Raw genomic sequence first — 54,174 nt, 5'->3', positions numbered from 1 at the left:
CGGGACCTCCGGGAACAGCTCCCGTACGGCCTTGAAGGCCTGGGCCACGCCGCCGGCCGCCACCACGTGGTTGTCCTTCACGAGGGCCGCGTCGGAGAGCGACATGCGGTGGTTGACGCCACCGCCGCAGCGCACCGCGTACTTCTCCAGGGCGCGCAGGCCCGCGGTCGTCTTGCGGGTGTCGCGGACCTTGGCGTTCGTGCCCTCCAGGGCGTCCGCCCACGCGCGCGTGGCGGTGGCGATGCCGGAGAGGCGGCACAGGATGTTGAGCGCGCTGCGCTCGCCGGTGAGCAGGTCGCGGGTGCGGGCGGTGACGCTGAGGAGCGTCTCCCCGGCCTCGACGCGCGCGCCGTCCTCGACGTGCCGCTCGACCTCGAACTCGTCCGTGCAGACGATCGAGAGGACGGCCTCGGCGACCCGCAGGCCCGCCACGACACCGGCCTCGCGGGCGGTGAAGTCGGCGGTGGCGACGGCGTCCTCGGGGACGGTCGCCACGGTCGTCACGTCCACGCCGCCGTCGAGGTCCTCGGCGATCGCGAGGTGGGCGATGTCCTCGACCTGTACGGGGTCGAGGCCGGCGTCCGCGAGGAGCTCGGCGAGCGCGGGGTCGAGCCCGCACTCGAACTCCTCGGTGCCGCCGCAGCCGCAGCCGTCGCCGCAGCCGCCGGCCTCGTCGGCGGGGGCGGCGCTGATCTGGATCAGAGGCACGTCCACGGGCTCGGGACGGGCTTCCTCGGGCGTGGTCACTTACGGCTCCCTGGGGGCGTCGAGGGTGGGGGGAAAGTCGGGGGTGTCGGTGGTGCGGACGTCGAGGGTCCGCTCCGGGGTGAGACGGACGACGAGGTGTCGGTGCCAGGCCGCGTCGTCCCGGTCCGGGTGGTCCTCGCGCCAGTGGCAGCCGCGGGTCTCCTCGCGGCGGCGGGCGGCGGCGACCAGGACCCGGCCGACGCACAGCAGGTTGGTGGTCTCCCAGGACTCCACGCCGGGCTCGGCCGACTTGGAGTCGTCGGTGCCGCCCGCCACGGCGTCGCTGTGCAGGGCGTCGAGGGCCTCCGCGGCCTCCCGGAGGCTGCGCTCGGAGCGGAGCACCCCGGCGCCGGCCGTCATGACCCGCTGGATACGGGTCCGGGCTCCGGCCACCGGCAGCGGCAGGGTCACCGGGGCCGGGTGCGGCACGGGGGCGCCGGGCACGCGCGGCGCGGCGGCCGTGGTCTTCCCGTTCTCCGCGGTGGCCGTGGTCTTCCCGCTCTCTCCGGTCTCGCCGGTCTCCCCGGTCTCGCCGGCGAGGTCCCCTCCGAGGTCCTCGATGATCTCGTCGGCGATCCGCTCCGCGAAGACCAGGCCCTCCAGGAGCGAGTTCGAGGCGAGCCGGTTGGCGCCGTGGACGCCCGTGCAGGCGACCTCGCCGCACGCGTACAGGCCCGGGACCGTGGTCCGGCCGCGCAGGTCCGTGCGGACGCCGCCGGAGGCGTAGTGCGCGGCGGGGGCGACCGGGATCGGCTCGGTCACCGGGTCGATGCCGTGGCTGCGGCAGGCGGCGAGGATCGTGGGGAAGCGCTCCGCCCACATCTCGGCGCCGAAGTGGCGGGCGTCGAGGTACATGTGCTCGGTGCCCTGCTCCTGCATCCGGCGCATGATCGCCTTGGCGACGATGTCGCGGGGCGCGAGCTCGGCCAGCTCGTGCTGCCCGAGCATGAAGCGGACGCCGTCGGCGTCGACCAGGTACGCGCCCTCGCCCCGGACCGCCTCGGAGACCAGCGGCTGCTGGCCCTCGGAGTCGGCGCCGAGGAAGAGCACCGTCGGGTGGAACTGGACGAACTCCAGGTCGGAGACCTCGGCCCCGGCGCGCAGCGCGAGCGCGACGCCGTCGCCGGTGGAGACCGCCGGGTTGGTGGTGGCGGAGAAGACCTGGCCCATGCCGCCGGTGGCGAGGACCACGGCGGGGGCGTGGACGGCTCCGACGCCGTCGTGCTGGCCCTCGCCCATGACGTGCAGGGTCACGCCCGCCGTACGGCCCTCGGCGTCCGTCAGGAGGTCCAGGACGAGGGCGTGCTCGATGGTGCGCACGCCCCGGTCCCGTATCGCCTCGACGAGGGCGCGGGAGATCTCGGCGCCGGTCGCGTCGCCGCCGGCGTGGGCGATCCGGCGGCGGTGGTGGCCGCCCTCCCGGGTCAGCGCGATCTCGCCGTCGGCGGTCTTGTCGAAGTCGGCGCCGGTCGCGATGAGGCGGCGGACGGCGGCGGGGCCCTCGGTGACGAGCAGCCGCACGGCCTCCTCGTCGCAGAGGCCCGCTCCGGCGACGAGCGTGTCGTCGAGGTGCTGCTCGGGGGTGTCGCCCTCGCCGAGCGCGGCGGCGATGCCGCCCTGGGCCCAGCGGGTGGAGCCGTCGTCGAGCCGGGCCTTGGTGACGACGACGGTACGCAGCCCGGCGGCGGTGCAGCGCAGGGCGGCGGTGAGGCCCGCTACGCCGGAACCGACCACGACGACGTCGGCGTCGATGGCCCAGCCCGGTGCGGGCGCGTGCAGCCGTATTCCGGTCACTTGGTGGCTCCGAAGGTCAGGGGGATGTTGTCGATGAGCCGCGTGGTCCCGACCCGCGCGGCGACGGCGAGGACCGCCTCGCCGTCGTGGTCGTCGGCGACGTCGGTGAAGTCGGCCGGGTCGACGAGGGCCAGGTAGTCGAGGGTGAGCGGCGGATCGGCCTTCGCCGCGTCGTCGAGGACGGTACGGGCCGTGGCCCGGACGGCTTCGGCGCCGCGGCCCTCGGCCGCCTGCGCGACCGCGTGGGCGTCGGCGGCGGCCCGGGCCTCGCCGAGCCGCGAGAGCGCCTCGGCGCGGTTCTCGGCCCGGCCCTGGGCGCCCGGCAGGGAGGCGGCACGCGCGCGCAGCGCCTCCTGGGCGGCGAGCCGCTCGCGGGCGGCGAACAGCGCGCCGGACAGCGCGAGGGCCGTACGCCGCTCCTCGGCCGACAGGTAGCGGTTGCGGCTGGAGAGGGCGAGGCCGTCGGTCTCGCGGACGGTCTCCACGCCGACGATCTCGACCGGGAAGTTCAGGTCGCGGGCCATGCGGCGGATCAGGGCCAGCTGCTGGGCGTCCTTCTGGCCGAAGAAGGCCAGGTCGGGCGAGGTGAGGTGGAGGAGCTTGGCGACGACGGTCAGCATGCCGTCGAAGTGGCCGGGCCGGGAGGCGCCTTCGAGGCGCTCGCCCATGGGGCCCGCGGTGATCCGGACCTGCGGCTCGCCGCCGGGGTAGACCTCGTCGACGGAGGGCGCGAAGACGACGCTCGCACCGGCGTCGAAGGCCAGCTCCAGGTCGGCTTCGAGGGTGCGGGGGTAGCGGTCGAGGTCCTCGCCCGCGCCGAACTGGAGCGGATTGACGAACACCGTGACGACGACGAAGCCGTCGGCGCCGACCCGCTCGCGGGCGGTACGGATCAGGGTGGCGTGGCCGTCGTGGAGGGCGCCCATGGTCATGACGACGGCGTTGCGCCCGGGCAGCCCGTGGCGGGCGGCGGCGTCCCGGAGGCCCTCGACCGTGGGCATCAGCTCGGCCGGCTGGTGGCGGGCGGACAAGGTCATCGGTCGTCTCCTTGCGGCCCGTCGGCGGCGCCGTCGGCGGCGCCGTCGGCGGGGGTGGCGGTGTCGGCGGCGAGCACGCCCAGCAGGTCCTCGGCCAGCTCGGGCTTGAGCAGGCCGTGCGCGAGCGCCCGGTCGGCGGTCGTGCGGGCCATCGCCAGGTAGCCGGCGACGGTGCCCGGCGCGTGCTTGCGCAGCTCGGCGACGTGGGCGGCGACCGTGCCGGCGTCACCGCGCGCGACGGGACCGGTCAGGGCCGCGTCCCCGGACCGCAGGGCGTTGTCCAGGGCGGCGCCGAGGAGGGGGCCCAGCATGCGGTCGGGCGCGGCGACACCGGCCTTGCGGAGCAGCTCCATCGACTGGGCCACCAGGGTGACCAGGTGGTTCGCGCCGAGCGCCAGGGCCGCGTGGTAGAGCGGGCGGGCGTCCTCGGCGATCCACTCGGGCTCGCCGCCCATCTCGATGACCAGGGCCTCGGCCGCGAGCCGCAGCTCCTCGGGCGCGGTCACCCCGAAGGAGCAGCCGGCCAGCCGCTGGACGTCCACGGGGGTGCCGGTGAAGGTCATGGCGGGGTGCAGGGCGAGCGGCAGGGCGCCGGCCCGGCGGGCGGGGTCGAGGACCCGTACGCCGTACCGCCCGGAGGTGTGGACGATCAGCTGCCCCGGCCGTACGGCTCCGGTGTCGGCGAGGCCCTCGACCAGACCCGGCAGGGCGTCGTCGGGGACCGTCAGGAGGACGAGGTCGGAGAGCGCGAGGACGCGGGCGGGCTCGACGACCGGGACGTCGGGCAGGAGCTCGGCGGCGCGGCGCCGGGAGCGGTCGGAGACCGCCGAGACGGCGACGGGGCGGTGGCCCGCGAGCCGGAGCGAGGCGGCGAGGGCGGGGCCCACGCGGCCGGCGCCGACGACTCCGACGGTGAGCCGGGCGGGCCGGTCCTCGGGACGGGGCTCCGACGTGCGGGGCTCCGAGGCTCGGGGCTCTGGCGCTGCTGGTGCGTTCACGGTGGGTACGGGCCTTCCGTTCCAGTCCTCGGTGGGTACCGGACGATTTCTGGTCATGCTACGCCAGCGTTTCGCGCTGCTCCCGTGGCTGTCCACAGGGTGTGGGCGGCGGTGTGATGATCGCCGCATGGACAGGGACAACGGCATGAACACGGACGTGGACAAGGGCATGGACACGGGCGCGGGCGCGGACACAGGCCTGGACACGAGCGCGGACACGGGCATGGATCTCGTGGACGAGGAAGCCGCCCGGATGTACCGGGCGAAGCTCTGGGGCGGGGCCGAGCGGCGGCTGTGGCACACCTCCGTCGACGGGGCGGTCGGCCGGCGGCTGCGCGAGCTCGCCGACTGGGCGGATCTCGCGGGGCACGGGGACGCCCCCGTCGACATGTACGGCACCGGCCTCGTGGAGGAGGTCGAGCGACGCGTGGCCGAGGAGCTCGGCCTGCCCGCCGCCGTGTTCTTCCCGACCGGCACGATGGCCCAGCAGGTCGCGCTGCGCTGCTGGGCCGGGCGCACCGGCAGCCCCGTCGTCGCCCTCCACCCGCTCGCCCACCCCGAGGTCCACGAGGGCGGCGCGCTCGGGGTCGTCTCCGGGCTCCGTACGGTCCACCCGACCGACGAGCCGCGGCTGCCCACGGCCGAGGAGGTCCGCGACCACCCGGAGCCCTTCGGGACGCTGATGCTGGAGCTGCCGCTGCGCGACGCCGGCTTCGTCCTGCCGTCCTGGGAGGAGCTGACCGAGGCGGTCGAGGCGGCCCGGGAGCGGGACGCGGTGGTCCACTTCGACGGCGCGCGCCTGTGGGAGTGCACGACGGCCTTCGGCCGTGGGCTCGCGGAGATCGCGGGGCTCGCCGACAGCGTGTACGTCTCGTTCTACAAGTCCCTCGGCGGCCTGTCGGGCGCCGCGCTCGCGGGTCCCGAGGACGTCATGGAGGAGGCGCGGGTCTGGCGGCACCGGTACGGGGGTCTCGTCGCCCAGCAGTACCCGGCGGCGCTCTCCGCGCTCCGGGGTCTCGCCGTCGAGCTGCCTCTGCTGCCCTCGTACGTGCGCCACGCGCGCGTGGTGGCCGAGGCGGTGCGCGAGGAGCTCGCGGAGGCGGGCGTGGGCTGGTTCCGGGTCCACCCGGAGGTCCCGCACACCCACCAGTTCCAGGTCTGGCTCCCGTACGCCCCCGAGGCCCTGACGGACGCGGCCGTCGCGCAGACCGAGGCCACCGGGACCGCCCTCTTCCGCCGCTGGTTCGCCCCGGGCGCGGGCGGCCCGCCGGGGGTCGCCGTGACGGAGCTGACGGTGACGACACCGGGTCTGGAGTGGACGGCGGCGGACGTCCGGACGGCGGTACGGGACTTCCTGTCCCGGATCGCCGCCTGACCCGCCCCGGGCTCAGCGGGCGCTCGGGCGCCACCACCTGCGCAGGGCCGTGCGGAGGCCGCCGCGCGCCGGGCGGCCCGCCAGGGAGTGTCGTGCCGCCCTCAGGACGGCGACGTCGTGGGTGCCGGGCGCCGGGGGCATCGGCTCACCGAGCCGGGCGGCGCGGTACGTGTCGAAGAGGTACTGATGCAGCGCGTTCATGACCTCACCGTGCGCCGCGTCCCGGCGGCCCGGCGCGCCGATTGACGGCACTCGTCAAACGGCGCGACACCACCCCCGCCGCACCCCGCACCATGGGGGCGTGAGCGTGACGATCGACATCACCGGACTGCCGCAGGAGCGCATCGGCTTCTGCCCCTCGCCCCTGGCCGAGCTGGGCGCCGCCCTGCACGCCCTGGCCGAGCCCGCGCACCACCCCCGGCTGCACGCCTGGACGACCACGACCGCCGCCGCCCTCAAGCCCGAGCTCGCGGACCGGCTCCACGAGGCCGACTTCATGTGGCGCTCGACGCGCTCGGACATCCTGCTCCCGCCGCGGCCCCGGGGGACGCTCGCGGAGGAGCTTGACGACCTCGACCGCATGGACGACGAGAAGTACGTGGCCTCGGCGCTGGAGATCTCCTGCGCCAGCCACCACACGCACGGCGCGCCGTCCCCGCTCGTCGACGAGCGGATGCGCCGCCGCGCCCTCGACCTGGCCGCCGCGCGCGGCCCCCGGCAGGTCGCCTTCGTGGAGCGGATGCTCGCCGACCCGCCCGGCACGCGCGCGTGGATCCGGCGGCTCCTGGAGGACTGCGACGAGGCCTTCTTCGCCGACACCTGGCGCCGCGTCGGCGTGCAGCTCGCCGCCGACGCCCGTCACAAGAGCGAACTGATGCGCCACAAGGGGCTCGCCGAGGCCGTCAGCGCCGCCTCGGCCGCGATGGTCCTGGAGGAGGACGAGAAGGGCCGCCGGATCGTCGTCGACAAGCTGGTCCAGGGGCGGACGACCGCCGAGGGCTCGGGCGTGACGTTCCTGCCGACCGCCTTCGGCTGGCCGCACCTCTTCGCCCTGCACACGCCCGGCTGGCAGCCGGTCGTCCAGTACCCCGTGCCGACCCGCGACCTCGGCGGCGCCGCCGCGACCGAGGCGGTCAAGCTGCGTCTGGAGGCGATCGCCCACCCGATGCGGATGCGGCTGTGCCGCAGCCTCGCCCGGGGCGCGTACTCGACGGGCGAGCTGGCCGACGCGTACGGCATCACCGCCCCCGAGGTCTCCCGCCACGTCGCCGTCCTGAAGAAGGCCGGCCTGGTCATCACGCAGCGCCGCGGCCGCTACGTCCTGCACCAGCTCGACGTGACCGTCGTCGCCCGGCTCGGCAGCGACTTCCTGGAGAGCGTGCTGCGGTAGAAGGCCCCGCGCGTGCGGCCCCTAGGCCGCGCCGCCGCCCGCGCGGACCAGGCCCGACTCGTACGCGAGGACCACGACCTGGACCCGGTCGCGCAGGCCCAGCTTGGTCAGGATCCGGCCCACGTGGGTCTTCACCGTCGCCTCGGAGAGGACCAGCCGCGCGGCGATCTCACCGTTCGACAGGCCCTGCGCGACCAGCATCATCACCTCGCGCTCCCGGTCTGTGAGCCGCGCGAGCGCGGTGTCGACGGCCCGCGTCTCCTTGCCCGTCGACGGCAGCATCGGCGAGAAGCGGTCGAGGAGCCGGCGGGTCGTGGAGGGCGCCACGACCGCGTCCCCGCTGTGCACCGAACGGATCGCGCCCAGCAGCTCCGCCGGCGGCACGTCCTTCAGCATGAAGCCGCTCGCGCCCGCCTTCAGCCCCGAGAACGCGTACTCGTCGAGGTCGAACGTGGTCAGGATCAGCACCTTCGGCGCGTCCGGCTGGGAGCAGATCCGCCGGGTCGCCTCCACCCCGTCCAGCTTCGGCATGCGCACGTCCATCAGCACGACGTCGACCGCCGTGGACCGCAGGACCTCCAGCGCCTCCACCCCGTCGCCCGCCTCCGCCACGACCTCCATGTCGGGCTGGGCGGCGAGCACCATGCGGAAACCGGTGCGCAGCAGCACCTGGTCGTCGACGAGCATCACGCGGATGGACATGAGGTCAGTTCCTTACAGATCGTCTGTGAGCGGGCTTCGTCTGTGAGCAGGCTTCAGTGAGCGGGCTTGAGCGGCAGCAGCGCGCTGATGCGGAAGCCGCCGCCGGGGCGCGGCCCCGCGTCCAGCGTGCCGCCGACCATGCCGACCCGCTCGCGCATGCCGATCAGACCATGGCCGCGCCCGTCGGCGCCGCCGTCCTCGTACATCTCCTGCGGAGCGCCGCGGCCGTCGTCCTCGACGAGCAGCCCGAGGCCGTCGTCGAAGTAGACGAGCCGGACGCTCGCGCCGACGTCGGGACCGCCGTGCTTGCGCGTGTTGGTGAGGGCCTCCTGGACGATCCGGTACGCGGTGAGCTCGACGCCGCTGGGCAGCGGGCGGGGGCTCCCCTCGATCGCGAAGTCGACGGTGAGACCGGCGCTGCGGACCTGCTCGACGAGGTCCTCGATCTGGCCCACGTCGGGCTGTGGCACGTACTCGCCGGCCTCCTGGTGCTCCCCCGTGCGCAGGATGCCGAGGAGGCGGCGCATCTCGGCGAGGGCCTGCCGGCCCGTGGTGGAGATCGTCTCCAGGGCCTGCTTGGCGGTCTCCGGGGAGGAGTCCATGACATAGGCGGCGCCGTCGGCCTGGACGACCATCACCGACACGTTGTGGGCGACGACGTCGTGCAGCTCGCGGGCGATCCGGGCCCGCTCGGCGGCGACCGCGACCTTGGCCTGGGCCTCGCGCTCCCGCTCCAGGCGGGAGGCCCGCTCCTCCAGCTGCGCGAAGTAGGCGCGGCGGGTGCGGAGCGAGTCGCCGAGGACCCAGGCGAGCGCGAACGGCACGGTCATGATGATCGTGAAGAAGACCTGCGCCGCGACGGACTCGATGTCCTCCATGGGCCATCTCACCTGCGAGAGCGTGGAGGCACTGAGTCCGCCGACGAGGGCGAGGCGGGAGGCCCAGCGGGGTCCGTCGTGCGCCGCGACCGTGAAGACGATCACGAGCATGGCGAAGTCGGCCATGAACGGCATCAGACCGAAACCGAGCTGGACGAGGCCGAGGGCGACCGTCAGCAGCAGCATCTTCTCCGGGGCACGTCGGCGCAAGGCCACGACCAGGGAGAAGAGCACGGCGACGACCCCGTACGCGAAGGGCTGATCGACCGCCGGGTAGGTCGTCGCCACCCACAGCAGGGAGAACCCGAGGAGGACGACGGCCCAGAAGGAGTCGACGCCCGTCGGGTGTCTGCGGATGAAGTCGTAGAGGCGCTGCACGTCACCCAGAGTAGGGAAGGCCGATAGGTGCAGGGATCAACCGTGGGGCCGATCCTTGGTGAGGGGCCTGTACTCCCCGAGGTGGAGACTGGGGCCCGTGACGGATGACGTGACGGGTGAGACGTGTCAGTGGCAGGGGTGGCGCGAGGCCACGGAACGGGCGCTGTACGGCCCGGGGGGCTTCTACCGGCGCCCCGAGGGCCCCGCGGGGCACTTCCGCACCTCGGTCCACACGGGGCCGCTCTTCGCGGGCGCGGTGGCCAGGCTGCTCGGCGAGGTCGCGGAGGAGCTGGGAACGGCCGAGGTCGCGCTGGTGGACGTGGGCGCGGGGCGGGGCGAGCTGCTCACGGCGGTCCTCGCGGCGACCGCGGCGAGCACGGGGACGGACCTCGCCGTCCGGGCGTACGCGGTCGAGCGCGCCGCCCGCCCGGCGGGGCTCGACCCGCGGATCGTCTGGACGGACCGGCTGCCGGAGCCGCGGAGCGTGCGCGGCCTCCTCTTCGCGAACGAGTGGCTCGACAACGTGCCGGTGGACGTGGCCGAGGTCGACGCGGCGGGCGTCGCCCGGTACGTGGAGGTCCGCGCGGACGGTACGGAGCGGCTCGCCGCACCCGTCTCGGGCGCCGACGCGGAGTGGCTGGCCCGCTGGTGGCCGCTGCGGGAGCCGGGTGCGCGGGCGGAGATCGGGCGGCCCCGGGACGAGGCGTGGGCGGCGGCGGTGGGGTCGCTCGCGGCGGGCCGCGCGGTGGCCGTCGACTACGCGCACGTACGGGAGTCCCGGCCGCCCTTCGGCACGCTGACCGGCTTCCGGGCCGGCCGCGAGGTGCCGCCGGTCCCGGACGGCAGCTGCGACGTGACGGCCCACGTGGCCGCGGACGCGTGCGCGGCGGCGGGTGACGGCGCGGACCTCGTCACGGACCTCGTCACGCAGCGGGAGGCCCTGCACCGGCTCGGGGTGTCCGGGGGCCGGCCGCCGCTCTCGCTCGCCACGACCGACCCCGCCGGCTACGTCCGCGCGCTCGCGTCCGCCGGCGAGGCCGCCGAGCTCACCGCCCGCGGCGGCCTGGGCGATTTCCTCTGGCTGACGCGGCGGGTCCCGCCCGCCACCGGGTGACCCGTGGGCGGGGGATGCGGGGCAGGGGATACTGTCCCGCATGACGGAGACGACGGTCGGAATCGGCGGCGCGGCGGAGAGCACCGACATGGTGCTGAACATCGGACCGCAGCATCCCTCCACCCATGGCGTGCTCCGCCTCCGCCTCGTGCTCGACGGCGAGGTCATCCAGCAGGCCGAGCCGGTGATCGGCTACATGCACCGCGGCGCCGAGAAGCTCTTCGAGGCGCGTGACTACCGGCAGATCGTCATGCTGGCCAACCGTCACGACTGGCTCTCCGCCTTCTCCAACGAGCTCGGGGTCGTCATGGCCGTCGAGCGGATGCTGGGCATGGAGGTCCCCGAGCGCGCCGTGTGGACCCGTACGCTCCTCGCCGAGCTGAACCGGGTCCTCAACCACCTCATGTTCCTCGGCTCGTACCCCCTCGAACTGGGCGGGATCACCCCGGTCTTCCACGCCTTCCGGGAGCGCGAGGAGCTCCAGGCCGTGATGGAGGAGGTCTCCGGCGGCCGGATGCACTACATGTTCAACCGGGTCGGCGGCCTCAAGGAGGACCTGCCCGCCGGCTGGCTGGGGCGGGCGCGGCAGGCCGTCGCGGACGTCCGCTCGCGGATGGACGTGTACGACCGGCTGGTCCTCGGCAACGAGATCTTCCGGGGCCGTACGCGCGGGGTCGGTGTCCTGTCGCGGGACGCGGTGCACGCGTACGGGGTGTCCGGGCCGATCGCCCGCGCCTCGGGCGTCGACTTCGACCTGCGCCGTGACGAGCCGTACCTCGCCTACGGGGAGCTCCAGGACACGCTGCGGGTCGCCGTGCGCGAGGAGGGCGACTGCCTGGCCCGCTTCGAGTGCCTGCTGGACCAGACGCACAACTCCCTGGACCTGGCGGACGCCTGCCTGGACCGGATGGCCGAGCTGCCGCAGGGCCCGATCAACCAGCGGCTGCCGAAGGTGCTGAAGGCGCCGGAGGGGCACACGTACGCCTGGACCGAGAACCCCCTGGGCGTGAACGGCTACTACCTGGTCTCCAAGGGCGAGAAGACGCCGTACCGGCTGAAGCTCCGCTCGGCCTCGTTCAACAACATCCAGGCGCTGGTCGAGCTGCTGCCGGGGACGCTCGTCGCCGACATGGTCGCGATCCTCGGCTCGCTGTTCTTCGTCGTCGGCGACATCGACAAGTAGGCCCGACCCGTCGGTCGGGTCAGGCGTGGCGCATCACGACGTAGTCGCGCTGCTCGTTGGCGGGACGCCGGCGGTCCACGACCGTCCAGCCCCAGCGCGCGTACCGGTCGGTCAGTTCCGGTACGTCGAGGGTCATGAGCAGGGCCGGTCCCGGCGAGCCCACCACGAGCAGCCCGTCGTGGAGGGACCGGCCGATGCCCTGGCCCTGGCAGCCGGGGGCGACGACCAGCTCGGCCAGCTCGAAGAAGGGCGCGTCGCCGGACAGGGCGGTGTCGGTCCATCCGGCCGCGAAGCCGAGCAGGGCGGCATCGGCGTCGTCGGTGCCGTCGTCGGCGTACGCGGCCGCCGCGCAGAAGTCGTCCCTCCGCGCGGCACTGTCGAGCAGCCGGTCCACGGTCCGTACGGCGCCGAGCGGCGGCTCGTGCCAGGGGGATCCGGCGAATGCCTGGGCGCACAGGGCGATCAGTTCCTCGCGGCGCCGGACCGCCTCGGCCGCCGTGAGCAGGGCGAGGCGGTACGTCACGAGCTGACCGCGCCCCGCAGTTCGGCCACGTCGATCTGCTCGGTCTCGTCGTGCGCGGTCAGGTCGATGACCTCGCCGATCGCCCGGGGCGGCACCGGCGCCGGGAGCGGGGCGAGCGGGACGAGGAACGGGGTCTCGGCGGCCAGGGCCTCTTCGAGGACCTCCTCGCCCACGACGTCGGCGAGGTCCGTGTGCTGCACGGCCTCGATGGCCGCCGCCACCTTCTGCGTACCGAAGAAGTCGAAACCGCCCTCGGGGCGCGGGACGGGCCTGCGGGCCGCGTACGGGACGATCGCCGCGGCCGCCTGGACGGCGGGCAGGGGCGCGATCCCGGTGGGCGGGACGGGCACGGGTGCCGCGGACTCCGAGTCAGCCGCGGAGGCCGCCTCGACGTCCGACGAGGGCGTGGCGGGCGCGGCGGGAAGTGCCGCCGGCGCGGGGGCGGGCCCGAGGGCGGGGGCGGCCGTACGGCTGTGCTGCTCGGTCCCGGCGGCCGCCGCCTGCTTCCCCTGCGGCTCCTCCGTCTCACGGGCCCGCTCGGCGAGGTCCCGCGCGCGGGCCGCCTCGGCGGTGCGCCGGGCGTGCTGGGCCGCGGCGTTGCGCGGGAGGTCCTTCAGGGCCTGCGCGGCGCGGCGGTACGCCTCCGGGGTGGGCGTGGACCGGGCGGCGGGCAGCGCCTTCGCCTCGGTGCCGCCTGCCGTGCCGGTGGCGGTGGTGCCGGCGGTCGCCTCCAGGGCGAGGACGCGGCGGCCCTCCAGGGCGCTGGCCCGCTCGGTCTCGGCCGTGGCGTACCGGCGCAGGAGGTCGGCGTGCTCGCCGCGCAGCCCGGCGAGCTCGACGCGCTTGGCGCGGAGCTTGGCGTCGAGCCGGGTCCGCAGGCCGCGGGACTCCTCCAGGTCGGACTCCAGCTCGGCGACCCGCTCCTCGGCCTTCCACTGGTCGGCCGTACGGGCCCGGTTCAATTCGGCGACCCGGGCGCCGGCGCTCCGGTCCCAACTGCGCATGAGGACGGCACCGGTGACGGCCGCAGCCGCGGCGGCGACCGCGAGCAGTCGCACGATCAGCAGATCTCCGGGCAGCCAGACGACCGCGGCGCACACGACCGCGGCGCCTGCGACCGCGGAGGGCGGCAGCAACTTGTGCAGAGGCGGGGAATGGCGGTGGCGTCCACGTGGCATGGCCTGAAATTTACCGTGCGTAGGCGCCATGTGGGGTGTCGGCCCGGCAATCTCTTGGCCACTTCTCGCCACAAGAAGTGGATATGAGCGCTTCCGGTTCCGTTTCGGGCCGACTCCCCTCACCCGGGACCTACTTGTTGAGCAGCCCCTTCGCCGTCAGATAGTCCTTGGCGACGTCTTCCGGCTTGGCCCGCTCGGCGTCCACCTTGCGGTTGAGTTCGGCGAGATCCGCTGTGGTCAGCACCTTGGTGATCTTGTCGAGGGCGGCCGCTATCTCGGGGGCTCCGGCATCCTTGGCGTTGACCACGGGCAGCACGTTGTCGGCGTTCTGCAGCTTCTTGTCGTCCTCCAGGAAGACGAGCCCGAAGCTGTCGATCGTGGCGTCCGTGGTGGTCGTCAGGACCAGCTGGTCCACCCCGTCCTTGACGGCCTGCTTGGCCTGCGGGGTCCCGACCCCCTTGGGGTCGATGCCGGCCACGTCGATCCCGTAGGCCTTCTTCAGGCCGGGCGCGCAGAAGGGGCGCACCGCGCATTCGTCACCGGCCGCGATCTTCACCTTGAGCTTCGAGCGGCCGAGATCGGAAAGGGTCGTCAGCTTGTTCTTCGCGGCGAATTCCTTGGTCACCGCGAAGGCGTTCTGATCGACCGCCTCACCGACCGCGAGCACCTTGAGGCCGCGCGGTTCGGCGAGCTTCCGCAGCGCCTCGACCGTGGCCGCCGCGTCACCGGAAGCGACCGGCTTGTCCTCGGGCGCCTTCGGGCCGTTCACCTTCGCGTTGAGGAATTCCGCGATCGTCGCCGCGTATTCCGGTACGACGTCGATCTCCCCGTTCTCCAGGGACGGCTCGTACAGTTCACGATTCTTCACCGTGGTGACGGATACGGAGTATCCGGCGGCCCGCAGCGACTGGGCGTAGAGCTCGGCCAGGACCTTCGACTCGGTGAAGGCGGCCGCGCCCACGACCAGCGAGCCCTTCTCCGCGCCCGCGGACGCGTCGCCGGCTCCACCGGGCTTGTTCTTGCCCCCCTCCAGGCTTTCACCACCGCACGCGGCGAGCGCGACGGCCAGCGCCGTCGTCCCCAGCACCGCACCCGCGATACGCGAGACCCTGTTCACAAGACCACCCATCTCATTCATCGGCTTCCGAAAGTCGTTCAGTCATTCGATGCGTGCGCACGCGACGGCCCCGCCAGGAGCCGGTCCGCTCCCGCGAGCACCGCCTCCACCAGGAGGGCGAGCAGGGCCACGAGCACGGCGCCCGCGACCACTTGCGCGGTGTCGTAGAGGGCGAAGCCGGCCGTGATGATCCGGCCGAGGCCGCCCTGGCCGACCATCGCCGCGACCGTCGCCGTGGCGATCACCTGCACCGCCGCCGAGCGCACCCCGGTCATGACCACCGGCCGCGCCAGCGGCAGTTCGACGCGCCGGAAGAGCTGGCCGCCCGTCATCCCCATGCCCCGCGCGGCCCGCACCGCGGCCCGGTCCACCTCCCGCATCCCCACGTACGCGTTGGTGAGGAGCGGCGGTATCGCGAACAGCACGAGGGCGACGACGGTCGGCACGTAGCCTGCGTTCCGCAGGGGCGAGACCATGAACAGCGCGAGGACCGCGAAGACGGGGACCGCCCGCCCGACGTTCGACACGTTCACCGCGAGCGCCCCGCCCCGGCCGAGGTGGCCGAGCCACAGCCCGACCGGCAGCGCGATCGCCGCGGCGATCAGCAGGGACGCCCCGCTCACGTACACGTGCTCCGCGAGCCGTTGCCCGATGCCCTCCTCGCCGGTCCAGTGCGCGCCGGTGGTGAGCCAGGCCCAGGCGTCCGTCACGATCCCCACCTCACGCACCCCCCGGCGCGGTCCGTATCCGGGCCCACGGCGTGAGGAGCCGCTGGAGGCCCAGGAGCAGCAGGTCGGCGACGACGGCGAGCAGCACGCACAGCACGGAGGCGGCGAGCACCTGCGCCTTGAAGAAGGTCGGCAGCGCGTCCTCGATGAGATTGCCGAGCCCGCCGCGGCCGACGACCGAGCCGATCGTCGTCAGCGCGATCGTGGAGACCGTCGCCATCCGTATGCCGGCCATCAGGACCGGCAGCGCCAGCGGGAGTTCGACCTGCCACAGCAGCCGCCACGAGCCGTACCCCATGCCCCGGGCGGCCTCGCGCGTCTCGGCCGGCACGGCGTCGAGCCCGGCCAGCGTGTTCCGCACGAGGATCGTCAGCGCGTACAGCACGAGGCCGGTCACGACGAGCGCGGCCGAGAGCCCGAAGACGGGCAGGAGCAGCGAGAACATCGCGAGCGACGGCACCGTGTAGAGCAGGGTCGTCAGCCCGAGGACCGGCCCCGCGAACCGCGGCCTGGCCCGCACGAGCAGGGCCAGCGGCACCGCGACGAGGAGCGCGAGGAGCACGGACACGACCGTGATTCCCACATGCTGGAGGGTCGCCTCCGTCAGTTCCTCGCTGCGCGTGCGCAGATACTCCCCGCATATCCAGTCGTTGGTGACCAGACAGTTCGGCGTGCTCATCCGCCCCTCCCCCCGGGTCGTCCGCTCGCTCCGAACGTATGTCTGACGACCCTAACCCCCGCCACCGACAATCACCGGGATCCGCCACAATGCGGCAACACGCCCTTCACACACCCCCGGTGTCCAGGGGTGAGAATGGGGAACCATGATCCGGTTCGAGAACGTGACCAAGCGGTACGAGGACGGCACCACCGCCGTCGACGACCTCTCCTTCGAGGTCGCCGAGGGCGAACTCGTCACCCTGGTCGGGCCCTCCGGCTGCGGCAAGACGACCACGATGATGATGGTGAACCGGCTCGTCGAACCGACCTCCGGCCGCGTCCTCGTCGACGGCCGCGACATCGCCGGCGTCGACCCGGTCGCCCTGCGCCGCAAGATCGGCTACGTCATCCAGCAGGTCGGCCTCTTCCCCCACCGCACGGTCCTCGACAACACCGCGACCGTCCCCGCGCTCCTCGGCTGGAAGAAGGCCGCCGCCCGCGACCGCGCCGCCGAACTCCTCGACCTCGTCGGCCTCGACCCGGCCGTCTACGGCTCCCGCTACCCCGCCCAGCTCTCCGGCGGACAGCGCCAGCGCGTCGGCGTCGCCCGCGCGCTCGCCGCCGACCCGCCCGTCCTCCTCATGGACGAGCCCTTCGGCGCGGTCGACCCCGTCGTCCGCGAGCGCCTCCAGAACGAGTTCCTCGCGCTCCAGGCCACCGTCCGCAAGACCGTCCTCCTCGTCACCCACGACATCGAGGAGGCCGTCCGCATGGGCGACCGCATGGCCGTCTACGGGCACGGCCGCATCGAGCAGTTCGACGCCCCCGCCACCGTGCTCGGCGCCCCCGCCACCCCGTACGTCGCGGACTTCGTCGGCAGCGACCGCGGGCTCAAGCGCCTCGCCGTCACGCCCGTCACCGAGGCCGACCTCGACCCGCTCCCGAAGAGCATCGCCACGCGCGAGGACGGCGCCCCCGACCCCGTACCCCTCGGGACCTCCCTCAAGGACGCGCTCGCCGTACTCCTCCAGCACGACACCGGCCGGCTCACCGTGACCGGCGCCGACGGCCGCTCGGTCGGCGTCCTCACCCCGGAAGGGGTCCACCGCGCCCTGCGCAGGGCCACCGTCGACTGACCGTCAGGACGCGCTGAGCCGCCCGGCCATCCAGACGAGACCCGGCGGGATCTCCCGGTTCCACGTGTTGAAGTTGTGGCCGCCGCTCTCCAGCGTGATCGACGAGACCCGCGCCGGGCTCTTCACCTTCTTGATGAAGTCGAGCGTCCCCTTCAGGTTGCCCTCGCCCTGCTTCGACGTCGTCACCAGGAACGACGACTTCCCCTGCGGCAGGTGGTCCAGGCTCCACAGCAGGTCCCCCCGCTTGCGCAGCCGGTCGTCGCCGTGGAAGAGGTCACCCGTCGTCACGTCCTCCGCCGCCCGGTAGTACGCCGAGAAACCCGCCCCCGCCGCGTACCGGTCCGGGTGGTGCACCGCGATCTTCAGCGCGCAGTAGCCACCCGTCGAGTTCCCCATGAAGCCCCAGTTCCGGGGCTTCGTCCCCACCCGGTACGTCTCCGAGACCGCCTTCGGCAGGTCCTCCGCGAAGAACGTCTCCGTCTGCGGACCCCCCGGGATGTCCACGCACTCGGTGTCCCGCGGCGGCGCCACCGTCGGACGCAGCATCACCAGGATCATCGGCTGCATCTTCCCGGCCTTCGCCTGGGTGTACGCCGTCCGCGGGTACTTCAGCCCTTTGATCAGGTTCTCCGCCGTCCCCGGGTACCCCGTGAGCACCACCGAGGCCGGGAACGTCTTCTTCGCGTACCGCTCCTGGAAGTACTCCGGCGGCAGGTAGACGTAGGCCGGCGAGGTGATCCCCGACCGCTCGCCCGCGATGACCACCTTCTGTATCTGGCCACCGACCTCCGGCCGGGACCCGCCCGGCACGGTCAGCCCTTCCTTCCCCACCACCCGCACGTCCTTCGAACCGGCCCCGTGGTCGACGACCACGCCCATGTCCTGCTCCTGCCCGAACAGGTCCGCCCAGGAGCCGTAGAAGAGGAAGGAACGGTTCGCCGCGAGACCCACCGCCGCGAACAACGCCACCTGGGTCACGAGCAGCAGCCCCACCCGCCCCACGACCGCACGCCAACCGCGCCGCGCGAGCCGCGGCCAGAGCCAGACCGTGGCGAGGAACAGCACCACGGCCAGCACCACGGCCAGCACGAGGACCTTGTTACTGATGAGCCCCATGAGACGACCGAGCCTTCTTTCCAAGAATTTCCTGTGAACCGATGAACCCGGCTCCACGCCACTCCGTCCTAGAGAGCGCACCAGCCGGTACGGCCCGCCGAACGCGCCGCAGGGCCCGGCCGGAGTCAGAGACCCCTCGCAGGACCACGGGAAGTACGGGAAGCCATGTCTGTCACGGTAGATGGGGACAAATCGCGATTGGTTCCGGTTCGAGTACGCCGGATTCTCCGCGGTCCCCGACCCGAGAAAGTCCCCGCCCTCGTCGGCACCGCCTGCACCATCGGCGGCCTCATCGATATCGCCGCCGGCGTCTTCCCCCGCTTCCGCGCGAGCCGCATGCACGCCGTCGCCGAAGTCCTCCCCGGCACCCTCGGCCACCTCTCCGCCGCCCTCTCCCTCAGCGCCGGCGTCCTCCTCCTGCTCCTCGCCCACGGCCTCAAGCGGCACAAGCGCCGCGCCTGGCGCGCCGCCGTCGTCCTCCTCCCCGTCGGCGCCGCGGCCCAGTTCGTCTGGCGCCACTCCGTCATCGGCGCCCTCTTCTCCCTCGCACTCCTCGCCCTCCTGCTGCGCCACCGCGACGAGTTCGCCGCCCTCCCCGACCCGCGCAGCCGCTGGCGGGCACTCGCCAACTTCGTCGTCATGGGCGCCGGATCCATCGCCCTCGGCCTCGTCATCGTCAGCGCCCACCCCCGCCGCGTCGTCGGCGACCCCAGCCTGACCGACCGCCTCGAACACGTCCTGTACGGACTCTTCGGCGTCGAAGGCCCCGTCGCCTACACCCGCGGCGTCGACTGGACCGTCGGCTACTCCCTCGGCGCCCTCGGCATGCTCACCGCCCTCACCACCATCTACCTCGCCTTCCGCCCCGAGCACCCCGCCGCCCGCCTCACCGACGACGACGAGACCCGGCTGCGCGCCCTCCTCGACCAGCACGGCGGCCGCGACTCCCTCGGCCACTTCGCCCTCCGCCACGACAAGGGCGTCGTCTTCTCCCCCAGCGGCAAGGCCGCCGTCTGCTACCGCGTCGTCTCCGGCGTGATGCTCGCCAGCGGCGACCCCATCGGCGACGTCGAAGCCTGGCCCGGCGCCATCGAACGCTTCATGGACGAGGCCAAGGCCCACTCCTGGACCCCCGCCGTCATGGGCTGCTCCGAGACCGGCGGCCAGGTCTGGACCCGCGAGACCGGCCTCGACGCCCTCGAACTCGGCGACGAGGCGATCGTCGACGTCGCCGACTTCTCCCTCTCCGGACGCGCCATGCGCAACGTCCGCCAGATGGTCAAGCGCATCGAACGCAACGGCTACACCACCCAGGTCCGCCGCGTCCGCGACCTCGACGACGCGGAACTGGAACGCGTCCGCCGCGCCGCCGCCGACTGGCGCGGCACCGACACCGAACGCGGCTTCTCCATGGCCCTCGGCCGCATCGGCGCCCCCGGCGACGGAGACGCCGTCATAGCGACCGCCCACAAAGACGATCCCGACGACCCGGACCGCCCCACCTCCCCCTACGGAGACCTGAAGGCGATCATCCACTTCGTGCCCTGGGGCCCCGACGGCATGTCGCTCGAACTCATGCGCCGCGACCGCTCCGCCGACCCCGGCATGAACGAACTCCTCATCGTCGCCGCCCTCCAGGCCTCCCCCGCCCTCGGCATCGACCGCGTCTCCCTCAACTTCGCCATGTTCCGCTCCGCCCTCGCACGCGGCGAGAAGATCGGCGCGGGACCCGTCCTCCGCGTCTGGCGCGGGCTCCTCGTCTTCCTCTCCCGCTGGTTCCAGATCGAGTCGCTCTACAAGTTCAACGCCAAGTTCCGGCCCCGCTGGGAACCCCGCTTCGTCGTCTACCGCAACAGCCGCGACCTGCCCCGCATCGGCCTCGCCGCCATGCGCGCCGAAGGATTCGTCACCCTCTCCCTCCCCCGCCTCTTCCCCCGCCGCCGCCCCACCCGGGCCCCACGACCCTGCGCCCACATCGTCACCACCCCGACCCCGGTCCGGCCCGAGCGCGAGGTCCACGCCGCCTGACCCCCCTCCGACTCGGCTTGGGCCCTACGCTGGACACATGAGTACGACGATCGACCGGGGCACGGCCCAGGGCCTGCCGGAGTGGGACCGCTGCGCGGTCATGGGCGTGGTCAACGTGACCCCCGACTCCTTCTCCGACGGCGGCCGCTGGTTCGACACCACGGCCGCCGTCAAACACGGCCTCGACCTCGTCGCCCAGGGCGCCGACCTCGTCGACGTCGGCGGCGAGTCCACCCGCCCCGGCGCCAGCCGCGTCGACGAGGAGGAAGAGCTCCGCCGCGTCGTCCCCGTCGTCCGCGGCCTCGCCGCCGAAGGCGTCACCGTCTCCGTCGACACCATGCGCGCCGCCGTCGCCGCCCGCGCCGTCGAAGCCGGAGCCGTCCTCGTCAACGACGTCAGCGGCGGACTCGCCGACCCCGGCATGGTCCCCGCCGTCGCCGCCGCCGAAGTCCCCTTCGTCGTCATGCACTGGCGCGGCTTCAGCCAGGAGATGAACAGCCTCGCCGTGTACGACGACGTCGTCGCCGAGGTCGTCGCCGAACTCCGCACCCGGCTGGAGGCCGTCGTCGACGGCGGCATCGCCCCCGAGCGCATCGTCGTCGACCCCGGCCTCGGCTTCGCCAAGCTCGCCCCCCACGACCTGGCCCTCGTCGCCCACCTCCCCGAGCTCCGCGCCCTCGGCCGGCCCCTCCTCGTCGCCGCCTCCCGCAAGCGCTTCCTCGGCCACGTCCTCACCCGCGACGGCGCCACCCCGCCCCCCGCCCGCGAGCGCGACGCCGCCACCGCCGCCGTCTCCGCCATCGCCGCCCACGAAGGAGCCTGGGCCGTCCGCGTCCACGAGGTCAGGGCCACCGCCGACGCCGTACGCGTCGCCCGGGCAGTCGAGGGAGCCGCGTGAGCCGCACCACGGACCAAGCGGCCGTCGAAGCCGCCAACACCGCCTTCTACGAGGCGATGGAGACCGGCGACTTCGAAGCCGTCTCCGCCCTCTGGCTCGACGACGGGGCCACCCCCATCACCTGCGTCCACCCCGGCTGGCCCGTCCTCACCGGCCGCGGCGAGGTGCTCCGCTCGTACGCCCTGATCATGGCCAACACGGAGTACATCCAGTTCTTCCTCACCGACCTCAGGATCTCCCTGGCCGGCGGGACCGCCGTCGTCACCTGCACCGAGAACATCCTCAGCGGCGGACCCGCCGAGGACGGCGCCGAGCTCGGCCCCCTCGTCGGCCAGCTCGTCGTCGCCACCAACGTGTTCCGCGACACACCGGACGGCTGGCGGATCTGGTCCCACCACGCCTCCCCCGTCCTCACGGACACCGACGAGACGGGCACCGAGGGCCCCGGCATCGACGGCACGGAACCCGCCACCTGACCCGCCCATGGCCCCCCGAGGGCAAGCGCTGTCGGTCCCCGCAGGTAGATTCGAAGTGGACACCCGGCCGTCCGCACCCGGCTGCGTGGCCACCCGAACTACGACAGCAGGAGTGATTCGCGTGGATCGTGTCGCGCTGCGCGGCCTCAAGGCCCGAGGCCACCACGGCGTCTTCCCCAAGGAGCGCGAGGAGGGCCAGACCTTCATCGTGGACCTGGTCCTCGGCCTGGACACCCGCCCCGCGGCGGCCGACGACGACCTGGCGAAGACCGTGCACTACGGCATCGTCGCCGAGGAAGTCGTCGACGTCGTCCAGGGCGAGCCCGTCGACCTCATCGAGACCCTGGCCGAGCGCATCGCCCAGCAATGCCTCAGCCACGCCGGGGTACAGGAAGTGGAAGTCGTCGTCCACAAGCCGGACGCACCCATCACCGTGCCCTTCGACGACGTGACCATCACGATCACCCGGAGCCGACGATGAAGCCGACGCAGAGCGACCCCACCGTCCAGCCCGTACCGGCCTCCGTCGTCGCCACGGTCGACGCGGCGGACACGACACTCTCCAACCCCCGCTGGGCCGTCCTCGCCCTCGGCGCCAACCTGGGCAACCGCCTGGAGACCCTCCAGGGGGCCGTCGACGCCCTCGAAGACACCCCCGGCCTCCGGGTCAAGGCCGTCTCCCCCGTGTACGAGACGGAGCCCTGGGGCGTCGAGCCCGACAGCCAGCCCTCGTACCTCAACGCCGTCACGCTCGTGAAGACGACCCTGCCGCCCTCCTCGCTCCTGGAGCGGGCCCACGCCGTCGAAGAGGCCTTCCACCGCGTCCGCGAGGAGCGCTGGGGCGCCCGCACCATCGACGTCGACATCATCGCGTACGCGGACGTCGTCTCCGACGACCCCGTCCTCACCCTGCCGCACCCCCGCGCCCACGAGCGCGCCTTCGTCCTCGCCCCCTGGCACGACGTGGACCCCGAAGCCCAGCTCCCCGGCCGCGGCCCGGTCGCCGACCTCCTCGCCGCCCTCGGCAGCGCGGGCGTCACTCGCCGTGTCGACCTGGAACTCCGTCTGCCCGAGTAGTCGTTACGCTTCGTGGCAGACCGCCCACGACCACGACCGACGACCACGTGAAGGACACCCGGTGAAACAACTGCGGCTGAAGGTGCTCACCGGACTGTTCCTCGTGGCGGGCATCCTCTCCTGGGGCGGCGCCCGCCTGTGGGACTCCGTCGGCACCCTCCCCAGCGTGCCGATCGCCGCACCGATCGTCCTCGCCGTGATCGCGGTCGTCCTCACCGCGACCGCCCTCTCGATCCGCACCCGCCTCAAGGCCCAGCGCGAGCGCCGCCCCGGCGCCAAGGGCGTCGAGCCCCTGATGGCGGCCCGCGCGGTGGTCTTCGGCCAGGCGAGCGCCCTGGTGGCCGCCCTCGTCGCCGGCATGTACGGCGGCACGGGCGTCTACCTCCTCGGCTCCCTGGACGTCCCGGCCCGCCGCGACCAGGCCCTCTACGCGGCCCTCGCGGTGGTAGCCGGCATCGGCGTCATCGCGGCGGCCCTCTTCCTGGAACGCGTCTGCAAACTCCCGGAAGACCCGGAGAACAACGACGAAGGCCCGGGCAAGGCCCGGGCCTGAAGCTCCGCTCCGCCGTGGCGCGTCAGCGCGCCATGACGAGGCTCATCGCCTCGGCGCGGGTCGCCGGGTCCCGCAGCTGGCCGCGGACGGCAGAGGTGATGGTCTTGGCGCCCGGCTTGCGAATGCCGCGCATCGACATGCACATGTGCTCGCACTCGAAGACCACGATGACCCCGCGCGGCTCCAGGATCTCCATGAGCGAGTCCGCCACCTGCGTGGTGAGCCGCTCCTGCACCTGGGGGCGGCGGGCGTAGACGTCGACGAGCCGGGCCAGCTTCGACAGGCCGGTGATCTTGCCCGTCGTGGACGGGATGTATCCCACGTGGGCCACTCCGCGGAACGGGACGAGGTGATGCTCGCATGTCGAGTACACCTCAATGTCCTTGACCAGCACCATCTCGTCGTGGCCGAGGTCGAACGTGGTCGTCAGGACGTCCTCGGGCTCCTGCCACAGACCCGCGAATATCTCCTTGTACGCCCGCGCCACCCGCGCCGGCGTCTCGCGCAGGCCCTCGCGGTCCGGGTCCTCGCCGACCGCGATGAGGAGCTCCCGTACGGCGTTCTCGGCGCGCTTCTCGTCGAACTCGCCGATCCTGCCCTCGCCGTCCAGCGTCACCGGGTCGGTCATCTCTGTGCCTCGTTCCGTCTGACTGGTGTGCGCGAAAAGCCGCGCCCCCACAGGCTAAAACCTGTGGGGGCGCGGCATCCATTCCGGGTTGCCGGGACCGTCAGTCCTCGGGGGTGTCCACCGGGGCGATCTCGATGCCCTTCGTGGTGTCGACCGCCGGGGTCGCCGTGCCGTTCGCGCTGTTCGTCAGTGCGAGCTCCTTGGGGGAGAGCACCGGCGGACGCGTGGAGGGCGTGCGGCGGGAGGAGCCGGTCCAGGCCGGGCGGGCCGGGCGCTTGACGATGGGGGCGAAGATCTCGGCGATCTCCTCCTTGCCCAGCGTCTCCTTCTCGAGGAGCGCGAGGACCAGGTTGTCGAGAAGGTCACGGTTCTCGACGAGGATCTCCCAGGCCTCGTTGTGCGCGGTCTCGATGAGCTTCTTGACCTCTTCGTCGACCAGCGCCGCGACCTCTTCCGAGTAGTCCCTCGGGTGCGACATCTCGCGCCCCAGGAACGGCTCGGTGTTGTCGCCGCCGAACTTGATCGCGCCGAGACGCTCGGTCATGCCGTACTGCGTGACCATGGCTCGCGCCGTGGCCGTGGCCTTCTCGATGTCGTTCGCCGCGCCCGTGGTCGGGTCGTGGAAGACGAGCTCCTCGGCCGCGCGCCCGCCCAGCATGTAGGCCAGCTGGTCGAGCATCTCGTTGCGCGTGGTCGAGTACTTGTCCTCTTCCGGGAGCACCATCGTGTAGCCCAGGGCACGGCCGCGGGACAGGATGGTGATCTTGTGGACGGGGTCGGAGTTCGGCGAGGCCGCCGCGACCAGGGCGTGACCGCCCTCGTGGTACGCGGTGATCTTCTTCTCCTTGTCCGACATGATCCGGGTCCGCTTCTGCGGGCCCGCGACCACGCGGTCGATCGCCTCGTCCAGTGCCGCGTTGTCGATCAGCTTCTGATCGCCGCGGGCGGTGAGGAGCGCCGCCTCGTTGAGGACGTTGGAGAGGTCCGCACCGGTGAAGCCGGGGGTGCGTCGGGCGACGGCGCCGAGGTCGACGTCCGGCGCGACCGGCTTGCCCTTCTGGTGGACCTTGAGGATCTCCAGACGGCCCAGCATGTCCGGACGGTCGACGGCGATCTGCCGGTCGAAACGGCCGGGGCGCAGGAGGGCGGGGTCGAGGATGTCGGGACGGTTCGTGGCGGCGATCAGGATGACGCCGCCCTTGACGTCGAAGCCGTCCATCTCGACGAGCAGCTGGTTGAGGGTCTGCTCGCGCTCGTCGTGACCGCCGCCGAGGCCGGCGCCGCGGTGGCGTCCGACGGCGTCGATCTCGTCGACGAAGACGATGGCGGGCGCGTTGGCCTTGGCCTGCTCGAAGAGGTCGCGGACGCGGGAGGCGCCGACGCCGACGAACATCTCGACGAAGTCGGAGCCGGAGATCGAGTAGAACGGCACCCCGGCCTCGCCGGCGACGGCGCGCGCGAGGAGCGTCTTGCCGGTTCCGGGCGGGCCGTAGAGCAGGACGCCCTTCGGGATCTTGGCGCCGACGGCCTGGAACTTCGCGGGTTCCTGGAGGAATTCCTTGATCTCGTGGAGTTCCTCGACGGCCTCGTCCGAGCCGGCGACGTCGGCGAAGGTGGTCTTGGGCGTGTCCTTGGTGATGAGCTTGGCCTTGGACTTGCCGAACTGCATGACGCGGGAGCCGCCGCCCTGCATCTGGTTCATCAGGAAGAGGAAGACGACCACGATGAGGACGAAGGGGAGGAGGGAGAGCAGGATCGAGACGAAGGGCGACTGCTTCGTCGGGGAGACGGTGTAGCCCTTCTCGATCTGCCCGGCCTCGAACTTCTCCTGCAGCTTGTCGGCGACGTCGACGCCCTGGGAGCCGATGTAGCTGGCCTGGACCTTGCTGCTGTTGTCGATCTTCTGACCGTCGACGAGCTCGATCTTGATGATCTGCTCGTCACCGGTGGTGACCTTTGCCTGCTTGACCTGGTTCTTGTCGATCGCCTGGACGACCTTGCCGGTGTCCACCGTCTTGTAGCCCTCGGACGAGCCGACGACCTGCATCAGCACGACCACGGCGAGGACGGCCAGCACGATCCACATGACCGGCCCACGGAAGTATCGCTTCACGTCCATCCATACGGAGCGAGAACGCCCCGTCCCTCCTGCCCGTAGGAAAATGCTGCTGTGAGAGCTGCATGAGTGCTGCTATGTGAAAAAGCTGTTCTTCGGACGGTACCTCAGCATCGTCGCCCGCGACCGCCTTCCCGTGGTTCAACGGGGGGAAGGCGGTGCGGGTTCCCCGTACGGCCGGGAGTTCAGCCGGGTGATCAGCGGGTGATCAGCCGCCGTAGACGTGCGGGGCGAGCGTGCCGACGAACGGAAGGTTCCGGTACTTCTCCGCGTAGTCGAGGCCGTAGCCGACGACGAACTCGTTGGGGATGTCGAAGCCGATCCACTTGACGTCGATCGCGACCTTGGCGGCCTCCGGCTTCCGCAGGAGGGTGCAGACCTCCAGGGAGGCGGGCTCGCGGGAGCCGAGGTTCGACAGCAGCCAGGACAGGGTCAGGCCGGAGTCGATGATGTCCTCGACGATCAGGACGTGCTTGCCCTTGATGTCGGTGTCGAGGTCCTTGAGGATCCTGACGACGCCGGAGGACTGGGTGCCGGCGCCGTAGGAGGAGACGGCCATCCAGTCCATGGTGACGGGGGTGGACAGGGCGCGAGCCAGGTCCGCCATCACCATCACCGCGCCCTTGAGGACGCCGACGATGAGCAGGTCCTTGCCCGCGTATTCCGCGTCGATCTTCGCGGCCAGCTCTGCCAGCTTGGCGTCGATCTCTTCCTTGGTGATGAGCACCGACTGGAGGTCGGTGCCCATGTCCTTCTCGTTCACCCGGGTCACTTTCGTTGCAGCGTGCGTCAGCCTTGCCGGATGACCAGTCTGCCACCCTGGCGGCGGGCTTCGACGCGTCCGGGCAGGTTGATGGCCCCTTGGCCGCGCCAGCCGGTGATGAGCCGGTCGACTTCCTCGATGTGGCGGGCGAAGAGGGAGCCGGCGGGGGCGCCCTCGGCGATGACGGCGCGGCGCAGGACGCGGCGGCGTACGGCGGAGGGCAGGCCGAAGAGCTTGGCGCACTCCAGGGCGCCCGCCTCGTCGCGTACGGAGGTCTCGGCGTCGGCGGCCCAGGTGTCGAGGGCGTCGGCGTCGTCCCGGGAGAGCTGGGCCGTACGGGCGAGGGCTTCGACGACGCCCTTGCCGAGGGCCTTCTCCAGGGCGGGGAGGCCCTCGTGGCGGAGTCGGGAGCGGGTGTACGCGGGGTCGCTGTTGTGGGGGTCGTCCCAGACGGCGAGTTCCTGCGCGATGCAGGCCTTGCGGATCGTGTGGCGGTCGAGCTGGAGGAAGGGGCGCCGGTAGCGGCCGGCGGCGCCGGAGACGGCGGCCATGCCGGAGAGGGAGCGGATGCCGGAGCCGCGGGCGAGGCCGAGGAGGACGGTCTCCGCCTGGTCGTCGCGGGTGTGGCCGAGGAGGATCGCGGCGGCTCCGTGGCGCTCGGCGGCGGCGTCGAGGGCGGTGTAGCGCGCGTCGCGCGCGGCGGCCTCGGGTCCGCCTTCGCGGCCGACGGTGACGGTGACGGCCTCGACGGGGGTGAGGCCGAGGGCGGCCATGCGTCCGGCGACCTCGGTGGCCCGGGTGTCGGAGCCGTCCTGGAGGCCGTGGTCGACGGTGATGCCGCCGCCGCGTACGGGAAGTTTGCGGGTCTCGAAGGCGAGTGCGGAGGCGAGCGCCATCGAGTCGGCGCCTCCGGAGCAGGCGACGAGCACGAGGGGTTCGCGTCCGTCGTGCGCGGTGGTGGGGTCGGTCTGGTGCTCGGTGAGAACGTCGTGGAGTACGCGGCGGACCGCCAGGCGTATCGCCGCGACCGCAGGATGGGGACCCATGTCCGGTGCCCTTCGTGATGGGGTGGGGTGCCTCGGTCGGAGTCTTAACGGTCGGAAAGGGGGTTTCGGTCACTCAGAGTGCGTCGATGGTGACAGAAACCTGGCCGTTACCCGAGCATTGCACGCCTCACCCCATGGTCAGGGTCCCTCGGATGGGTGATTGGCGGGTTGTTCTCCCGTGTCCCTACGCCGTCCGGCGCACCTGCCTCACGAGTCTGCCTTACGGTGCACCCTCGCGATCCAGTCGGCGGGGGCGGCGATCTCGGACTTGGTGGGGAGCGTGTTGGGCGAGGTCCACACGCGGTTGAAGCCGTCCATGCCGACCTGGTCGACGACGGCGCGGACGAAGCGCTCGCCGTCGCGGTACTGGCGGAGCTTGGCGTCGAGGCCGAGGAGCTTGCGCAGGGCGAGGTCGAGGCGGGAGGCGCCGCGGGCGCGGCGCTGCTGGAACTTCTCGCGGATCTCGGCGACGGAGGGGACGACCTCGGGGCCGACGCCGTCCATGACGTAGTCGGCGTGGCCTTCGAGCAGGGACATGACGGCGGTGAGGCGGCCGAGGATCTCGCGCTGCTCGGGGCTCTGGACGATTTCGACGAGGGAGGGGGCCGGCTCGCCCTGCTCGCCCTCGGGGCGGCCTCCGACGAGGGCCTGGGCGGCTTCGCGGAGGCGTTCGACGACGGTGCCGGGGTCGACCTCGGTGGCGGCGAGGAAGGACTGGATCTCGCCCTGGAGGTGGTCGCGGAGCCAGGGGACGGCGGTGAACTGGGTGCGGTGGGTCTCCTCGTGGAGGCAGACCCAGAGCCGGAAGTCGTGGGGCGTGACGTCGAGTTCGCGTTCGACGTGGACGATGTTGGGGGCCACGAGGAGGAGGCGTCCGCCGCCGTTGGCGCCTGCGGGGAGGTCGCGGGTGGCGGGGGCGAAGGTCTCGTACTGGCCGAGGATGCGGGAGGCGAGGAAGGACAGGAGCATGCCGAGTTCGACGCCGGTGACCTTGCCGCCGACGGCGCCGAGGACGGCGTTCCCGGGGGTGGTCGAGCGGCGTTCCTGCATCTTGCCGAGGAGCGGGGTGAGGAGTTCGCGGAAGCCGGCGACGTTGGCCTTGATCCAGCCGGCGCGGTCGACGACGAGGACGGGGGTGTCGTGGACGTCGGCGCCCTCGGGGAGCATCCGGGTGTAGGCGCGGACGTGTTGCTCGGAGACTTTGGCGTGCTTGCGCAGTTCGGCGACGACCTCGCGGGCCTCGTCGCGGCTGACTTCGGGTCCGGGCCGCACGAGGCGGGTCGCGGTCGCGACCGCGAGGTTCCAGTCGACCATCCCGGATGTGCCTGCGCCACCGATGCTCGTCATGCGTCAACCGTACGGTCTCGGCGCTCGATCGGTGCGGGTTCGGTTCGGGTTTCGGTGCGGGTCGGGTGGTGGTCAGTTCCGGTCGGCGAGGGCCGCGGAGAGCCGGTCGAGGGCGGGCTGGGCCTCGTACGGGGAGAGGGTGCTGCCGGCGAGGAACGCGAAGGCGAGGAGTCGGCCGTCGGCGGTGACGACGGTGCCGGCGAGGGTGTTGACGCCCGTGAGGGTGCCGGTCTTGGCGCGGACGAGTCCGGCGCCGGCGGTGGCGGGGGCGGTGTCGAAGCGGCCGGCGAGGGTGCCGGTGAAGCCGCCGATCGGCAGGCCGGTGAGGACCGGGCGGAGGGCGGGGCGCTCGGGGTCGGCCGTGCGGGTGAGGAGGGCGGTGAGGAGGGCGGCGGAGACGCGGTCGCGGCGGTCGAGTCCGCTGCCGTCGGCGAAGCGGGCGCCGGCGAGGGGGAGGCCGAGCTCGGCGAGTTCGTCCCGTACGGCCTTCCCGGCGCCCTCGAAGCTCGCGGGCTGCTGGTGGGCGATCGCGGTCTGCCGGGCGAGGGCCTCGGCGAGGTCGTTGTCGCTGTGGGTGAGGGTGCGTTCGGCGAGGTCGGCGAGGGGGGCGGAGTGCGTGACGGCGAGGGGGCCGGTCTTCGGGGCCGCGGTGGTCTTCGGGGCGGTGGCCTTCGGGGCAGCGGCGGTCTTCGGGGCGCGGCCGGTGTCCGGTGCGGGCGTGGGCGCGCCGGTGACCTTGACGCCGGCGGCGGCGAGGAAGGCGGCGAAGGCGGTGGCGGTGTCGCCGGCCGGGTCGGAGGTGCGGGGGGCGGGGCCGCTGCTGCTCTCGTCGAGGCGTCCCTCGCGGGTCATGAGGGCCGTGACGGGGGCGAGGTTCTCGTTGGGGCCGATGGGGTGGAGCTCGGGGCCCTCGTAGAGGCTCGTGTCGTAGGTGAGCCGTACGGGGGCGGTGTGGCCGCGGGTGGTGAGGGCGCGGGCGGTGTCGGCGGCGAGGCGCTTCAGGCGGGCCGGGTCGAGCGTGGGGTCGCCGCCGCCCGTGAGGGTGACGGTACGGCCGTCGGCGGAGTCGGTGACGGTGGTGGGGATGCGGTGGTCGGGGCCGAGGGCGGAGAGCGCGGCGGCGACGGTGGCGATCTTGACGGTGGAGGCGGGGGTCATGGGCGTGCCGGCGCCTTCGCCGTACAGCTGGGTGCCGGTGGCGGTGTCGACGACGGAGGCCGTGCGGAGGGGGCCGAGGCCGGGGTCGGCGAGGAGCGGTACGAGGGTGGCGGCGAGGTCCGCGGGGCGTCCGGCGGCGGCCGGGGCGTGGAGTGCGGGGAGGACGCCGGGGGCGCTGGGGGCGGGCGCGGGGCGGCGGGGCGCGGGGCGGTGGGGCGCGGCGGGGGCCGGGGGCGGGGCGTGACGTGCGCCACCCGCCGAGGGGGCGGCGGCGCGGGCCCGCTCGGCCGTACGCTGACCCGAGTCCCATGGGCCTGCCGCGGTCACCGCCACGGCGGCCAGCGCGAGACCGAGGGCGGCGGAGCCCGCCGTGAGCTGCCACTTCCTCGGCTCCGGCATGAGATGACCAGCCCCTTTCGCGATCACGGTCGTCCGTGAGGGACACTTAATCACCGCGCGTCGTCGCGAGCATTCACTTGTGTTGATTCAGGAGGAGCCACCCGTGGAGTTCGACGTTCTCATCGAGATCCCCAAGGGATCGCGGAACAAGTACGAGGTCGACCACGAGACGGGTCGCATCCGCCTGGACCGTCGTCTCTTCACGTCGACGGCCTACCCGACCGACTACGGCTACGTCGAGAACACCCTGGGCGAGGACGGCGACCCGCTGGACGCGCTCGTCATCCTCGACGAGCCCACCTTCCCGGGCTGCCTGATCAAGTGCCGCGTCATCGGCATGTTCCGCATGACGGACGAGGCGGGCGGCGACGACAAGCTGCTGTGCGTCCCGGCCACCGACCCGCGCATGGAGCACCTGCGGGACATCCACCACGTGTCGGAGTTCGACCGTCTGGAGATCCAGCACTTCTTCGAGGTCTACAAGGACCTGGAGCCGGGCAAGTCGGTCGAGGGCGCCGACTGGGTCGGTCGCGCCGAGGCCGAGGAAGAGATCGAGAAGTCCTACGCGCGTGCCAAGGAGCAGGGCGGTCACTGAGCCTACGGCTCGGCGGGACTGATCTTCTGATCGTGTGACGGGCGGTGCACCTCTTCGGGGGTGCACCGCCTTTCGTACATCCGGCACACCCTTTCGTACATCCGTCGCACACCGATCGCGTCTGTCGCACACTCATACTGGAAGCCACGGTTCCCGAGGCAGTGAGGCGGACAGAGTGGTGGCGGAGCCGGACGGCTCGAAGGGTGCTCCGGAGGACCGGAAGCCGCAGTCGGACGAAGCGCGGAGCGCGTTCGTCCCACCGGCCGGGGTGGAGCAGCCCGCGCCGCCGGAGGAGGAGCATCCGACCTCCGAGTTCGCGCTGCCGCCGGGTCTGACGGCGGAACCGCCGGCCGAGCAGGAGGGTTCGGCGTTCGCGACGCCGGCCACGTACACGGCGAAGGACTCGCCGCCCGCGTTCACCCCGGCGTACGGGGTGCCCCTGGTGCGGCTGCCGCACAACGCTCCGTGGCAGGACCAGATGCGGACCATGCTCCGGCTGCCGGTGGGTGAGCGGCCGGTGCCGGAGGCGCCGCGCAAGGAGGACGAGGCGGGGCCTTCGGTGCCGCGCGTCCTCGACCTGACCCTGCGCATCGGTGAGCTGCTGCTCGCGGGCGGGGAGGGCGCGGAGGACGTCGAGGCGGCGATGTTCGTGATCTGCCGCTCGTACGGTCTGGACCGGGTCGAGCCGACGGTGACCTTCACCCTGCTGTCCGTCACGTACCAGCCGTCGCTCGTGGACGACCCGGTCACGGCGAACCGGACGGTACGGCGGCGGGGCACGGACTACACGCGGCTCGCGGCGGTGTACACGCTGCTCGCGGACATCAACGCGCAGGCCCACGAGGTGACGCCCGAGGAGGCGTACCGGAGGCTCGCGGAGATACGGCGGAACCGGCATCCGTATCCGGGGTGGGTCCTCACCGCGGCGGCGGGGGTGCTGGCGGGTGCGGCCTCGGTGCTGCTCGGCGGCGGCCTGACGGTCTTCTTCGTGGCGGCGCTGGGCGCGGTGCTCGGCGACCGGCTGGCGTGGCTGTGCGCGGGGCGCGGGCTGCCGGAGTTCTACCAGTTCCTGGTGGCGGCGATGCCTCCGGCGGCGATGGGTGTGCTCCTGACGATGCTCCACGCGGAGCTGCGGCCTTCGGCGGTGATCACCGGTGGTCTGTTCGCGCTGATTCCGGGGCGGGCGCTGGTGGCGGCCGTGCAGGACGGTCTGACCGGTTTCTACATCACGGCGTCGGCCCGGCTCCTGGAGGTCGCGTACTTCTTCGTCGCGATCGTGGTGGGCGTGCTGTCCGTGCTGTACGTCGCCGTGCAGTTCGACGCGCAGCTGAACCCCGAGGGGGCGCTGCGGGCGGTGGAGCGGCCGGTGACGCAGATCCTGGCGTCGATGGTGCTGTGCGCGACCTTCGCGATCCTGTTGCAGCAGTCGCGGGCGACGGTGCTCTTCGCGACGCTGAACGGCGGGGTGGCGTGGGTGATCTACGCGTCGATCGCGGTGACGGCGGAGGGGTCGACGGTGATGGCGACGGCCGTGGCGGCGGGCCTGGTGGGGCTCTTCGGGCAGCTGATCGCCCGGTATCACCACACGTCGTCGCTGCCGTACGTGACGGCGGCGATCGGTCCGCTGCTGCCTGGTTCGGCGACGTACTTCGGGGTGCTCGCGATCGCCCAGAACAACCTGGACCAGGGCTTCGCCTCGTTGGCGAAGGCGGCGGCCCTGGCCCTGGCGATCGCGATCGGCGTGAACCTGGGAGGCGAGCTGGCGCGCCTCTTCATGCAGGCCCCCGGTGCGGCGTCGGCCCGTCGGGCCGCGAAGCGCACCAGGGGCTTCTGAGGGTTCGTGCCGGACGGCGTCTAGCGCTTGGCGTGGCGGCCGCGGGAGCCCGGGGGGTTGGGGGTGCCGGGGGCGTCGTGCCCGGGGCCCGCGTGGCCGTTGTGGTCGCCGTGGTCGCCGTCGGCCTTGGCCTTCTTGGACTGGGAGCGGGCCCGGAGGTACTCGATCACGATCGGGACCACCGAGATCAGCACGATCAGGATGAGGATGGCCTCGATGTGCTGGTGCACGAACTCGACCTTGCCGAGGGAGGCGCCGAGCAGGGTCACGCCCGCGCCCCAGAGCACACCGCCGATGATGTTGAACGTGATGAACTGGCGGTAGTTCATCTTGCTGACGCCGGCGATGATCGGCGTGAACGTCCGCACGATGGGGACGAAGCGGGCCAGGATCAGCGACTTCGGGCCGTGCTTCTCGAAGAACTCGTGCGCCTTCTCGACGTTCTCCTGCTTGAAGAGCTTGGAGTTGGGGCGTGTGAAGAGCGCCGGGCCGACCTTCCGGCCGAAGAGGTAGCCGACCTGGTCGCCGATGACCGCCGCGGCCACGATCAGCGTGCACATCAGCCACAGCGGCATGTCCAGCTTGCCGGTCGTGATCAGCAGGCCGGTGGTGAAGAGCAGCGAGTCGCCGGGCAGGAAGAACCCGATGAGGAGGCCGGACTCGGCGAAGACGATGGCCAGGACACCGATCGGACCAAAGGTGTCGATCAGGAAGTCGGGGTCCAGCCAGCTCGGTCCGAGGGCAAGCGTGTTCACGGGTTCCGGGCTCCTGCGGTCGGTGGGGGCATGGGGGGACGGCTCGCCCCAAGCTATCAACGTGGCCGGGACCCGACCGGTTCCACCCGGCTCCCACGGGATGCGGAGCGGACCCCCTGGCCGGAAGGTGGGAGGCCAGGAGGTGTATGCCGATGGGCATCGAGGAGTACGGAGGCGGCCAGGGTCCGCACCCTGACGTGCTGGTCGTGACGACGAACGACGTGCCGGGCTTTGAGGTCCGGCAGGTCATCGGTGAGGTCTTCGGGCTCACCGTGCGCTCGCGCCATCTGGGCAGCCAGATCGGCGCGGGGCTGAAGTCGATGATCGGCGGCGAGCTGAAGGGTCTGACGAAGACGCTGGTCCAGACCCGCAACCAGGCGATGGAACGGCTGGTGGAACAGGCCCAGGCGCGCGGTGCGAACGCCGTGCTGATGTTCCGCTTCGACGTGACGGAGGCCGCGGACGTGGGTACGGAGGTCTGCGCCTACGGCACGGCCGTGGTGATCGCCCCACGCACCTGAGCCGACGCACCGGCCCGCACGCTCGGGCGCGGGCCGGGCGCGGGCTCGGGCCGGGCTCGGGCTCGGGCTCGGGCCGGGCTCGGGCTCCCGGGTCAGGCCGCCAGGCGCCGGGGGCGTTCGCCCGGACGGCGGCGCGCAGGTGCTCGGGCAGGCCCGCCTGTCCCACGGAGCAACCCATCGGCCGTCCGCCCCTTTTCTCTGTCGGTAGGCGTGTCAGCCTCTGGCCTGACGTGACGTGAGGTGCAAGCCCGTGCGGGCCCGTTCCGGCCGAATCTCGGGATGTTATGCGGCTTTTGCTCACCTATGGTGGGGCGGTGGCCACTGATCATGTTCCGCCCGCGCCGTCGCCCTCCCCCGCGGAGACCCCTCACCCGGTCCAGCTGCGGCAGATCCCGCCCGCGCTCGCGATCGGTGTCGCGGCGAGCCTGGTGCTCCTGGGGGTCAGTGCCCTCGCGGACGAGTTCAAGGACGTGCTCTGGAACGACCTGCCGGACGCCCTCGGCATCGGCGGCTACTCCTCCCTCTGGATCATCAGCATGCTCACGGCGACCGGTATCGCCGTGGGCCTCGTCGTGTGGAAGGTGCCGGGGCACGCCGGCCCCGACCCGGCCTCCGGAGGTCTCGGCGGGACGCCGCTCGCCCCCGGTGTGGTGCCGGGCCTGCTGGTCGCGGCCACCTTCGCCCTGGCCGGCGGGGTCAGCCTCGGCCCCGAGTATCCGATCATCACGGCCAACATCGCCCTCACCTACTGGCTCGGCCGCAAGGCACAGCCCACGGTCCCCGCCGCCGCCTGGGTCGCCCTCGCCTCGGCCGCCACCATCGGCGCCCTGTTCGGTACGCCGGTGGCCGCCGCCCTCGTCATCTCCGAGGCCCTGGTGGGGCAGCCGGGCCGCGGCTCACTCTGGGACCGGCTCTTCCTGCCGCTCGTCGCCGCCGGCGCCGGATCGATGACCACGGAGCTGCTCGCCGAGCCGACCTTCGACATGGGGCTGCCGCCGCTGACCGACCCCGGCTGGGGCGACCTCCTCGCCGCCCTCCTCATCGCCTCCGCCGCGGCCGTCTTCGGCCTCGCCTCCTGCTACCTCTTCCCCTACCTCCACGCGGCCTTCAAGCGGCTGCACCACCCGATGCTGATGCTGCCCCTGGGCGGTCTCGTCCTCGGCCTCCTGGGCGCCCTCGGCGGGCAGCTGACCCTCTTCAAGGGACTGGAGGAGGTCAAGGAGCTCACCTCCTCGATCGGCAGCTGGTCGTCCGGCGAGCTGGCCAAGCTGGCCGTGGTCAAACTGCTCGCCCTCCTCGTCGCCGCCTCCTGCGGCTTCCGGGGCGGCCGCATCTTCCCCGCCGTCTTCATCGGGACCGCCTTCGGGCTGCTCACGCAGGCGCTCGTCCCCGAGGTCCACCCCGCCGTCGCCGTCTCCTCCGCCGTCCTCGGCGTCCTGCTCGCCACCACCCGGCTGGGCTGGATCAGCCTCTTCACGGGGGCCGTCCTCGCCCCCTCCCCCGCGATGCTCGCCGTGCTCTGCCTGGCCACCCTCCCGGCCTGGCTGATCGTCACCGGACGCCCCCAGCTCGAACTCGACGACGAGGGCAAATCCCTGCACTGACCCGCGCCCCCACCCCACCCCCAACCCCAACCCGGACAGAAGGAATCCCCCATGCCGCTGCACCAGGGTCCCGACGCCTCCGCACCCCGGCACGAGCGCCGGCTCGCGCTCAACCCCTTCTTCGGGGAAGCCGATCCCATCGGCGGCATGACCGATGCCCCACCGCGCCACCAGCTCCCGGACGGGCCGCTGCCCCCGATGAGCGCCTATCAGATCGTCCACGACGAGCTGATGCTCGACGGCAACTCCCGGCTCAACCTCGCCACCTTCGTCACCACCTGGATGGAGCCCCAGGCCGGTGTCCTGATGAGCGAGTGCCGCGACAAGAACATGATCGACAAGGACGAGTACCCGCGCACCGCCGAACTGGAGCGCCGCTGCGTCGCCATGCTCGCCCACCTGTGGAACGCCCCGGACCCGACCACGGCCGTCGGCTGCTCCACCACCGGCTCCAGCGAGGCCTGCATGCTCGCCGGCATGGCGCTCAAGCGCCGCTGGGCCAAGCGGAACGCCGACCGCTACGCGGGCGGCGCCCGGCCCAACCTGGTGATGGGCGTCAACGTCCAGGTCTGCTGGGACAAGTTCTGCAACTTCTGGGAGGTCGAGCCCCGGCTCGTCCCCATGGAGGGCGACCGCTTCCACCTCGACGCCGAGTCCGCCGCCGCGCTCTGCGACGAGAACACCATCGGCGTCGTCGCCGTCCTCGGCTCCACCTTCGACGGCTCCTACGAACCGGTCGCCGAGATCTGCGCCGCCCTGGACGCCCTTCAGGAACGCACCGGCCTCGACATCCCCGTGCACGTCGACGGAGCCTCCGGCGCCATGATCGCCCCCTTCCTCGACGAGGACCTGGTGTGGGACTTCCGTCTCCCCCGCGTCTCCTCGATCAACACCTCCGGTCACAAGTACGGCCTGGTCTACCCGGGCGTCGGCTGGGCACTGTGGCGCTCCCCCGCCGAACTCCCCGAGGACCTCGTCTTCCGGGTCAACTACCTGGGCGGCGACATGCCCACCTTCGCGCTCAACTTCTCCCGACCGGGCGCCCAGGTCGTCGCGCAGTACTACACCTTCCTGAGGCTCGGCCGGGACGGCTACCGCGTGGTGCAGCAGACCACCCGGGACGTCGCCCGCGGCCTCGCCGAACGCATCGAGGCCATGGGCGACTTCCGGCTCCTCACCCGCGGCAACCAGCTACCCGTCTTCGCCTTCACCACGGCGTCCGACGTCACCTCCTTCGACGTCTTCGACGTCTCCCGGCGGCTGCGCGAACGGGGCTGGCTGGTCCCCGCCTACACCTTCCCCGCCAACCGCGAGGACCTGTCCGTCCTGCGCGTGGTCTGCCGCAACGGCTTCTCGGCCGACCTCGCCGAGCTGTTCGTCGAGGACCTGAAACGCCTGCTCCCCGAACTGCGCCGCCAGTCCCACCCGTTCACCCACGACAAAGGCGCGGCGACCTCCTTCCACCACTGAGCTCGACGGGGAGCCTCAGGACTCCTCGCCCTCGCAGGCCAGCCGGAACTCCGACCACCGCACCCCGTCCGCGGTCAGCGCGTACTGACAGGGAGCCTGCTCCCGCAGCAGTCCCAGCGGGGTGCGGCGGGTGAAGTGCGAGCCGTCACCGAGCCGGACGAAGGTCCGCCCGCCGTCCACGCTCCCGTACCCCGACAGCTCCCCGCCGATCTCCACCCGGCCGCCGGGGCCCGGGACCGGCAGCCCCAGCAGCGTCCGGGGCTCCCGCTCCGGCCCCGTCGTCCACATCCGCTGCCACGTCCGGCCCCCGTCCACGGAGCGGTGCAGCGCCCGCATCGGGTTCTTGACGGGCTCGCCGCCCGTCAGCTCCCCCATCTCGGCCGCGTACACCGCGTCCTGACCGACCGCCACCGCCGTGTACCACCCGGGCCCCACGGCGGGGCTCGGCAACCCGCTCACCGTCCAGCTCCGGCCCGCGTCCCGGGAGACGGCGACCGCCGCCCGCCCGGACAGCGGGTCCGTCCCCGAGACCCACCAGGACCCGTCGGGCTCCGGCTGCTCCGCCGGCCGCGGCTGCGCCCCGAGGAGCGGCACCCGGGCGAGCGCCCTGCGCCGCCCGTCCTGCGGCGAGACCACGACGAGACGCTTCCTGTCGCAGTCGTCGGGCAGGGCGCCGGCGGGCGCCGCGCAGTCGGCGGTGAGCACCGCCCCGGCGGGTATGTCCGGGGTCGTGCCGACCGTACGCCGGTCGCCCGCCCGCCAGCTCCGGCCGCCGTCCCGGGTGAACCAGGTCCGGGCGTCCGGCCCGGAACCGCCGTCCTCGACGAGCGCCCTGCCCGGCCCGAGGGCCAGCAGATGCGCCGAGACGCCCTCCGGCATCGCTATGTCGGGCAGCGGCGACCGCCGCAGCACCCACTGCTTCGCTCCCGCGTCCCGCACGGCCACGTGCTGCCGGCAGACGCCGCTCTCCGACGACGAGGCCGCCGCCAGGTCGCCCTCGCACTCGGCGAGCAGCGCGAACCCGCTGCCGTCACGTGCGAAGCCCAGGCTGTGCGCCCACCCGGGCAGCCCCGGCGAGGACGGCATGCGGGGCGGCGCCCCGAACACCCCCCTCGGATGCGGGGAGGTCGACGCCGAGCCCCCCGACGTCCCTGGCGGCGCCCCCGGCGAACCCTCACCCCCGCCCGTCCCTACACACCCCGTCAGTACCACCAACACCAGCGCCACGACGGCGCCGGCCGCTCCCACGAGCCTGCGCATCGCACGATCCCCCTTGCCCCTCGGGCGGTTCGCGGTGAACCACTGCTTTCAATACACCGCTCACCACCTTCGGGTTCCCACCTCCGCGCCGCTACTTTCCGAGCCGCCCGAACCTCCGTACCGCCAGCGGGAAGAAGACCGCGAGGAGCACCAGCGGCCACACCACCGCCGCCATGACGTACCCCGGTTCGCCGCCCGGATTGCCGAAGAGTTCGCGCACCGCCGTCGCGGTCGCCGACATCGGGTTCCACTCCACGACCGTGCCGAGCCAGCCCGGCATCGAGTCCGGCGAGGCGAAGGCGTTGGAGAGGAAGCCGACGGGCCAGACGAGGATCTGCACCGCCTGCACCAGCTCCGCGCGCCCCGCGACCAGGGCGAGGAAGATCCCGATCCACAGCATCGCGAAGCGCAGCAGGAGCAGCAGCCCCAGCGCCCCCAGGAAGCTCCCGACCCCGCCGGTCGCCTGCCAGCCGATCGCGTATCCCACGCCCACCATCACGAGCAGCCCGACGGTCGACTGGAGCATGTCGGCGGCGGCCCGGCCGACCAGGACGGCCCCGTCGGTCATCGGCATCGCCCGGAACCGGTCGATCACGCCCTTGTTCAGGTCCTGCGTCACCGCCGTCATGGTGCCTTCGAGCCCGAAGACCATCGTCAGGGCGAGCATGCCGGGCACGAGGTAGTCGACGTAGTCGCCGTCGACGGCCCGCCCGCCGCCGACGAGGTAGCCGAACATCAGCAGCATCATCACCGGGAACACGAGCCCGACCAGGACCTGCACGGGCTGTCGCGCCCAGTGGGCGAGTTCCCTGCGGGTCATCGTCCAGCAGTCGCTCACCACGTATGCGGCGCTCATGCCGCCACCTCCTTCTCGCGATCCGTGTCCTGTTCCTCGCGATCCGTGTCCTGGCCCGTCAGCCGCAGGAAGGCCTCGTCCAGCGTCGGCCGCCGCAGCGCGATGTCCTCCGCCTCGATCCCCGCCGCCCCGAGGACCCGTACGGTCTCGGTGAGCGAGGCCATCCGGTCCGCCACCGGCGCGCTGAGGAGCCGCCGGTCGGCGTCCACGCTCACCTCCGCCCGCGCGGCCGGCAGCAGCGCGGCCGCCTCGTCGAGCCGTGCCGCGTCCCGGACGACCACGTCGATGCGGTCGGCGCCGACCCTCGCCTTGAGCTCGTCGGCCGTGCCGTCGGCGACGACCCGCCCCTGGTCCACCACCGAGATCCGGTCGGCGAGCCGGTCGGCCTCCTCCAGGTACTGCGTCGTGAGCAGGACCGTCGTCCCCCCGCCGACCAGGGAGCGCACCGACTCCCACACCTCGCCGCGGCCGCGCGGGTCGAGCCCGGTCGTCGGCTCGTCGAGGAAGAGCACCTCGGGTTCGGTGATCAGCGAGGCCGCCAGGTCGAGCCTCCGCCGCATGCCGCCGCTGAACTGCTTGACGGGCTTGCGGCCGGTGTCCGTGAGGCCGAAGCGCTCCAGGAGCTCGTCGGCCCGTGCCCCGGCGCCCCGCGCGCCCAGGTGGTGGAGCCTGCCGAACATCTCCAGGTTCTGCCGGCCGCCCAGCTCCTCGTCGAGGGCGGCGTGCTGCCCGAGCAGCCCGATCCGCCGGCGGACCTCCCGGGCCTCGGTCCGTACGTCGTGGCCCGCGACCCGCACCAGGCCCTCGTCGTGGCGCAGCAGGGTCGCCAGGATCCGTACGGTCGTGGTCTTTCCCGCACCGTTGGGGCCCAGCAGGCCGTGGACGGTGCCGCGGGCGACGGACAGGTCGAGCCCGGCCAGGGCGTCCTTCTCCCCGTACCGCTTCCGTGCGCCCTCCACGAGGATCGCTTCCTTGTTCATTCCGATTCCTCCCGAAAACGCCTTAGTCAAATTTGACCAGCTACCGCCGACGGAGGAAGTTATGCCCTCGCGGGCAACTAGTCAACCTTGATTAGTCGGCTCAGTCTCGATCGGCTTCGGAGGGGCCCGTCGCGAACGGGTTCTCCTCGCCCTCGGCGAGCACGCCCACGAAGGGATCGCCCTCACCCGCGAACACGTACGCCCCGCCCTCGATCCGCTCGATCAGACCGAGCGTCCACTCCTTGCCCGCGTCGGCCGAGTGCACCCAGAGGTGCATGATCTCGCCGATGTGCCCGAGCTGCCCCGGGCCGCCCTCCGGCGTGTAGTACTCGGTGACCGCGTCCCGCCACTCGTCGAGCGCCCGCACCCGCCGCCGCAGCAGCTCCGCCGCCTCCTCCCGGGGGAGGTCCACGATGAAGCCGATGCCGGCCGACAGGACGTCCATCTTCTGGTCGTACGTGGTCAGGGCCTCGCGGAGCAGCGCGAAGTACTCCTCCGTGCCCTGCTCCGTCAGCTCGTACTCGACGCGCGGCGGCCCGCCGACCGCACTCGGCGCGATCTCGTGGGCATGCAGCATTCCCTGCTTCGCCATCTGCTTGAGCGCGTGGTAGATCGAGCCGGGCTTGGCGTTGGACCATTCGTGCGCGCCCCAGAACTCGAGGTCGTTGCGCACCTGGTAGCCGTGGGCGCGGCCGTGCATCTTCACCGCGCCCAGGACGAGCAGCCGGATCGCCGACATCCCACCCACCTCCTAGTCAATTTTGACCAGGGTACGCAGGGAACGCAGGGCACACATCGTGCGCGGACCGCAAGGCGGGTCCGCGCGGCGGGGTCACCCCCGGCCCTGCTCCTGCGCGATCAGATCGAAGGAGCCCTTGCCGTCCAGGGACTCGCGGATGACGTCCGCGTGCCCGGCGTGCCGCCCCGCCTCCTGGACGAGGTGGAGCAGCATCCAGCGGACCGACACCCGGCCGTCCTTCGGGAACCAGGGCGCCTCCGGCAGCGGGAAGGTGTCGTCCAGGCTCGGCACCGAGCGCGCGAAGTCCACGGTCTCCTTGGCCACGACCGCCCAGAAATCCACGATCTCCGGGATCGTCTCGTCCCCGACGAGCCGGAAGCCCTCGCCCCAGGTCTCCTGGGTGCGCTGCCGCTCGTTCGGCCGCTGCTGCGCGAGGCGGAGCCAGTTCAGCTCCACCTCGGCGACGTGCTTGAGCAGGCCGGACAGGCTGAGCTCGCTGACGCTGGGGCGGCTCGCCGCCTGCTCCTCGGTGAGGCCGAGGAGCGAGCGGCGGATCGCGGCGCGCTGGGCCTCGATGAAGTTGAGGAGCGCGCCGCGCTCGTCGCCGTGGGCCTCGGTGGGAACGAGAGCGACCATGATGTCCGCCTTCCGTACGGGAGCTTTTCCGACACCCCTCACGCTACGGACCCTTGCGGACAGTTTCTGTCCTAGACGCCCTAGAAGGGGAAACGGCTCCGGCCGTGCTGGATCGAGATCCACTTCTGCGTGGTGAAGGCGTCCACCATCGCGTCGCCGTTGAGCCGTCCGATGCCCGAGTGCTTCTCGCCGCCGAAGGGCACGATCGGCTCGTCGTGCACGGTGCCGTCGTTGATGTGGATCATGCCGGTGTGGATGCGCTGCGCGACCCGTACGCCCCGCTCGACGTCCCCGGTGTGCACGGCACCGCTCAGCCCGTACGGGGTGTCGTTGGCGATCCGTACGGCCTCCTCCTCGCCGTCGAAGGGGACGATGAGCGCGACCGGGCCGAAGATCTCCTGGCTCAGCACGGGCGAGTCGGCCGGGATGCCGGCCAGGACGGACGGGGAGACGACGTTCCCGTCGACCGAGCCGTGCAGCAGCGCCGTCGCGCCGGCCGCGACCGCCTGGTCGACGACCGAGGAGACGGCCTCCGCCTGCTGGGAGTTGATCAGCGGGCCGATGTGGGTGGCGGGGTCGGCCGGGTCACCGACCCGCAGGGTCTTCACCTTGGCCACGAACTTCTCGGTGAACTCCGCCTCCAGGCGGCGGTCCACCAGGATGCGGTTGGCGGCCATGCAGACCTGGCCCTGGTGCACGAAGCGGCTGAAGACGGCCGCGTCCACCGCGTAGTCCACGTCGGCGTCGTCGAGGACGATCAGGGCGCTGTTGCCGCCGAGTTCGAGGACGGCGTGCTTGAAGTTCTGCGCGCAGACCGTGGCGACGTGGCGGCCGACCTTGTCGGAGCCGGTGAAGGAGATGACCTTCGGGACGGGGTGGGTGAGGAGCGCGTCGCCGATCTCGGCGATGTCGGTGACGACGACGTTCAGCAGACCGGCCGGGAGGCCGGCCTCCTCCAGGACCTTGGCGACGAGCGTACCGCCGCAGATCGGGGTGTTCTGGTGCGGCTTGAGGACGACCGCGTTGCCGAGGGCGAGCGCGGGCGCCACGGACTTGATCGAGAGGAGGAAGGGGAAGTTGAAGGGGGAGATGACGCCGACGACACCGACCGGGAGGCGGTAGACGCGGTTCTCCTTGCCGTCGACCGGCGAGGGCAGGATCCGGCCCTCGGGGCGCAGCGCCAGCTGGATCGCCTCGCGCAGGAACTCCTTGGCGAGGTGCAGCTCGAAGGCGGCCTTGAGGCGGGTGCCGCCGAGCTCGGCGACGATCGTCTCGGCGATCTCCGCCTCGCGGTCCTCGACGATCCGCAGCGCGCGCTCGAAGACGAGCCGGCGCGTGTACGGGTTGGTCGCGGCCCACTCGGCCTGCGCGCGCTCGGCGGCGCGGTAGGCGCGGTCGACCTCGTCGACGGTGGCGATGGTGATCGACGCGAGCTTCTCCCCGGTGTACGGGTTGAAGTCGATGATGTCCCACGAGCCGCTGCCCGGCTTCCACTCGCCGTCGATGTACTGGTGGGCCAGGTCGGTGAAGTGCGACATGGTGGAGACCCCTCTACCCGCTACCTGCGATCAGACTGATGTGGCGTCATCGTACTGATGTGTCAGGAGAGTTGGAGGAGTCCCCGAAGAAGGTCGCGGCTTTCGGCCGGATCCGGACTGTCCTTCTGGAGGCGCTCCATCACGCGCTGGTACTGGGCGACCTCCTCGCGCTTGTCGACGTAGAGGGCGCTGGTGAGCTGCTCCAGGTAGACGATGTCGGAGAGGTCGGATTCGGGGAAGCTCAGCATCGTGAAGGCGCCGCTCTCACCGGCGTGACCGCCGAAGCTGAAGGGCATGACCTGGAGCGTGACCCCGGGGTGCTCGGAGATCTCGATGAGATGCCTCAACTGCCCCTGCATGACGGAGCGGTCGCCGTAGGGACGGCGCAGCGCGGCCTCGTCGAGGACGGCGTGGAACTGCGGGGCCCGCTCGGAGACGAGGACCTTCTGGCGCTCCAGGCGCAGGGCGACGCGGCGGTCGATCTCGGCGCGCGGGGCCTCGGGCATGCCCCGGGTGACGACGGCGTGGGCGTACGCCTCGGTCTGCAACAGGCCGTGGATGAACTGGACTTCGTAGACGCGGATGAGGGAGGCGGCGCCTTCGAGTCCGATGTAGGTGGGGAACCAGCCGGGCAGGACGTCGCCGAAGCTGTGCCACCAGCCGGTGACGTTGGCCTCGCGGGCGAGGCCGAGGAGCGCGCCGCGCTCGGTCTCGTCGCCGACTCCGTAGAGGGTGAGCAGATCCTCGATGTCCCTGGCCTTGAAGCTCACCCGTCCCAACTCCATACGGCTGATCTTGGATTCGGACGCGCGGATCGAGTATCCGGCGGCCTCGCGGGTGATTCCGCGCGACTCGCGCAACCTCCTCAGCTGGGAGCCGAGCAGGATGCGCCGGACCACGCTCCCGCTCGCTCCGCTCGATTCGCCTGCGGTCACTGCGGTCACGGCTCTCAGCCTCCCCTTTACCGGTGTCGAGCCCCCGTCGAGCCCCGGATTCTGCCACCAAACGCTTCAGCGCGTACACATTCGATTACGGAAAGAGGGCGACTTCCGGGCACCTGCTCGACGGAACGGGGCGCATCGGGGGGCGCATCCAGGGTGGGGACGCGCGGATTCGCCCGTCAACCCGCAGAAGATATGCACAGATTCGCCACAGGGACGGACAGGTCCGGCGCGTGCACGTGCATCTGCCCTTGCATCCAGTGGTCGCATTCGGAACCATGGACCCCGCGCAGCCGCGTACTCGTTCGTGTTGTCGTGTTGTCGCACCACAGTCGCGATTCCCGGGAGTGCCTCGCATGGGGACGAATGGATCGACCGTGCTCGAGCCGTTACGGCAGGGCCTTCCGCCGATCGATCCCGGCGCCGTCTCCACCTCCGCTTCCTGCGCTCTGCCCGCCCGGTTCGAAGCCGTGCGCGGAGCCCGGAAGTTCACCAGCGCGACGCTCGACCGCTGGGACATGGCCGACCGCTTCGACGATGTGGCCCTGGTCGTGTCCGAGCTCGTCACCAACGCGCTGCGGCACGCGGTGCCCGCCGACGCGCCCCAGGAAGACGGCCAGAACCCGCCCGTGAGGCTGCACCTCATGCGCTGGGCCTCGCGCCTGGTGTGCGCCGTGCGCGACCCGAGCGGGGCGAGCCCGGAGGCACGCGGCGGCGAGGAGGACTTCGCCGCCGAGTCGGGGCGCGGACTCTTCCTGGTGGAGGCGTTCAGCGACAGCTGGGGATGGCACCCGCTCGCCGGGACGCTCCAGGGCAAGGTCGTGTGGGCGCTGTTCCGGGTCGGTCCGGAGCAGTAGGCGGCACCTGACCGGCATCCGTAGGCATGCATGGACGAAGGGCCCCGGCGGTCGCCGCCGGGGCCCTTCGTCCGTCATCCGTGTCCCTCGTGACACCGGACTCACACCAAGTGGTCGAACTCCCCGTCCTTGACGCCGAGCAGGAGCGCCTCTATCTCCGCCGGCGTGTAGACGAGCGCGGGTCCGTCGGGGTGGCGCGAATTGCGTACGGCAACGTTTCCCCCCGGAAGTTTCGCGAACTCCACGCAGGACCCCTGGGAGTTGCTGTGCCTGCTCTTCTGCCACACGACGCCTCGCAGCTCCGTGGCCGCCATGCCGTTGTACGCGTGATGCGCATGATGCACTGGTAGCTCCCCGAATTGCTTGGTGCAGGTGTCAACTTCCTCGGATCATAGCTGTGTTCATATGCCGATGCATGAGCAGATGCACGTGCACGAGGGGTGGCGTAGTGGCTACGCGACTCAGCGTGCTACCGAGGAGTACGGCAGAAGTGCCATCTCGCGGGCGTTCTTCACGGCCCTCGCGATCTGCCGTTGCTGCTGCGCGCTCACCCGGGTCACCCTACGGCTCCTGATCTTCCCCCGGTCGGAGACGAACGTCCGCAGCAGGGCCGTGTCCTTGTAGTCGACATAGAGGACGTCGTCGCGGTCGAGCGGGTTGGGTCGCGCCTTCACCGACTTTCGCGGGGAGTTGTGCGGGGAGGTGCGCGAGGGCTTGCGCGGGGGCTTGGCGGGCATGGATCAGACCTCCAGGAGGGTGTCGAACGCGGAGGCGAGCCCCTTCCAGGACTCGCGCCCGGCGGCGTACTCGGCGTCCGTGAGCAGACAGGAGCCGAGGAGCTCGGCCAGGCCGTCACGGTCCAGGCCGGGCGAGGTGAAGACCAGGTGCTGGCAGCGGTCACCGTGCTCGGGGTGCCAGTCGAGGGCCGCGGCGGCCCGCCGTACCGGCGGGACCATCTCCCAGGCCGCGTCGGGCAGCGACGCCAGCCAGGGACCGGCGCTCTCCACGCACAGCGCGCCGCCCGCCGCCTCCCACGCGAGCAGGGTGTCGGGCCGGTCGGCCAGATAGAAGCGGCCGCGACTGCGGGCGGCGGCGCAGGTCAGGTCCTCCAGGGCGGACCAGAGCCGCTCGGGGTGGAAGGGCCGGTGGTGGCGCCAGACGTACGTGGCCACGCCGTGCTCGTCCGCGTCCTGCGGCAGCAGCGCGCAGGCCGGGTGCTGGGCGGCGGCCGCGGCCTCCACGTCGAAGCCGGCGAAGACCGCGGCGGCAAGACCGCCGCCCTCGACGGGGATCCGGCGGGCGGTGGGATGGAGCTGGTCGAGCAGTGCCAGGTCCTCGGCGTCGGCCTCGGGGCTCGCGGCGACGGCGAGAACGGGCGCGTACTCCAGCTGGCGCGCCCAGGTGTCGGCGACGGTGCGCCGGTCGGTGGCGGCCGCGGCGAGACCGACATCGGCGAGGTCGTCGCCGTTGCCGAGGAAGGGCAGGAGGAGCGCCGGGTCGACGGCGGTGACGACGGCGCCGATGCGGAACCCGGCGGCGGCGACGACCTCGGCCATCGCCTTGGGCTCGACGGAGTCCCAGAGCTCGACGACGGCGAGCCGGGTGAGGCCGGAGTCGCGGAGCCGCTCCAGCTCGGGGACGAGGTCCTCGCGCAGGGCGCAGCAGGCGCAGTCGTTGACGAGCGGCGTCTCGCCGGTGGACAGGACGCCGGTGGCGTCCCGGACGGTACGGGCGACGGTCCCGGTGGCGGGGGCCGTCGCGAGGTCGTGGTGGAGCGCCACGCCGCCGGGGACGTCGGCCAGGAGCCGGTCCACGGCGGCGCGGCGGGCGTCGGAGTGGAGTCCTCCGACGAGGGCGACGGAGAACATCAGCGGGCCTCGCGCGGTCCGTACCGCTTCTCGAAGCGCTCGACGCGGCCGGCGGTGTCGAGCACGCGCGCGGTGCCGGTGTAGAAGGGGTGGCTCGCCGAGGAGATCTCGACGTCGACGACGGGGTAGGTGCGCCCGTCCTCCCACTCCACGGTCTTGTCGCTGGTGAGGGTGGAGCGGGTGAGGAAGGAGAGGCCGCCGGTCTTGTCGCGGAAGACGACGGGGGCGTACGGGGGGTGGATGCCGGGCTTCATGGGGCTCAGCGCTCCTCTCGGAAGTCGACGTGACGGCGGACGACCGGGTCGAACTTGCGCAGGGTGAGGCGGTCGGGGTCGTTGCGGCGGTTCTTGCGGGTGACGTAGGTGAATCCGGTGCCGGCGGTGGACCGGAGTTTGACGAGGGGACGGAGTTCGTTGCGTGCCATGATGTGTAGAGTAAATGAAAATGGTTCCCATTTCCAGTTTCTGGGTTTCTCTGCGGAGAGCTCTACGGAGAGGTAGGTCACCCTTGTCCGCCCACTGCCAGCTGACCGGCGCGCGGCCCGGATTCGGCAACCGGATCTCGCACTCCCACCGGCGCACCTCGCGGCGCTTCGACCCCAACATCCAGCGCAAGCGGTACTGGCTCGCCGGCGAGGGCCGGTACGTCCGGCTCACGCTCAGCGCCCGCGCGATCAAGACCGTCGACGCCATCGGCGTGGAGGCCGCCGTGGCCCGCATCCGGGCGCGCGGGGTGAGGGTCTGATGGCCAAGCGGAGCAAGATCGCACGCAACGAGCGGCGGAAGACCGTCGTGGCGCGGTACGCCGAGCGGCGGGCCGAGCTGAAGGAGATCGTCCGCCGCCCCTCCACCCCCGCCGCGGACCGCGCGGCGGCGGTACGGGAACTCGGCCGCCAACCCCGGGACGCGAGCGCGACCCGGGTGCGCAACCGGGACGCGGTGGACGGCAGGCCCCGGGGCCACCTGCGGAGGTTCGGGCTGTCCCGGGTCCGGATGAGGGAGCAGGCGCACGCGGGCTTCCTGCCGGGGGTGCGGAAGGCGTCGTGGTGAAGGGGAGCCCGGCGGTCGCGGTCAGCCCGGGAGGTTCGTGAGGAGCTCGCCCGCGCGGTCGTACATCGCCACGGAGGCCTCCCCGCCCGACGGCCCGGTGTGCGCGTACCAGACGCCCCAGCCGGGCCGGCCCGGCAGTTCGAGCAGGGTCGCGGTGGTCCTGCCGCCCCCGGAGCCCGTCAGCTCGACCCGGCCCACCGCGCGGGTCCCGTAGTACAGACCCGAGTGGAAGCCGCCCGCCGCCGACGACTCGCTCTGGTGGCTCACGCCGGGCGCGGCCGTGTCGACGTTGCCGTCGGTCACGCTGCGGGTGTTCTCGTACCCGTCCGGCCCCGTCCAGTGCTTGCCCTGGGACGTCAGCCAGATCTTCCAGCCCTTCCCGGCGTCGACGCGCTCGCCGGAGGCCACGACCCGGACCGGCGTCGGCGTCCGCGCCGCCGTCCGTGTGGGCGTGGCGCGGGACGTGGGCGGCGGGACCTGAGGGGTGACCGTGGCCGGTGGAGCGGCCGCCTGGGCCGGGGTCGGCAGGGACGGGCCCGTGTACGTCACGGCGACGACCGCCGCCACGGCCGTCGCCGCCGCGACGACCGACAGCGCCGAGAAGGTCGCCGTACGGCGGCGGCGGAGCGACCGGCCCGCGCGCCGGACGGCCTCCAGCGGCACCGGGCCCGGGGTGACGTCGAAGGCCTCTCGCGCGAACGCCTCGCGGATCCGGTCGACTTCGGCGTCAGTACTGTCGCTGTCGCCGGTGTCGGCTTCGCTCTCATGGCCGGTGTCCGGATCGGGTGCGGATTCGGGGGTGGTCATCGGTGGGCTCCGGACGGGGCGGGGGCGTACGGGACGGGGGCGGCGACGAGCCGGGGGTGGGTGCGCAGCGCGGCCAGGCCGCGTCTCGCGTGCGTCTTGACCGTGCCGAGCGAGCAGTTGAGCACACTCGCGATCTCCTGCTCGGTGAGGTCCTCCCAGTAGCGGAGCACCATCACCGCGCGCTGGCGGGCGGTCAGGTCCGCTAACGCCTCCTGGAGCGCGGTGCGTTGTTCGACGGCCTCGGCATGTCCCGCGTACGTGTTCCGGAGCGACTCGGGGAGCACCGGCGTGAGGAGCAGGGCGACCCGCTTGCGGCGGATGCGGCTGAGGTTGTTGTTGACGAGGGCCCGGCGCACGTAGAGGTCGATCTCGCTCCGGGGGACGCGCCGCCACCGCCCGTACACCTTGGCCAGCGTCGTCTGGACCAGGTCCTCCGCCTCGTGGAAGTCGCCGGTCAGCAGTTGGGCCGTGCGGACGAGCCGGGGCCAGGCGGCGACGGCGAAGTCGGCGAAGCCGTCGTCCCCGTCGACGGCTTCGTCCACGGCGTCGGCGTCGTCCACGGCGTCGGCGGCGGCGTCGTCCCGGGCGAAGGCGGTGTCCCCGGCTGCGGGCTCGTGCTGCGGCACGGTGTCGGACCTCGCGATCGTTCGGTGGAGGAGAGGGGCGGGGCCAGCCCCGTGCCGGGCCCCGCCCACATTCATGGGTGCCGCCGGACGGATCCCGCCGGCCAGAAGCTCCCCGGTCAGAAGTCCCAGGCCGGAAGGTCGGCCAGGAGCTTGCCGGAGCGGTCGTACAGCGCGACGGCCGGGCTGCCCTGGGTCGGTCCGGTGTGGACGTACCAGACGCCCCAGTCGGAGCGGCCGGGCAGGGCGACGAGGGTGGCGACGGTCTTGCGGCCGTCCGCGTCGGTCAGTTCGACGCGGCCCGCGTCACGGGTCCCGTAGTAGAGGCCGGAGTGGAAGACGCCGTTCTCGTCGCCCTCGCTCTGGTGGCTCACACCCGGCTGGGTCCGGTCGATGTTGCCGTCGACCACGCTGCGGAAGTTCTCGTAACCGTCCGGGCCCGACCAGTGCTTGCCCTCCCTCGTCAGCCACACGGTCCAGCCCTGTCCGGCGTCGACGCGCTCACCGGGGCGGACGGTACGGATGGGGGTGGGGGCGGGGGCCGTCGTGAGGGTCTTCGCCGCCGCTGTGGTGGTGGTCTCGGCGGTCACGGTCTCGGTCACGGCGGTCGCCGACGCCGACGCCGGCGCGGCGATGGTGGCCGCGGCCGCCACGGCGACAAGGGCCGACAGGTACGTCTTCATGCGGTTGCTCCTGGATCGTCTCGGTCGCCTGCGACCGTCTTCCGAGGTGTTCACTTCTTTCAACTCCGGTCGGGCCTCCGCCGGATGACACGATCCCGGAATTCGTTCTAGCGCGCCGGTGTGGCGGGCGCCAGTGCCGCCGTGAGCTCGTCCAGGGCGTCGAGGAGCAGCCGTGCGCCCTTGTCGAGGAGGAAGTGGTCCGGCGGGTCGGCCGACCAGGCGGCGACGGTCTCCCGGAGGTCGTCCCAGTGCGGCTCCCTGCGTTCCCGTACGTCCTTCGCCCCCTGCTCCGTCGTGCGGTGCAGGGCTTCCGCGAGGGTCGCGGCGGCGGGCAGCGGTGCGGCGCCGCGGTCCGGCAGGTGCGCCTCCAGGAGCATCGCGGCCCGGCCGAACTCCGCCAGGGCGTGCCCGGCCTCCTCCGCCGTGGCGTGCGAGAGCCCCCGGTGGCGTACCGGCTCGTGGGTCGCCCGGGCCACCGCCTCCTGCCAGGCCACGCGGGCGGCGCGGGCGGCGAGGAGCGCCTCCCGGACGTCGGGGCGGGACTGGCCGGCGGGTTCGGCGTACCGGGCGGCGACGGCGGCGGCGTACCGGCCCGACGCCGTCAGCCAGTCCGCGAGCCGGCCGCGCAGCCGGGGCGTCTCCCAGGCCGGGTAGACGGCGTAGGAGAGCGTGGCGAGCAGCCCGCCGAGCAGGGTCAGCAGCACGCGCTCGCGGACCGTCTGGGTGAGGCCGGCGCCGTCCATGCCGAGCAGGAAGACGACGTACGCGGCGACGCAGACCTGGGCGACCGCGTACCCCGTGCGCATCAGCAGGTACATGCCGAAGGCGCACAGCACCGCGAGCGCGGCGGACAGGTACAGGCCGGGGTGGGCCGTTCGGACGACCGCCGTCGCGAGCGCCACGCCGACGAGCGTGCCGCCGAAGCGGGCCACGGAGCGGGCGTACGTCTGTGTGAAGTCCGGCCGCATCACCATGACGGAGGCCATCGGCGCCCAGTAGCCGTGGCCGAAGGGGAGCGCGGCGCCGAGGAGGTAGCCGGCGGCCGTGACCACCGAGACGCGGACGGCGTGGCGCAGGATCGGGGAGTCGGGGCGCAGTTCGGCGCGCATCGTGGCGAGGACGATCGGCGCGAGCCGGACCATGGTCGGGCGGGAGCGGGCGGCGCCCTCCGCGGGGTTCGTCTCGGTGCGGGGTTCCGCCGTCTCGACGACGTCGCCGAGCAGGGCGGCGAGGCGGACGGCGGCGCGGCGGGAAGGGCCGGAGAGGATCGCGCCGGTGTCGGGGGTACGGAGGGCGGCGAGGGCGGCCGGGGGGAGGGTGACCGGCTCGCCGTGCCGGATCGCGTGCGCGGCGGCGTCGAGGAGGGCGCCGGCGGCGGCCAGCAGTTCCCGTACGCGCTCCCGCTGCGGCCCCTCCTCGGGCACGCCGACGGCCGGGTCCGCGAGCGAGGCGAGGACCGGGCGGATCCGCTCGGCGAGCCCGCGCGCGCCGTGCAGCTCCGCCGGGCGGCTGCGGGCCTGGCGGGGGGTCACGGCGGCGGCGTTGCGGGCGGTCATGAGCGGTACGGGGTCGAAGGGGGCGACCGGGTCGTGGCGGAGGCGGCGGGCGTAGTCCGCCTCGGCGGCCAGCGCGTCGGCGAGGGCGTCGCGCTGGGCGCCCCAGCGGCGGACGGGGAGGAGGACGACGAGGGCGGCCTGGACGAACCCGCCCGCGAAGATCATGGCGGCATGGCCGGCGGCGGTGGCGACGGAGGTGGGGAGGGTGACCGTCACGAGCATCATCGCCACGTTGGAGGAGGCGATGATGCCGGCGGTGGGGCCGGCGGCCCAGGCGAGCCCCGACAGGAACGTCCAGAGCAGGAGCAGGGCGAGGAAGAGGGCCGGGTGCGCGCCGGCGCCGGTGACGTAGCCGAGGAACGTCGACACGGCGAGGCTGGCGCCGGAGGCGAGGGCGAGGGTGGGGCGGGGGCGCCAGGAGCGCTGGAAGGTGGCGATGGCCGCCTGGAAGGCGCCGAAGGCGGAGGAGACGGCGACTGCGGGGCCGAAGAGGGCGAGCGAGAGGCCGACGACGAGGGCGAGTCCGAGGGCGCCGCGGGCGGCGATGACGGGTTCGAGCCGCGGGCGCTCGACGGTGAGCCCCGAGCGGGCGGTCTCCTTCAGGGCCCGGAGCCAACTCATGGCCCTGAGCGTATCCGCGAACGCGCACGAAACGGGCATTTCTCCCCCACCCCGCGGGCGGGCCGGGGCCCGCCCCCCGGGGTCCTGGCGCGCCTACGGGAGGTGGCGGCGGTCGGGGTGGAGGCCTGCCTTGTCCGCTGCTGTGGCGCCGTGGGTCCAGCCGTCCTCGTCCCAGGCCGCTCGGACCCTGGTCGTCCGGGTCTCCGGGAAGAGTTCGTCCGTGCGGTTCGTGACCGCGAGGTCGCGGGACGCGAGGGCCGGGAGGAGCGTCGGGGCCTCGGCGGCGACCCGGCGGGACGTCGCCGACAGCCGGGTGCCGAGGCGGTTGGCGTAGGCGAGGAGGAAGGACTGGCGGAACGACTTCGTACGCTTCCGGCCGCCCGCCCGCTGCTCCGCCTCCGCCCGTGTCATCGCCGCCGTCCCCTGCACGAGCAGCGACGTGTACAGCAGCTCCACCGGATCGAGGTCCGCCTCGAAGCCGACCACCGTCGAGAAGCCGTACGCCTCGTTCCACACCGCCCGGCAGTGGTTCGCCGTCGCCACCGCGTCCAGCAGGATCGCCTTCGCCTGCTCGTACGGCGGCTCCACACCGATCCGGATCGCGCCTGGCGTCTCCGGCGACGGCGCGCCCGCCGCGAGCGTCGCCTCGTCCAGGCTGTGCCGCGCCATCAGCTCCTGGGCCTTGGCCGTGAGTGCCTCGGCCTCCTCCGGGTAGCCGGTGGCCTCCGCTTTCGCGAGCAGTGCTCTGATCCGGGCGAGCATCCGCGGCTCCCCGGCCGTCGGCGGCGGCAGTACCTCCCCCGGGACCGGGCCGACCGCGTCGAGCCTCGGGAGCCGGACCAGGATCCGGTACAGCTCCAGGACGGTCGTCGCGTACGAGAAGCGGTCCGTCGGCCGGACCGTGGAGTCGGCCAGTTCGTCCAGCTGTGCCTGCCAGCGGTGGGGCAGTCGCTCGTAGCCGGCCGTTTCCGCTCTGATCAGGGCCGCCAGGAGGCGGACGTGTTCGTCCGCGAGTTCGCGGCGGACCGTGCGGGCCAGGTCCGCCGGCTGCCAGCCCCTCCCCCACAGCGTCCGTACGAACTCCTCGCCGCGCCGGGTCAGTTCCGCGTCCGCGGCCCGGTCGGCGGCGGCGAGCAGCGAGGCCGCCGTGTCGAGCGAGGCGTCGTCGCTCGCGTACAGCGCCTCGAAGGCCTTGTCGATGATCGTGGTGCCGCTCACGCCGTCCTCGTGTCCCATTCCTCGCGCGACCGGGCGATCACCGCACGGTGGTCGAGCGACCAGTCGACCAGCTGCTTGATCAGGTGGGTCATGCTGTGGCCGGTCCCGGTCAGCGCGTACTCCACCTGCGGCGGGGTCGTCGGGTGGACGGTACGCGAGACGAGACCGTCGCGTTCGAGGCGGCGCAGCGTCAGGGTCAGCATCCGCTGCGATATCCCCGGGACCAGCCGCTGGAGCTCGCGGAACCGCCGTGCCCCCGGGGCGAGTTCGACGACCACGTGCACCGTCCACTTGTCGCCGAGACGATCCTGCACGTCCCGTACCCCGCACTCGTCAGCGCAGGTCACCACCGGCCCGGCGGCCGGCTCCGTGGTTACCTCCGTGTGCCCTGCCGACATAGAAGTGCCTCCTTCCGCGATCTTTCCCGTCCCCCCACGATGGTCTCAGCGGTCTCAGCCATCTCGACCCCTGGGGGAAAAACATGCTGCTCGTCACCGGTGTCTCCGGCGCCCTCGGCTCTCTCGTCGCCGCCCGTCTCGCCGGCCGCGACGACGTCGTCCTCGGCACCCGGGCGGCCGAGGCCACCCCCGCCGGACTGCCCGGCACCCGCCGCGTCGACT

58 protein-coding genes (2 of these 58 cut by a window edge) are annotated in these 54,174 nt (G+C 72.6%); 20 read left to right on the top strand and 38 right to left on the bottom strand.

All coding sequences use genetic code 11. The features are described 5' to 3' along the window. The 4 genes in view from nadC to ACIBG6_RS20435 are tightly spaced (at most 32 nt apart) and all read right to left on the bottom strand, a layout consistent with a single transcriptional unit that may run on beyond the window. Positions 1-747, bottom strand: the 5' portion of a protein-coding gene (gene nadC / locus ACIBG6_RS20450; RefSeq protein ID WP_399223966.1) for a carboxylating nicotinate-nucleotide diphosphorylase. It extends 273 nt beyond the left edge of the window; only the first 747 of its 1,020 coding nucleotides appear in the window; it begins with the start codon at positions 745-747; its stop codon lies beyond the left edge, outside the window. Next, the gene (locus tag ACIBG6_RS20445; protein WP_399223965.1) at positions 748-2,541 is read right to left on the bottom strand and encodes an L-aspartate oxidase; all 1,794 of its coding nucleotides are present in this window, start codon (positions 2,539-2,541) and stop codon (positions 748-750) included. Further along, positions 2,538-3,542, bottom strand: a complete 1,005-nt coding sequence (panC, locus tag ACIBG6_RS20440; RefSeq protein ID WP_399224034.1) for a pantoate--beta-alanine ligase — start codon at positions 3,540-3,542, stop codon at positions 2,538-2,540. The genes ACIBG6_RS20445 and panC overlap by 4 nt, the downstream gene beginning before the upstream one ends. Before the next feature lie 32 nt (positions 3,543-3,574). Further along, the gene (locus ACIBG6_RS20435) at positions 3,575-4,633 is read right to left on the bottom strand and encodes a Rossmann-like and DUF2520 domain-containing protein (RefSeq protein ID WP_399223964.1); all 1,059 of its coding nucleotides are present in this window, start codon (positions 4,631-4,633) and stop codon (positions 3,575-3,577) included. A 166-nt stretch (positions 4,634-4,799) separates the two neighbouring features. Here ACIBG6_RS20435 and ACIBG6_RS20430 point away from each other — a divergent pair, with 166 nt between their 5' ends. After that, positions 4,800-5,951 (top strand): threonine aldolase family protein, encoded by a 1,152-nt coding sequence (locus ACIBG6_RS20430; protein WP_399224033.1) that lies wholly within the window; start codon positions 4,800-4,802, stop codon positions 5,949-5,951. Between the two features lie 12 nt (positions 5,952-5,963). Here ACIBG6_RS20430 and ACIBG6_RS20425 read toward each other — a convergent pair whose 3' ends face one another. Further along, positions 5,964-6,152 (bottom strand): hypothetical protein, encoded by a 189-nt coding sequence (locus ACIBG6_RS20425; RefSeq protein WP_399223963.1) that lies wholly within the window; start codon positions 6,150-6,152, stop codon positions 5,964-5,966. A 106-nt stretch (positions 6,153-6,258) separates the two neighbouring features. Here ACIBG6_RS20425 and ACIBG6_RS20420 point away from each other — a divergent pair, with 106 nt between their 5' ends. Further along, a complete protein-coding gene (locus ACIBG6_RS20420; protein WP_384138361.1) occupies positions 6,259-7,341 on the top strand; it encodes a DUF5937 family protein in 1,083 nt (360 codons plus the stop codon). Positions 7,342-7,362: 21 nt separating this feature from the next. Here the strand turns inward: ACIBG6_RS20420 and ACIBG6_RS20415 are convergent, their stop codons facing one another. Together ACIBG6_RS20415 and ACIBG6_RS20410 are read right to left on the bottom strand one after the other, a co-directional pair. Beyond that, positions 7,363-8,043: a response regulator gene (locus tag ACIBG6_RS20415; RefSeq protein ID WP_399223962.1), complete on the bottom strand. Its 681-nt coding sequence runs from the start codon at positions 8,041-8,043 to the stop codon at positions 7,363-7,365. A 53-nt stretch (positions 8,044-8,096) separates the two neighbouring features. Next, positions 8,097-9,299 (bottom strand): sensor histidine kinase, encoded by a 1,203-nt coding sequence (locus ACIBG6_RS20410; protein ID WP_399223961.1) that lies wholly within the window; start codon positions 9,297-9,299, stop codon positions 8,097-8,099. Between the two features lie 97 nt (positions 9,300-9,396). On the opposite strand from ACIBG6_RS20410, the gene ACIBG6_RS20405 reads away from it, so the two are divergent. Next, positions 9,397-10,413 carry an SAM-dependent methyltransferase gene (locus ACIBG6_RS20405; protein ID WP_399223960.1) on the top strand — a complete coding sequence of 339 codons (1,017 nt, stop codon included), beginning with the start codon at positions 9,397-9,399 and terminating at the stop codon, positions 10,411-10,413. A gap of 40 nt (positions 10,414-10,453) precedes the next feature. After that, on the top strand, positions 10,454-11,596 hold the full coding sequence (locus ACIBG6_RS20400; protein ID WP_317596552.1) for an NADH-quinone oxidoreductase subunit D: 1,143 nt from the start codon (positions 10,454-10,456) through the stop codon (positions 11,594-11,596). A gap of 19 nt (positions 11,597-11,615) precedes the next feature. On the opposite strand, the gene ACIBG6_RS20395 is transcribed toward ACIBG6_RS20400, so the two are convergent. The 5 genes from ACIBG6_RS20395 to ACIBG6_RS20375 all read right to left on the bottom strand — a co-directional run bounded on the left by ACIBG6_RS20395 (position 11,616) and on the right by ACIBG6_RS20375 (position 15,821). Next, positions 11,616-12,119: a GNAT family N-acetyltransferase gene (locus ACIBG6_RS20395; RefSeq protein ID WP_399223959.1), complete on the bottom strand. Its 504-nt coding sequence runs from the start codon at positions 12,117-12,119 to the stop codon at positions 11,616-11,618. Further along, complete coding sequence (locus ACIBG6_RS20390) at positions 12,116-13,297, bottom strand: hypothetical protein (RefSeq protein ID WP_399223958.1); 1,182 nt, start codon at positions 13,295-13,297, stop codon at positions 12,116-12,118. The genes ACIBG6_RS20395 and ACIBG6_RS20390 overlap by 4 nt, the downstream gene beginning before the upstream one ends. 130 nt (positions 13,298-13,427) lie before the next feature. Then, complete coding sequence (locus ACIBG6_RS20385; RefSeq protein ID WP_399223957.1) at positions 13,428-14,426, bottom strand: ABC transporter substrate-binding protein; 999 nt, start codon at positions 14,424-14,426, stop codon at positions 13,428-13,430. Positions 14,427-14,452: 26 nt separating this feature from the next. Then, on the bottom strand, positions 14,453-15,133 hold the full coding sequence (locus tag ACIBG6_RS20380; protein ID WP_399223956.1) for an ABC transporter permease: 681 nt from the start codon (positions 15,131-15,133) through the stop codon (positions 14,453-14,455). Position 15,134: 1 nt separating this feature from the next. Next, positions 15,135-15,821 carry an ABC transporter permease gene (locus ACIBG6_RS20375; RefSeq protein ID WP_399223955.1) on the bottom strand — a complete coding sequence of 229 codons (687 nt, stop codon included), beginning with the start codon at positions 15,819-15,821 and terminating at the stop codon, positions 15,135-15,137. Positions 15,822-15,966: 145 nt separating this feature from the next. Between ACIBG6_RS20375 and ACIBG6_RS20370 the strand changes: the two genes are divergently transcribed. Then, the gene (locus tag ACIBG6_RS20370; protein ID WP_399223954.1) at positions 15,967-16,938 is read left to right on the top strand and encodes an ABC transporter ATP-binding protein; all 972 of its coding nucleotides are present in this window, start codon (positions 15,967-15,969) and stop codon (positions 16,936-16,938) included. Between the two features lie 3 nt (positions 16,939-16,941). On the opposite strand, the gene ACIBG6_RS20365 is transcribed toward ACIBG6_RS20370, so the two are convergent. Beyond that, on the bottom strand, positions 16,942-18,054 hold the full coding sequence (locus ACIBG6_RS20365; RefSeq protein WP_399223953.1) for an alpha/beta hydrolase: 1,113 nt from the start codon (positions 18,052-18,054) through the stop codon (positions 16,942-16,944). A gap of 165 nt (positions 18,055-18,219) precedes the next feature. Here ACIBG6_RS20365 and ACIBG6_RS20360 point away from each other — a divergent pair, with 165 nt between their 5' ends. The 6 genes from ACIBG6_RS20360 (at position 18,220) to ACIBG6_RS20335 (ending at position 23,086) form a co-directional block, all read left to right on the top strand. Further along, positions 18,220-20,082: a phosphatidylglycerol lysyltransferase domain-containing protein gene (locus ACIBG6_RS20360; RefSeq protein ID WP_399223952.1), complete on the top strand. Its 1,863-nt coding sequence runs from the start codon at positions 18,220-18,222 to the stop codon at positions 20,080-20,082. Positions 20,083-20,119: 37 nt separating this feature from the next. Further along, the gene (folP, locus tag ACIBG6_RS20355; RefSeq protein WP_384137296.1) at positions 20,120-20,980 is read left to right on the top strand and encodes a dihydropteroate synthase; all 861 of its coding nucleotides are present in this window, start codon (positions 20,120-20,122) and stop codon (positions 20,978-20,980) included. Continuing rightward, positions 20,977-21,456 (top strand): nuclear transport factor 2 family protein, encoded by a 480-nt coding sequence (locus ACIBG6_RS20350; protein ID WP_399223951.1) that lies wholly within the window; start codon positions 20,977-20,979, stop codon positions 21,454-21,456. Before folP ends, ACIBG6_RS20350 begins: the two co-directional genes overlap by 4 nt. A gap of 121 nt (positions 21,457-21,577) precedes the next feature. Continuing rightward, positions 21,578-21,937 (top strand): dihydroneopterin aldolase, encoded by a 360-nt coding sequence (gene folB, locus ACIBG6_RS20345; protein ID WP_017240053.1) that lies wholly within the window; start codon positions 21,578-21,580, stop codon positions 21,935-21,937. Next, the gene (gene folK, locus ACIBG6_RS20340) at positions 21,934-22,533 is read left to right on the top strand and encodes a 2-amino-4-hydroxy-6-hydroxymethyldihydropteridine diphosphokinase (protein WP_399223950.1); all 600 of its coding nucleotides are present in this window, start codon (positions 21,934-21,936) and stop codon (positions 22,531-22,533) included. The genes folB and folK overlap by 4 nt, the downstream gene beginning before the upstream one ends. 61 nt (positions 22,534-22,594) lie before the next feature. After that, entirely contained in the window at positions 22,595-23,086 is a 492-nt protein-coding gene (locus ACIBG6_RS20335) for a DUF3180 domain-containing protein (RefSeq protein WP_317596567.1), read from the top strand. A gap of 22 nt (positions 23,087-23,108) precedes the next feature. On the opposite strand, the gene folE is transcribed toward ACIBG6_RS20335, so the two are convergent. From folE to dacB, 6 genes are all read right to left on the bottom strand, one after another. After that, the gene (gene folE, locus ACIBG6_RS20330) at positions 23,109-23,714 is read right to left on the bottom strand and encodes a GTP cyclohydrolase I FolE (RefSeq protein WP_399223949.1); all 606 of its coding nucleotides are present in this window, start codon (positions 23,712-23,714) and stop codon (positions 23,109-23,111) included. Between the two features lie 100 nt (positions 23,715-23,814). Then, positions 23,815-25,833, bottom strand: coding sequence for an ATP-dependent zinc metalloprotease FtsH (gene ftsH, locus ACIBG6_RS20325; protein WP_399223948.1), 2,019 nt, complete (start codon positions 25,831-25,833; stop codon positions 23,815-23,817). A 205-nt stretch (positions 25,834-26,038) separates the two neighbouring features. After that, positions 26,039-26,578, bottom strand: coding sequence for a hypoxanthine phosphoribosyltransferase (hpt, locus tag ACIBG6_RS20320; RefSeq protein WP_030219931.1), 540 nt, complete (start codon positions 26,576-26,578; stop codon positions 26,039-26,041). Between the two features lie 41 nt (positions 26,579-26,619). Further along, the gene (tilS, locus tag ACIBG6_RS20315; RefSeq protein ID WP_399223947.1) at positions 26,620-27,639 is read right to left on the bottom strand and encodes a tRNA lysidine(34) synthetase TilS; all 1,020 of its coding nucleotides are present in this window, start codon (positions 27,637-27,639) and stop codon (positions 26,620-26,622) included. 207 nt (positions 27,640-27,846) lie between these two features. Next, positions 27,847-28,986, bottom strand: coding sequence for a zinc-dependent metalloprotease (locus ACIBG6_RS20310; protein ID WP_399223946.1), 1,140 nt, complete (start codon positions 28,984-28,986; stop codon positions 27,847-27,849). Positions 28,987-29,058: 72 nt separating this feature from the next. Then, positions 29,059-30,543, bottom strand: a complete 1,485-nt coding sequence (dacB, locus tag ACIBG6_RS20305) for a D-alanyl-D-alanine carboxypeptidase/D-alanyl-D-alanine-endopeptidase (protein ID WP_399223945.1) — start codon at positions 30,541-30,543, stop codon at positions 29,059-29,061. A 103-nt stretch (positions 30,544-30,646) separates the two neighbouring features. Here dacB and ACIBG6_RS20300 point away from each other — a divergent pair, with 103 nt between their 5' ends. After that, positions 30,647-31,138: an inorganic diphosphatase gene (locus ACIBG6_RS20300; protein ID WP_141300520.1), complete on the top strand. Its 492-nt coding sequence runs from the start codon at positions 30,647-30,649 to the stop codon at positions 31,136-31,138. Positions 31,139-31,313: 175 nt separating this feature from the next. Next, positions 31,314-32,972 (top strand): threonine/serine exporter family protein, encoded by a 1,659-nt coding sequence (locus ACIBG6_RS20295; RefSeq protein ID WP_399223944.1) that lies wholly within the window; start codon positions 31,314-31,316, stop codon positions 32,970-32,972. 20 nt (positions 32,973-32,992) lie between these two features. Here ACIBG6_RS20295 and ACIBG6_RS20290 read toward each other — a convergent pair whose 3' ends face one another. After that, positions 32,993-33,727, bottom strand: a complete 735-nt coding sequence (locus ACIBG6_RS20290; RefSeq protein WP_399223943.1) for a DedA family protein — start codon at positions 33,725-33,727, stop codon at positions 32,993-32,995. Positions 33,728-33,879: 152 nt separating this feature from the next. Here ACIBG6_RS20290 and ACIBG6_RS20285 point away from each other — a divergent pair, with 152 nt between their 5' ends. The 3 genes from ACIBG6_RS20285 to ACIBG6_RS20275 all read left to right on the top strand — a co-directional run bounded on the left by ACIBG6_RS20285 (position 33,880) and on the right by ACIBG6_RS20275 (position 37,322). Beyond that, positions 33,880-34,248 (top strand): YbjQ family protein, encoded by a 369-nt coding sequence (locus tag ACIBG6_RS20285; protein WP_399223942.1) that lies wholly within the window; start codon positions 33,880-33,882, stop codon positions 34,246-34,248. 314 nt (positions 34,249-34,562) lie between these two features. Further along, entirely contained in the window at positions 34,563-35,852 is a 1,290-nt protein-coding gene (locus tag ACIBG6_RS20280) for an ion channel protein (protein ID WP_399223941.1), read from the top strand. A 51-nt stretch (positions 35,853-35,903) separates the two neighbouring features. Then, positions 35,904-37,322, top strand: a complete 1,419-nt coding sequence (locus ACIBG6_RS20275; protein ID WP_399223940.1) for a glutamate decarboxylase — start codon at positions 35,904-35,906, stop codon at positions 37,320-37,322. Positions 37,323-37,337: 15 nt separating this feature from the next. On the opposite strand, the gene ACIBG6_RS20270 is transcribed toward ACIBG6_RS20275, so the two are convergent. The 7 genes from ACIBG6_RS20270 to ACIBG6_RS20240 form a co-directional block, all read right to left on the bottom strand. Beyond that, complete coding sequence (locus ACIBG6_RS20270; RefSeq protein WP_399223939.1) at positions 37,338-38,408, bottom strand: exo-alpha-sialidase; 1,071 nt, start codon at positions 38,406-38,408, stop codon at positions 37,338-37,340. A gap of 265 nt (positions 38,409-38,673) precedes the next feature. After that, entirely contained in the window at positions 38,674-39,438 is a 765-nt protein-coding gene (locus tag ACIBG6_RS20265; protein ID WP_399223938.1) for an ABC transporter permease, read from the bottom strand. Then, positions 39,435-40,418, bottom strand: coding sequence for an ATP-binding cassette domain-containing protein (locus tag ACIBG6_RS20260; protein ID WP_399223937.1), 984 nt, complete (start codon positions 40,416-40,418; stop codon positions 39,435-39,437). The genes ACIBG6_RS20265 and ACIBG6_RS20260 overlap by 4 nt, the downstream gene beginning before the upstream one ends. 100 nt (positions 40,419-40,518) lie before the next feature. Next, the gene (locus ACIBG6_RS20255) at positions 40,519-41,157 is read right to left on the bottom strand and encodes a PadR family transcriptional regulator (RefSeq protein WP_399223936.1); all 639 of its coding nucleotides are present in this window, start codon (positions 41,155-41,157) and stop codon (positions 40,519-40,521) included. 93 nt (positions 41,158-41,250) lie between these two features. Beyond that, positions 41,251-41,793, bottom strand: coding sequence for a DinB family protein (locus ACIBG6_RS20250; protein WP_399223935.1), 543 nt, complete (start codon positions 41,791-41,793; stop codon positions 41,251-41,253). Positions 41,794-41,873: 80 nt separating this feature from the next. Then, positions 41,874-43,331, bottom strand: coding sequence for an aldehyde dehydrogenase family protein (locus tag ACIBG6_RS20245; RefSeq protein WP_399223934.1), 1,458 nt, complete (start codon positions 43,329-43,331; stop codon positions 41,874-41,876). A 62-nt stretch (positions 43,332-43,393) separates the two neighbouring features. Next, a complete protein-coding gene (locus tag ACIBG6_RS20240) occupies positions 43,394-44,266 on the bottom strand; it encodes a helix-turn-helix transcriptional regulator (protein ID WP_329625651.1) in 873 nt (290 codons plus the stop codon). Positions 44,267-44,628: 362 nt separating this feature from the next. Here ACIBG6_RS20240 and ACIBG6_RS20235 point away from each other — a divergent pair, with 362 nt between their 5' ends. Continuing rightward, positions 44,629-45,129, top strand: coding sequence for an ATP-binding protein (locus ACIBG6_RS20235; RefSeq protein WP_399223933.1), 501 nt, complete (start codon positions 44,629-44,631; stop codon positions 45,127-45,129). Between the two features lie 101 nt (positions 45,130-45,230). Here ACIBG6_RS20235 and ACIBG6_RS20230 read toward each other — a convergent pair whose 3' ends face one another. The 5 genes from ACIBG6_RS20230 to rpmG form a co-directional block, all read right to left on the bottom strand. Continuing rightward, positions 45,231-45,443, bottom strand: coding sequence for a DUF397 domain-containing protein (locus tag ACIBG6_RS20230; RefSeq protein ID WP_030219358.1), 213 nt, complete (start codon positions 45,441-45,443; stop codon positions 45,231-45,233). Between the two features lie 147 nt (positions 45,444-45,590). Then, a complete protein-coding gene (gene rpsR, locus ACIBG6_RS20225; protein WP_399223932.1) occupies positions 45,591-45,866 on the bottom strand; it encodes a 30S ribosomal protein S18 in 276 nt (91 codons plus the stop codon). 3 nt (positions 45,867-45,869) lie between these two features. Then, a complete protein-coding gene (locus ACIBG6_RS20220) occupies positions 45,870-46,997 on the bottom strand; it encodes a CobW family GTP-binding protein (protein ID WP_399223931.1) in 1,128 nt (375 codons plus the stop codon). Then, positions 46,997-47,251: a type B 50S ribosomal protein L31 gene (locus tag ACIBG6_RS20215; protein WP_399223930.1), complete on the bottom strand. Its 255-nt coding sequence runs from the start codon at positions 47,249-47,251 to the stop codon at positions 46,997-46,999. The genes ACIBG6_RS20220 and ACIBG6_RS20215 overlap by 1 nt, the downstream gene beginning before the upstream one ends. Before the next feature lie 5 nt (positions 47,252-47,256). Beyond that, positions 47,257-47,421: a 50S ribosomal protein L33 gene (gene rpmG / locus ACIBG6_RS20210; protein WP_329622682.1), complete on the bottom strand. Its 165-nt coding sequence runs from the start codon at positions 47,419-47,421 to the stop codon at positions 47,257-47,259. Positions 47,422-47,504: 83 nt separating this feature from the next. Between rpmG and rpmB the strand changes: the two genes are divergently transcribed. Continuing rightward, positions 47,505-47,741 (top strand): 50S ribosomal protein L28, encoded by a 237-nt coding sequence (gene rpmB, locus ACIBG6_RS20205; protein WP_056652779.1) that lies wholly within the window; start codon positions 47,505-47,507, stop codon positions 47,739-47,741. Further along, positions 47,741-48,046 carry a 30S ribosomal protein S14 gene (gene rpsN / locus ACIBG6_RS20200; protein WP_317596602.1) on the top strand — a complete coding sequence of 102 codons (306 nt, stop codon included), beginning with the start codon at positions 47,741-47,743 and terminating at the stop codon, positions 48,044-48,046. The genes rpmB and rpsN overlap by 1 nt, the downstream gene beginning before the upstream one ends. Positions 48,047-48,067: 21 nt before the next feature. Here rpsN and ACIBG6_RS20195 read toward each other — a convergent pair whose 3' ends face one another. The 6 genes from ACIBG6_RS20195 to ACIBG6_RS20170 form a co-directional block, all read right to left on the bottom strand. Then, a complete protein-coding gene (locus ACIBG6_RS20195) occupies positions 48,068-48,853 on the bottom strand; it encodes a hypothetical protein (RefSeq protein WP_399223929.1) in 786 nt (261 codons plus the stop codon). After that, positions 48,850-49,395 carry a SigE family RNA polymerase sigma factor gene (locus tag ACIBG6_RS20190; RefSeq protein WP_399224032.1) on the bottom strand — a complete coding sequence of 182 codons (546 nt, stop codon included), beginning with the start codon at positions 49,393-49,395 and terminating at the stop codon, positions 48,850-48,852. The genes ACIBG6_RS20195 and ACIBG6_RS20190 overlap by 4 nt, the downstream gene beginning before the upstream one ends. 200 nt (positions 49,396-49,595) lie before the next feature. Further along, positions 49,596-50,159, bottom strand: coding sequence for a hypothetical protein (locus ACIBG6_RS20185; RefSeq protein ID WP_399223928.1), 564 nt, complete (start codon positions 50,157-50,159; stop codon positions 49,596-49,598). 107 nt (positions 50,160-50,266) lie between these two features. Further along, positions 50,267-52,336, bottom strand: a complete 2,070-nt coding sequence (locus ACIBG6_RS20180) for an FUSC family protein (RefSeq protein WP_399223927.1) — start codon at positions 52,334-52,336, stop codon at positions 50,267-50,269. Between the two features lie 93 nt (positions 52,337-52,429). Beyond that, entirely contained in the window at positions 52,430-53,572 is a 1,143-nt protein-coding gene (locus ACIBG6_RS20175; RefSeq protein ID WP_399223926.1) for a DUF2786 domain-containing protein, read from the bottom strand. Then, positions 53,551-53,952, bottom strand: coding sequence for a winged helix-turn-helix transcriptional regulator (locus tag ACIBG6_RS20170; RefSeq protein WP_399223925.1), 402 nt, complete (start codon positions 53,950-53,952; stop codon positions 53,551-53,553). The genes ACIBG6_RS20175 and ACIBG6_RS20170 overlap by 22 nt, the downstream gene beginning before the upstream one ends. A gap of 83 nt (positions 53,953-54,035) precedes the next feature. Between ACIBG6_RS20170 and ACIBG6_RS20165 the strand changes: the two genes are divergently transcribed. Next, a protein-coding gene (locus ACIBG6_RS20165; protein WP_399223924.1) for an NAD(P)H-binding protein crosses the window boundary here: on the top strand, positions 54,036-54,174 show its start. 698 nt of this gene lie beyond the right edge of the window; only the first 139 of its 837 coding nucleotides appear in the window; the start codon lies at positions 54,036-54,038; the stop codon falls past the right edge of the window.

Source organism: Streptomyces sp. NPDC050842, assembly GCF_044456565.1.
In the GTDB taxonomy this organism is placed as follows: Bacteria; Actinomycetota; Actinomycetes; order Streptomycetales; family Streptomycetaceae; genus Streptomyces.
The sequence above is the reverse complement of the archived record's forward strand: the minus strand, read 5'-3'. Positions and strand labels throughout refer to the sequence as shown.

Bases quoted from the DNA above. Each gene is read 5' to 3' on its own strand.
- tilS (WP_399223947.1), bottom strand. From the start codon at position 27,639: ATGGGTCCCCATCCTGCGGTCGCGGCGATACGCCTGGCGGTCCGCCGC.
- rpmG (WP_329622682.1), bottom strand. From the start codon at position 47,421: ATGGCACGCAACGAACTCCGTCCCCTCGTCAAACTCCGGTCCACCGCC.
- ACIBG6_RS20170 (WP_399223925.1), bottom strand. From the start codon at position 53,952: ATGTCGGCAGGGCACACGGAGGTAACCACGGAGCCGGCCGCCGGGCCG.
- dacB (WP_399223945.1), bottom strand. From the start codon at position 30,543: ATGCCGGAGCCGAGGAAGTGGCAGCTCACGGCGGGCTCCGCCGCCCTC.
- ACIBG6_RS20360 (WP_399223952.1), top strand. From the start codon at position 18,220: ATGTCTGTCACGGTAGATGGGGACAAATCGCGATTGGTTCCGGTTCGA.
- ACIBG6_RS20400 (WP_317596552.1), top strand. From the start codon at position 10,454: ATGACGGAGACGACGGTCGGAATCGGCGGCGCGGCGGAGAGCACCGAC.
- ACIBG6_RS20245 (WP_399223934.1), bottom strand. From the start codon at position 43,331: ATGTCGCACTTCACCGACCTGGCCCACCAGTACATCGACGGCGAGTGG.
- ACIBG6_RS20285 (WP_399223942.1), top strand. From the start codon at position 33,880: ATGGGCATCGAGGAGTACGGAGGCGGCCAGGGTCCGCACCCTGACGTG.
- rpsR (WP_399223932.1), bottom strand. From the start codon at position 45,866: ATGCCCGCCAAGCCCCCGCGCAAGCCCTCGCGCACCTCCCCGCACAAC.
- ACIBG6_RS20175 (WP_399223926.1), bottom strand. From the start codon at position 53,572: ATGGGACACGAGGACGGCGTGAGCGGCACCACGATCATCGACAAGGCC.
- ACIBG6_RS20370 (WP_399223954.1), top strand. From the start codon at position 15,967: ATGATCCGGTTCGAGAACGTGACCAAGCGGTACGAGGACGGCACCACC.
- ACIBG6_RS20310 (WP_399223946.1), bottom strand. From the start codon at position 28,986: ATGACGAGCATCGGTGGCGCAGGCACATCCGGGATGGTCGACTGGAAC.
- folE (WP_399223949.1), bottom strand. From the start codon at position 23,714: ATGACCGACCCGGTGACGCTGGACGGCGAGGGCAGGATCGGCGAGTTC.
- ACIBG6_RS20415 (WP_399223962.1), bottom strand. From the start codon at position 8,043: ATGTCCATCCGCGTGATGCTCGTCGACGACCAGGTGCTGCTGCGCACC.
- ACIBG6_RS20270 (WP_399223939.1), bottom strand. From the start codon at position 38,408: ATGCCGTCCTCGCCGGGGCTGCCCGGGTGGGCGCACAGCCTGGGCTTC.
- folK (WP_399223950.1), top strand. From the start codon at position 21,934: ATGAAGCCGACGCAGAGCGACCCCACCGTCCAGCCCGTACCGGCCTCC.
- ACIBG6_RS20180 (WP_399223927.1), bottom strand. From the start codon at position 52,336: ATGAGTTGGCTCCGGGCCCTGAAGGAGACCGCCCGCTCGGGGCTCACC.
- ACIBG6_RS20220 (WP_399223931.1), bottom strand. From the start codon at position 46,997: ATGTTCTCCGTCGCCCTCGTCGGAGGACTCCACTCCGACGCCCGCCGC.
- ACIBG6_RS20250 (WP_399223935.1), bottom strand. From the start codon at position 41,793: ATGGTCGCTCTCGTTCCCACCGAGGCCCACGGCGACGAGCGCGGCGCG.
- ACIBG6_RS20215 (WP_399223930.1), bottom strand. From the start codon at position 47,251: ATGAAGCCCGGCATCCACCCCCCGTACGCCCCCGTCGTCTTCCGCGAC.
- ACIBG6_RS20265 (WP_399223938.1), bottom strand. From the start codon at position 39,438: ATGAGCGCCGCATACGTGGTGAGCGACTGCTGGACGATGACCCGCAGG.
- ACIBG6_RS20230 (WP_030219358.1), bottom strand. From the start codon at position 45,443: ATGGCGGCCACGGAGCTGCGAGGCGTCGTGTGGCAGAAGAGCAGGCAC.
- ACIBG6_RS20235 (WP_399223933.1), top strand. From the start codon at position 44,629: ATGGGGACGAATGGATCGACCGTGCTCGAGCCGTTACGGCAGGGCCTT.
- panC (WP_399224034.1), bottom strand. From the start codon at position 3,542: ATGCCCACGGTCGAGGGCCTCCGGGACGCCGCCGCCCGCCACGGGCTG.
- ACIBG6_RS20390 (WP_399223958.1), bottom strand. From the start codon at position 13,297: ATGCCACGTGGACGCCACCGCCATTCCCCGCCTCTGCACAAGTTGCTG.
- ACIBG6_RS20260 (WP_399223937.1), bottom strand. From the start codon at position 40,418: ATGAACAAGGAAGCGATCCTCGTGGAGGGCGCACGGAAGCGGTACGGG.
- hpt (WP_030219931.1), bottom strand. From the start codon at position 26,578: ATGGGCACCGACCTCCAGTCGGTGCTCATCACCAAGGAAGAGATCGAC.
- ACIBG6_RS20425 (WP_399223963.1), bottom strand. From the start codon at position 6,152: ATGAACGCGCTGCATCAGTACCTCTTCGACACGTACCGCGCCGCCCGG.
- ftsH (WP_399223948.1), bottom strand. From the start codon at position 25,833: ATGGACGTGAAGCGATACTTCCGTGGGCCGGTCATGTGGATCGTGCTG.
- ACIBG6_RS20385 (WP_399223957.1), bottom strand. From the start codon at position 14,426: ATGGGTGGTCTTGTGAACAGGGTCTCGCGTATCGCGGGTGCGGTGCTG.
- ACIBG6_RS20435 (WP_399223964.1), bottom strand. From the start codon at position 4,633: ATGACCAGAAATCGTCCGGTACCCACCGAGGACTGGAACGGAAGGCCC.
- ACIBG6_RS20195 (WP_399223929.1), bottom strand. From the start codon at position 48,853: ATGACCACCCCCGAATCCGCACCCGATCCGGACACCGGCCATGAGAGC.
- rpsN (WP_317596602.1), top strand. From the start codon at position 47,741: ATGGCCAAGCGGAGCAAGATCGCACGCAACGAGCGGCGGAAGACCGTC.
- ACIBG6_RS20255 (WP_399223936.1), bottom strand. From the start codon at position 41,157: ATGTCGGCGATCCGGCTGCTCGTCCTGGGCGCGGTGAAGATGCACGGC.
- ACIBG6_RS20185 (WP_399223928.1), bottom strand. From the start codon at position 50,159: ATGAAGACGTACCTGTCGGCCCTTGTCGCCGTGGCGGCCGCGGCCACC.
- folP (WP_384137296.1), top strand. From the start codon at position 20,120: ATGAGTACGACGATCGACCGGGGCACGGCCCAGGGCCTGCCGGAGTGG.
- ACIBG6_RS20375 (WP_399223955.1), bottom strand. From the start codon at position 15,821: ATGAGCACGCCGAACTGTCTGGTCACCAACGACTGGATATGCGGGGAG.
- ACIBG6_RS20430 (WP_399224033.1), top strand. From the start codon at position 4,800: ATGGATCTCGTGGACGAGGAAGCCGCCCGGATGTACCGGGCGAAGCTC.
- ACIBG6_RS20365 (WP_399223953.1), bottom strand. From the start codon at position 18,054: ATGGGGCTCATCAGTAACAAGGTCCTCGTGCTGGCCGTGGTGCTGGCC.
- ACIBG6_RS20275 (WP_399223940.1), top strand. From the start codon at position 35,904: ATGCCGCTGCACCAGGGTCCCGACGCCTCCGCACCCCGGCACGAGCGC.